General features: G+C 69.8%; 52 protein-coding genes, 1 tRNA gene and 1 pseudogene (2 of these 54 only partly in view). 21 read left to right on the forward strand and 33 right to left on the reverse strand.

The window, feature by feature from the left end; translation table 11 throughout:
- Positions 1-492, forward strand: partial view of an FIST signal transduction protein gene (locus tag LDL48_RS23450; RefSeq protein ID WP_225257358.1) — the final stretch only. 672 nt of this gene lie to the left of the window's left edge; the window shows 492 of its 1,164 coding nt (coding positions 673-1,164); its start codon lies off the left edge, out of view; it ends in the stop codon at positions 490-492.
- A 138-nt stretch (positions 493-630) separates the two neighbouring features.
- On the forward strand, positions 631-930 hold the full coding sequence (locus LDL48_RS23455; RefSeq protein ID WP_225257359.1) for a hypothetical protein: 300 nt from the start codon (positions 631-633) through the stop codon (positions 928-930).
- Between the two features lie 50 nt (positions 931-980).
- On the opposite strand, the gene LDL48_RS23460 is transcribed toward LDL48_RS23455, so the two are convergent.
- The gene (locus LDL48_RS23460; RefSeq protein WP_225257360.1) at positions 981-2,066 is read right to left on the reverse strand and encodes a glycoside hydrolase family 19 protein; all 1,086 of its coding nucleotides are present in this window, start codon (positions 2,064-2,066) and stop codon (positions 981-983) included.
- A 203-nt stretch (positions 2,067-2,269) separates the two neighbouring features.
- Between LDL48_RS23460 and LDL48_RS44615 the strand changes: the two genes are divergently transcribed.
- On the forward strand, positions 2,270-3,541 hold the full coding sequence (locus LDL48_RS44615; RefSeq protein ID WP_225257361.1) for a methyl-accepting chemotaxis protein: 1,272 nt from the start codon (positions 2,270-2,272) through the stop codon (positions 3,539-3,541).
- On the opposite strand, the gene LDL48_RS23470 is transcribed toward LDL48_RS44615, so the two are convergent.
- Complete coding sequence (locus tag LDL48_RS23470) at positions 3,534-3,986, reverse strand: GatB/YqeY domain-containing protein (protein WP_225257362.1); 453 nt, start codon at positions 3,984-3,986, stop codon at positions 3,534-3,536. The two genes, LDL48_RS44615 and LDL48_RS23470, sit on opposite strands and share 8 nt — an antisense overlap.
- 25 nt (positions 3,987-4,011) lie before the next feature.
- Between LDL48_RS23470 and LDL48_RS23475 the strand changes: the two genes are divergently transcribed.
- Together LDL48_RS23475 and LDL48_RS23480 are read left to right on the forward strand one after the other, a co-directional pair.
- Complete coding sequence (locus LDL48_RS23475; protein WP_225257363.1) at positions 4,012-4,905, forward strand: metallophosphoesterase; 894 nt, start codon at positions 4,012-4,014, stop codon at positions 4,903-4,905.
- Positions 4,906-4,979: 74 nt separating this feature from the next.
- Positions 4,980-5,056: transfer RNA gene (locus LDL48_RS23480), tRNA-Pro, on the forward strand.
- Positions 5,057-5,346: 290 nt separating this feature from the next.
- On the opposite strand, the gene LDL48_RS23485 is transcribed toward LDL48_RS23480, so the two are convergent.
- The 12 genes from LDL48_RS23485 to LDL48_RS23540 form a co-directional block, all read right to left on the reverse strand.
- Positions 5,347-6,909 (reverse strand): hypothetical protein, encoded by a 1,563-nt coding sequence (locus LDL48_RS23485; protein ID WP_225257364.1) that lies wholly within the window; start codon positions 6,907-6,909, stop codon positions 5,347-5,349.
- A gap of 37 nt (positions 6,910-6,946) precedes the next feature.
- Complete coding sequence (locus tag LDL48_RS23490) at positions 6,947-7,540, reverse strand: hypothetical protein (protein ID WP_225257365.1); 594 nt, start codon at positions 7,538-7,540, stop codon at positions 6,947-6,949.
- Between the two features lie 129 nt (positions 7,541-7,669).
- Positions 7,670-9,181: a LacI family DNA-binding transcriptional regulator gene (locus tag LDL48_RS23495; protein WP_225257366.1), complete on the reverse strand. Its 1,512-nt coding sequence runs from the start codon at positions 9,179-9,181 to the stop codon at positions 7,670-7,672.
- Positions 9,182-9,240: 59 nt separating this feature from the next.
- The gene (locus LDL48_RS23500; RefSeq protein WP_225257367.1) at positions 9,241-9,585 is read right to left on the reverse strand and encodes a helix-turn-helix domain-containing protein; all 345 of its coding nucleotides are present in this window, start codon (positions 9,583-9,585) and stop codon (positions 9,241-9,243) included.
- 165 nt (positions 9,586-9,750) lie between these two features.
- Complete coding sequence (locus LDL48_RS23505) at positions 9,751-11,697, reverse strand: DUF3987 domain-containing protein (RefSeq protein ID WP_225257445.1); 1,947 nt, start codon at positions 11,695-11,697, stop codon at positions 9,751-9,753.
- Positions 11,698-11,726: 29 nt separating this feature from the next.
- Complete coding sequence (locus LDL48_RS23510) at positions 11,727-11,978, reverse strand: hypothetical protein (RefSeq protein WP_225257368.1); 252 nt, start codon at positions 11,976-11,978, stop codon at positions 11,727-11,729.
- Positions 11,979-12,118: 140 nt separating this feature from the next.
- Positions 12,119-14,269, reverse strand: coding sequence for a P-loop NTPase family protein (locus tag LDL48_RS23515; RefSeq protein ID WP_225257369.1), 2,151 nt, complete (start codon positions 14,267-14,269; stop codon positions 12,119-12,121).
- A gap of 94 nt (positions 14,270-14,363) precedes the next feature.
- A complete protein-coding gene (locus LDL48_RS23520) occupies positions 14,364-14,711 on the reverse strand; it encodes a hypothetical protein (RefSeq protein WP_225257370.1) in 348 nt (115 codons plus the stop codon).
- A 17-nt stretch (positions 14,712-14,728) separates the two neighbouring features.
- On the reverse strand, positions 14,729-15,319 hold the full coding sequence (locus LDL48_RS45110; RefSeq protein ID WP_225257371.1) for a helix-turn-helix domain-containing protein: 591 nt from the start codon (positions 15,317-15,319) through the stop codon (positions 14,729-14,731).
- Positions 15,320-15,351: 32 nt separating this feature from the next.
- On the reverse strand, positions 15,352-15,576 hold the full coding sequence (locus tag LDL48_RS23530; RefSeq protein ID WP_225257372.1) for a hypothetical protein: 225 nt from the start codon (positions 15,574-15,576) through the stop codon (positions 15,352-15,354).
- Positions 15,577-15,670: 94 nt separating this feature from the next.
- The gene (locus tag LDL48_RS23535) at positions 15,671-15,910 is read right to left on the reverse strand and encodes a DUF6284 family protein (RefSeq protein WP_225257373.1); all 240 of its coding nucleotides are present in this window, start codon (positions 15,908-15,910) and stop codon (positions 15,671-15,673) included.
- Positions 15,911-16,498: 588 nt separating this feature from the next.
- Positions 16,499-16,786, reverse strand: coding sequence for a hypothetical protein (locus LDL48_RS23540; protein WP_225257374.1), 288 nt, complete (start codon positions 16,784-16,786; stop codon positions 16,499-16,501).
- A gap of 138 nt (positions 16,787-16,924) precedes the next feature.
- Between LDL48_RS23540 and LDL48_RS23545 the strand changes: the two genes are divergently transcribed.
- From LDL48_RS23545 to LDL48_RS23555, 3 genes are all read left to right on the forward strand, one after another.
- Positions 16,925-17,278, forward strand: coding sequence for a GntR family transcriptional regulator (locus LDL48_RS23545; protein WP_225257375.1), 354 nt, complete (start codon positions 16,925-16,927; stop codon positions 17,276-17,278).
- Positions 17,279-17,339: 61 nt separating this feature from the next.
- Positions 17,340-18,017 carry an NUDIX domain-containing protein gene (locus LDL48_RS44630; RefSeq protein WP_225257376.1) on the forward strand — a complete coding sequence of 226 codons (678 nt, stop codon included), beginning with the start codon at positions 17,340-17,342 and terminating at the stop codon, positions 18,015-18,017.
- Positions 18,014-18,424 (forward strand): NUDIX hydrolase, encoded by a 411-nt coding sequence (locus LDL48_RS23555; RefSeq protein WP_225257377.1) that lies wholly within the window; start codon positions 18,014-18,016, stop codon positions 18,422-18,424. Before LDL48_RS44630 ends, LDL48_RS23555 begins: the two co-directional genes overlap by 4 nt.
- 21 nt (positions 18,425-18,445) lie before the next feature.
- Here the strand turns inward: LDL48_RS23555 and LDL48_RS23560 are convergent, their stop codons facing one another.
- The 5 genes from LDL48_RS23560 to LDL48_RS45115 all read right to left on the reverse strand — a co-directional run bounded on the left by LDL48_RS23560 (position 18,446) and on the right by LDL48_RS45115 (position 21,423).
- Positions 18,446-18,763, reverse strand: coding sequence for a hypothetical protein (locus LDL48_RS23560; protein WP_225257378.1), 318 nt, complete (start codon positions 18,761-18,763; stop codon positions 18,446-18,448).
- A complete protein-coding gene (gene ndk / locus LDL48_RS23565; protein ID WP_225257379.1) occupies positions 18,763-19,257 on the reverse strand; it encodes a nucleoside-diphosphate kinase in 495 nt (164 codons plus the stop codon). The genes LDL48_RS23560 and ndk overlap by 1 nt, the downstream gene beginning before the upstream one ends.
- Positions 19,258-19,453: 196 nt before the next feature.
- Entirely contained in the window at positions 19,454-20,053 is a 600-nt protein-coding gene (locus LDL48_RS23570; RefSeq protein WP_225257380.1) for a hypothetical protein, read from the reverse strand.
- A 1-nt stretch (position 20,054) separates the two neighbouring features.
- Positions 20,055-21,104: a ParA family protein gene (locus tag LDL48_RS23575; protein WP_225257381.1), complete on the reverse strand. Its 1,050-nt coding sequence runs from the start codon at positions 21,102-21,104 to the stop codon at positions 20,055-20,057.
- 97 nt (positions 21,105-21,201) lie between these two features.
- Complete coding sequence (locus tag LDL48_RS45115; RefSeq protein WP_225257446.1) at positions 21,202-21,423, reverse strand: HNH endonuclease; 222 nt, start codon at positions 21,421-21,423, stop codon at positions 21,202-21,204.
- A gap of 431 nt (positions 21,424-21,854) precedes the next feature.
- Here LDL48_RS45115 and LDL48_RS23585 point away from each other — a divergent pair, with 431 nt between their 5' ends.
- Complete coding sequence (locus LDL48_RS23585; RefSeq protein WP_225257382.1) at positions 21,855-22,985, forward strand: NaeI family type II restriction endonuclease; 1,131 nt, start codon at positions 21,855-21,857, stop codon at positions 22,983-22,985.
- Between the two features lie 160 nt (positions 22,986-23,145).
- Here the strand turns inward: LDL48_RS23585 and LDL48_RS23590 are convergent, their stop codons facing one another.
- Positions 23,146-25,134 (reverse strand): hypothetical protein, encoded by a 1,989-nt coding sequence (locus LDL48_RS23590; protein ID WP_225257383.1) that lies wholly within the window; start codon positions 25,132-25,134, stop codon positions 23,146-23,148.
- A gap of 1,199 nt (positions 25,135-26,333) precedes the next feature.
- The gene (locus LDL48_RS45120; protein ID WP_225257384.1) at positions 26,334-26,594 is read right to left on the reverse strand and encodes a ribbon-helix-helix protein, CopG family; all 261 of its coding nucleotides are present in this window, start codon (positions 26,592-26,594) and stop codon (positions 26,334-26,336) included.
- A 164-nt stretch (positions 26,595-26,758) separates the two neighbouring features.
- On the opposite strand from LDL48_RS45120, the gene LDL48_RS23600 reads away from it, so the two are divergent.
- A complete protein-coding gene (locus LDL48_RS23600) occupies positions 26,759-27,985 on the forward strand; it encodes an N-acetylmuramoyl-L-alanine amidase (protein WP_225257385.1) in 1,227 nt (408 codons plus the stop codon).
- Between the two features lie 132 nt (positions 27,986-28,117).
- Here the strand turns inward: LDL48_RS23600 and LDL48_RS23605 are convergent.
- The 4 genes and pseudogenes from LDL48_RS23605 to LDL48_RS23620 form a co-directional block, all read right to left on the reverse strand.
- Positions 28,118-28,399, reverse strand: a pseudogene (locus LDL48_RS23605) (YciI family protein); the annotation flags it as partial.
- A gap of 218 nt (positions 28,400-28,617) precedes the next feature.
- A complete protein-coding gene (locus LDL48_RS23610; protein ID WP_225257386.1) occupies positions 28,618-29,379 on the reverse strand; it encodes an SDR family NAD(P)-dependent oxidoreductase in 762 nt (253 codons plus the stop codon).
- Positions 29,380-29,428: 49 nt separating this feature from the next.
- Positions 29,429-30,304, reverse strand: coding sequence for a hypothetical protein (locus LDL48_RS23615; protein ID WP_225257387.1), 876 nt, complete (start codon positions 30,302-30,304; stop codon positions 29,429-29,431).
- A 244-nt stretch (positions 30,305-30,548) separates the two neighbouring features.
- Complete coding sequence (locus tag LDL48_RS23620) at positions 30,549-32,975, reverse strand: penicillin-binding protein (protein ID WP_225257447.1); 2,427 nt, start codon at positions 32,973-32,975, stop codon at positions 30,549-30,551.
- A gap of 322 nt (positions 32,976-33,297) precedes the next feature.
- Here LDL48_RS23620 and LDL48_RS23625 point away from each other — a divergent pair, with 322 nt between their 5' ends.
- A complete protein-coding gene (locus LDL48_RS23625; protein WP_225257388.1) occupies positions 33,298-33,600 on the forward strand; it encodes a WhiB family transcriptional regulator in 303 nt (100 codons plus the stop codon).
- Here LDL48_RS23625 and bagB read toward each other — a convergent pair whose 3' ends face one another.
- The 3 genes from bagB to LDL48_RS23640 are packed head-to-tail and all read right to left on the reverse strand — an operon-like array spanning position 33,601 to position 36,925.
- On the reverse strand, positions 33,601-34,731 hold the full coding sequence (bagB, locus tag LDL48_RS23630) for an ArsA family ATPase (protein ID WP_225257389.1): 1,131 nt from the start codon (positions 34,729-34,731) through the stop codon (positions 33,601-33,603).
- 60 nt (positions 34,732-34,791) lie between these two features.
- The gene (gene bagA / locus LDL48_RS23635; protein WP_225257390.1) at positions 34,792-35,751 is read right to left on the reverse strand and encodes an ATPase BagA; all 960 of its coding nucleotides are present in this window, start codon (positions 35,749-35,751) and stop codon (positions 34,792-34,794) included.
- Positions 35,752-35,773: 22 nt separating this feature from the next.
- A complete protein-coding gene (locus tag LDL48_RS23640; protein WP_225257391.1) occupies positions 35,774-36,925 on the reverse strand; it encodes an Rv0361 family membrane protein in 1,152 nt (383 codons plus the stop codon).
- Between the two features lie 111 nt (positions 36,926-37,036).
- Here LDL48_RS23640 and sp36 point away from each other — a divergent pair, with 111 nt between their 5' ends.
- The 5 genes from sp36 to LDL48_RS23665 all read left to right on the forward strand — a co-directional run bounded on the left by sp36 (position 37,037) and on the right by LDL48_RS23665 (position 43,588).
- The gene (gene sp36, locus LDL48_RS23645; protein ID WP_225257392.1) at positions 37,037-37,192 is read left to right on the forward strand and encodes a Sp36 family protein; all 156 of its coding nucleotides are present in this window, start codon (positions 37,037-37,039) and stop codon (positions 37,190-37,192) included.
- Positions 37,189-37,680: a RidA family protein gene (locus LDL48_RS23650; protein ID WP_308016484.1), complete on the forward strand. Its 492-nt coding sequence runs from the start codon at positions 37,189-37,191 to the stop codon at positions 37,678-37,680. Before sp36 ends, LDL48_RS23650 begins: the two co-directional genes overlap by 4 nt.
- Positions 37,681-37,744: 64 nt before the next feature.
- Positions 37,745-38,539: an MBL fold metallo-hydrolase gene (locus tag LDL48_RS23655; RefSeq protein WP_225257449.1), complete on the forward strand. Its 795-nt coding sequence runs from the start codon at positions 37,745-37,747 to the stop codon at positions 38,537-38,539.
- Positions 38,536-42,201 (forward strand): adenylate/guanylate cyclase domain-containing protein, encoded by a 3,666-nt coding sequence (locus tag LDL48_RS23660; protein ID WP_225257393.1) that lies wholly within the window; start codon positions 38,536-38,538, stop codon positions 42,199-42,201. The genes LDL48_RS23655 and LDL48_RS23660 overlap by 4 nt, the downstream gene beginning before the upstream one ends.
- A gap of 31 nt (positions 42,202-42,232) precedes the next feature.
- Positions 42,233-43,588, forward strand: coding sequence for a serine/threonine-protein kinase (locus LDL48_RS23665; protein WP_225257394.1), 1,356 nt, complete (start codon positions 42,233-42,235; stop codon positions 43,586-43,588).
- Positions 43,589-43,592: 4 nt separating this feature from the next.
- Here LDL48_RS23665 and LDL48_RS23670 read toward each other — a convergent pair whose 3' ends face one another.
- The 3 genes from LDL48_RS23670 to LDL48_RS23680 all read right to left on the reverse strand — a co-directional run bounded on the left by LDL48_RS23670 (position 43,593) and on the right by LDL48_RS23680 (position 47,990).
- Positions 43,593-45,599: an ATP-binding protein gene (locus LDL48_RS23670; protein ID WP_225257395.1), complete on the reverse strand. Its 2,007-nt coding sequence runs from the start codon at positions 45,597-45,599 to the stop codon at positions 43,593-43,595.
- Between the two features lie 45 nt (positions 45,600-45,644).
- Positions 45,645-47,093, reverse strand: a complete 1,449-nt coding sequence (locus LDL48_RS23675) for an acyl-CoA carboxylase subunit beta (protein WP_225257396.1) — start codon at positions 47,091-47,093, stop codon at positions 45,645-45,647.
- A gap of 219 nt (positions 47,094-47,312) precedes the next feature.
- Entirely contained in the window at positions 47,313-47,990 is a 678-nt protein-coding gene (locus tag LDL48_RS23680; RefSeq protein ID WP_014447921.1) for a Crp/Fnr family transcriptional regulator, read from the reverse strand.
- Positions 47,991-48,195: 205 nt separating this feature from the next.
- On the opposite strand from LDL48_RS23680, the gene LDL48_RS23685 reads away from it, so the two are divergent.
- The 5 genes from LDL48_RS23685 to LDL48_RS23705 all read left to right on the forward strand — a co-directional run bounded on the left by LDL48_RS23685 (position 48,196) and on the right by LDL48_RS23705 (position 52,782).
- Positions 48,196-49,371, forward strand: coding sequence for a CapA family protein (locus LDL48_RS23685; RefSeq protein WP_225257397.1), 1,176 nt, complete (start codon positions 48,196-48,198; stop codon positions 49,369-49,371).
- Between the two features lie 67 nt (positions 49,372-49,438).
- Entirely contained in the window at positions 49,439-50,236 is a 798-nt protein-coding gene (gene nth, locus LDL48_RS23690) for an endonuclease III (RefSeq protein ID WP_308016486.1), read from the forward strand.
- Between the two features lie 86 nt (positions 50,237-50,322).
- Positions 50,323-50,874, forward strand: a complete 552-nt coding sequence (locus LDL48_RS23695) for a TlpA family protein disulfide reductase (RefSeq protein WP_225257398.1) — start codon at positions 50,323-50,325, stop codon at positions 50,872-50,874.
- Positions 50,871-51,569 (forward strand): NUDIX hydrolase, encoded by a 699-nt coding sequence (locus LDL48_RS23700; protein ID WP_225257399.1) that lies wholly within the window; start codon positions 50,871-50,873, stop codon positions 51,567-51,569. Before LDL48_RS23695 ends, LDL48_RS23700 begins: the two co-directional genes overlap by 4 nt.
- 31 nt (positions 51,570-51,600) lie before the next feature.
- The gene (locus tag LDL48_RS23705; RefSeq protein WP_225257400.1) at positions 51,601-52,782 is read left to right on the forward strand and encodes a MarP family serine protease; all 1,182 of its coding nucleotides are present in this window, start codon (positions 51,601-51,603) and stop codon (positions 52,780-52,782) included.
- Positions 52,783-52,943: 161 nt separating this feature from the next.
- Here LDL48_RS23705 and mycP read toward each other — a convergent pair whose 3' ends face one another.
- Together mycP and eccCa are read right to left on the reverse strand one after the other, a co-directional pair.
- Positions 52,944-54,236, reverse strand: coding sequence for a type VII secretion-associated serine protease mycosin (mycP, locus tag LDL48_RS23710; RefSeq protein WP_225257401.1), 1,293 nt, complete (start codon positions 54,234-54,236; stop codon positions 52,944-52,946).
- A gap of 201 nt (positions 54,237-54,437) precedes the next feature.
- A protein-coding gene (gene eccCa, locus LDL48_RS23715) for a type VII secretion protein EccCa (RefSeq protein ID WP_225257402.1) crosses the window boundary here: on the reverse strand, positions 54,438-57,531 show its 3' portion. The gene runs 869 nt beyond the window's last position; only the last 3,094 of its 3,963 coding nucleotides appear in the window; its start codon lies off the right edge, out of view — the gene reads right to left on this strand; the stop codon is at positions 54,438-54,440.

Raw genomic sequence — 57,531 nt, forward strand, 5'->3', positions numbered from 1 at the left:
GAGTGGGACGGCGAGCCGGCGATGGACGTGCTGCTGCGCCGCTACGGCATGGTGGGCCGGCCGGCCGCGGACCTCTTCGACAGCCTGCCGGTCCCGCCGGCGCTGGGCGTGTCCCGGCACACCGGCCAGGACGTGCGCTTCCTGTACGCCGGCGACGACGGTTCGGTGCGGGTGTCCGCCGAGGTGCCGCCGGGCTCGCTGTGCTGGTTGATGAACCGCGACGAGACGTCGTTGCGGGACGGCGCGGTCCGCTCGTGCCGGGAGGCGGTCGACGGGCTGGCCGGCCGGACGCCGCTCGGGGTGCTGGCGTTCGACTGTGTCGGCCGCCGGGACCTGCTCGGGCCGGACGGCATGCGGGCGGAGACGACAGCGGTGCGGGAGGCGCTGCGCAACGCCCCGTTCGCCGGGTTCTACGCGGCCGGGCAGATCGCCCGCGTGCACGGTGCACTCGGCACCCACGATCTGACGCTGGTCACGATCGCCTTCGGCTGACCGCGGTACGCCCGGACGGGTGAAGCCCCACTGTCACCCGAACGCGTCACGGACCGACGAGTTACGGCCCCGTCTGTCCGGTTTCGTCTACTTTGGCCATCAGTGACGGCTTCACATAACCCCTGAAAGGACCTGGTCGTGACACCCTTCGCACTGCTGTTCCTGATCGCGCTCGCCGGTTCGTCCTGCTTCGCACTGGGCCGCGCGCTCGGCCGTGGCGAACGTTACGAAAAGGGCTATCGGGAGGGCTTCCGCGACGGCGAGACCGGATCGCTGGCGCGCGCCGCCCGGCTGATCGCGCTCGGCGACCGCCCGACGGTGGCACCGGCCGTCGAGTCGATGCTGGTTCCGGCGTACACCGTGCCCCATCAGTTGCCGCCGCGGACCGCGGCCCCGGCCGTCGTCGGGGTGCCGGCCCGTCCGCAACTCGCGCTCTAGACACAACAGAGGGGGTACGACCGACGGCCGTACCCCCTCTGCGTGTTCGTTCAGCAGTACAGGTTGTTGCCCGGCGGCACGCCGAGGATGGCGGTGAAGCGCTGGTACGCCGCCACCCGGCTCTGCACCTGCGGCGGGTTGCCGCCGTTGCACTCCAGCGAGCCGTTGATGCTGCGGATCGTCTCGCCGAAGCCACGGGCGTCGACCATCGCCTGGTGCGGCGTCATCGAGCCCGGGCCGCGCTGGGTCATCCAGTACCAGACCGCCGTCTGGTACGCCACCGACGCGTCGTCCTTGACCAGGTCCGGCTTGTGGAGCAGGTCCAGGCCGAGCGCGTCGCCGGCCGCCTTGTAGTTGAAGTTCCAGCTCAACTGGATCGGGCCGCGCCCGTGGTACGCGGACCCGCCGGCCGGGCAGCCGTACGGCTGGTTGCGGTCACAGTAGTGCGGCCAGTTCGCCTGGTTGAGCTCCTCGACGTGGACCAGGCCGCCGGACTCGTGGTTGATGTTCGCCAGGAACGCCGCCGCCTCCTGCTTCTTCGCCGTGTCGCTGCCGGTGGTGGTGAACGCCGGGAACTTCTGCACCGCGTCGATCAGTCCGCTGTACGAGTAGAACGGGATCCGGTTCGGGAACATCTGCTCGAACTGGGCCGCGCTGACCGGGAAGCTGCCGGTGCCGCCGGGCGGTGGCGGGAGGTCCGGACCACCGGAGCAGGAGAACGGCTCCCAGAACCAGGTGCTGATGATCGGGTCGTAGCCCGGGTTCTCGTGCTTGGCCCGGTAGTAGTTGCCGTTCGAGTAGCGCACGATCGAGCCGGCCGGATAGTGCGTGCCGGCCGCCCAGTTGGGGTGGTTGCAGGTGGGATTGCCGCCGGTGGAGCCGCTGCAGGCGCCGTCGTCCCGCCACACCCGGCTGCCACCGGTGCTCGGGGCTTCGTACTGCGTCCACCACTGCGCGGTCCAGTTGCGGCCGTTGTGGGACACCTTCGCGCCGCCGGTGTAGATGGCGTTGTTGGCATACGGGGCCGCGCAGGCCTCCGCAGCGTTGGATGACGTCATCGGCACGATGGCGGCGGCCAGGCCGGCGACGGCCACGCTGAGCGTGGCCAGGGTCGCCATGAGGCGTTTCTTGGGCATGGGGCACCTTCGGGGGGCGAGGGGTGAGATGGGTTCATCGCGGCAATCGTGGGCATAGATCGCCGTCCGTCCCGATTGCTGCCTACTTCACCCGATCGAGGTCCTCCCGTCAATGACTGTAAAGAAACTTCAAGGATTAATCTAGCGCCCGATTTGACCGAAGGAGGGGTCACAACGCTCCCGCGAAAGGTGCAGTGATCCCCGTGCTCGGTCGACTCGTCCCCGAGGTTGTGCTATCTGACCAGGCGTTCGACGCCCGGCATCGGGTGCTGCGCATCCTGCTGTGGGCGCACCTGCCGGTGATCCTGCTGCTCGGCTTCTTCACCGGGGAACTCGGCGCCGGCCGCCACGCCACCGAACTGCTCGCCGTGCTCGGCGGCGTACTCGTCTGCGGGGTGGTCGCCGGCATGGCGCAGAGCCGGCGCGGCCGGGCGATCTCCGCCAGCATCGGCTTCATCCTCTCCGCCGACGCTCTCGTGCACGCCGGCGGCGGCGCCATCGACCTGCACTTCCACTTCTTCGTCGTGGTCGCGCTCATCGGGCTCTACCAGGACTGGGTGCCGTTCGCGCTGGCCGTGGTCCTGGTCGCGGCGCACCACTTCGGCGTCGGCGTGCTGGCGCCCGAGCTGGTGTTCGGCGGCCACGCCGGCCACTCCACCCCGGACATCCTCGGCCGTGCGCTGCTGCACGCCGCGTTCGTGCTGGCGATGGCCGCCGCGCAGATCACCTACTGGCACTTCGGTGCCCGGGCGCACGCCGAGGAGCAGGAACTGCAGGCGGAACTCGTCGCGGAGAACGAGAACCGGCTGCGCGCCGCCGCCGGCGAGGCCCAGCGCCGCGAGGACGCGGCCAGCGCGGACGCCCGGGCGCAGCTCGACCGGGCCGAGCAGATGGCCGCGCGGCTGGAACAGGTGCTGCAGCGCACCAGCGCCACCGGGGCACAGCTGCGCACCGACGCCGACGAGGCGCTCAGCGGCTTCGAAACCGCGCTGTCCGACGTCACCCGCACCGTGGTCCACGCCAGCGACCAGGTCACCACCACGCTGGCGGACGCCGACACCGCGCTGCAGAGCCTGGCGGAACTCCGCACCTCCGTCGCCGACATCGCCACCATCGCGAACCTGATCCAGGCGGTCGCCGACCAGACCAACCTGCTCGCGCTGAACGCCACCATCGAAGCGGCCCGCGCCGGCGAGGTCGGCAAGGGCTTCGCCGTGGTGGCCGGGGAGGTCAAGGAACTGGCCGGGCAGACCGCCGCCGCGACCGCCCGGATCGAGGCCACCGTGGCCGAGGTGACCACCGGCGCGGCCGCCGTCGGCGAAGCGGTGTCCGGCATGACCAGCCGGCTCGGCGCCGTCGCCGACGCGCAGCGCCTCGCCGCCACCGTGATGGGCGAACAGGTCGCCATGGCGGGACAGACCCGTGGGCTGGTCACCAGCGCCGCCGCCGAGGTGGCGAAGGCGTCGATCAGCTGAGCTGCCGGCGTACCTCCGCGGCGACCCGGCCACCCTCGGCCCGGCCGGCCACCGCCGCCTGGGCCGCCTTCATCGCCGGGCCCATCTGGGCCTTGGCGGTGAAACCACCGGCGGACAGGGCCTCGGTGACCAGCGCCGCGATCTCCGCGTCGGTGAGCTGCTTCGGCAGGTAGCGGTCCAGGATCGCGCCCTCCGCGGTCTCCTTCGCGGACTGCTCGGTGCGGCCCGCGTCGGCGAACGCGGTGGACGCCTCACGGCGCTTCTTCGCCTCCTTGGTGAGCACGGCCAGCACCTCGTCGTCGGAGAGCACCCGTGCCTGCGTACCGGAGACCTCGGCATTGCGCACGGCCGACAGCGCCATCCGCAGCGTCGACGTGGTCAACTCGTCGCGCTCCCGCATCGCGACGTGCAGGTCATCGTTCAGGCGGTCCTTCAGCGTTCCCATGGATGGAGAAACTACCCTTGCCGACATGCGCAAGCGCTCCCTTATCGCCCTGGCCACCGGCGCGACCGCCCTCGGCGCCGCCGCCTTCGGGTACGCGTCCCTGATCGAACGCAACCTGTTCACCCTGCGCCGCTTCGACGTGCCGGTGCTCCAGCCGGACGCCGAACCGCTGCGCATCCTGCACCTGTCCGACCTGCACATGATGCCCGACCAGCGCCGCAAGCAGGCCTGGGTGGCCGCGCTCGGCGGCACCGACCCCGACCTGGTCGTGGTCACCGGCGACAACATGTCCGCACCGGACGCGGTCCCCGGCGTACTCCGGGCCCTCGACCCGTTCCTCGACGTGCCCGGCGCCTTCGTCTTCGGCTCCAACGACTACCGCGGCCCGGTGTGGAAGAACCCGCTGGAGTACGTCTTCGGCAAGCGCGAGTACGTCCAGGGCGTCGACCTGCCCCACGACGACCTGCGGGCCGCGTTCGCCGACGCCGGCTGGGCCGACCTGAACAACGCCCGAACCGTCCTCAAGGCGGGCGGCCGCTCCATCGAACTCGCCGGCGTCGACGACCCGCACGTCGACCGGGACGACTACCCGTCCGTAGCCGGCCCCGTCGACACCGGCGTCGACCTGCACATCGGCGTCACCCACACCCCCGCGTCCCGGGTCCTCGACCCGATGGCCGCCGACGGCTTCGACCTGCTCCTGGCCGGCCACACCCACGGCGGCCAGGTCTGCGTACCCGGCTACGGCGCGCTCACCACGAACTGCGACCTCCCCCATTCGATGGCCAAGGGCCTGCACCGCTGGCCCGGCACCGATGCGTGGCTGCACGTCTCCGCCGGCCTGGGCACCCACCCCACCGCACCGATCCGCTTCGCCTGCCGGCCGGAGGCCACGGTGCTCACGCTGATACCGCGCTGACCTGCGGTTCTGCGGTCTGGGGGATACCGATTTCGCGGCCGGGGCGGCGTCGGATAGTATTGCTCAGCACGCCTCGGGGTGTGGCGCAGCTTGGTAGCGCGCTTCGTTCGGGACGAAGAGGCCGTCGGTTCAAATCCGGCCACCCCGACCAGAGTGAGTGCAGGTCAGGCCCGGTCTTCCGCTCAGGGAGGCCGGGCCTGATCGCTTTCTCGGATCGTCTGGAGAAATTCTTGGAGATGATCTTGTAGGGCCAGTGCAGTGCACTGCACTGCGTTCGTAACGACCTGGAGCGCGGCCGGCCCGCAAGAGAGTCGAGCGGCAAGGCTCTACGGGCTTGCGCAGTGCCTCAACTCGTAGCTCAGAGGGCAGCCTTGACCGGGGCAGCGCCTCGGCAGCCAGAAACCCGGCGGCCAGTCCGCTAGCAACGGGATGGCGAGCGGGTTACTTCCCCGGCTCGGGAACGCTCGTGCCTCCTGAAGTAGCAGGCAAGTTGCTCAACACATTTCGGATTGAAGATCCCGAAAAGCGGTGTGGCATCAAGCACAATAGTAGTGGGAGATACTCCCATTGCTCGCGTAGCAGTTGAGGCGTTCCGTCATCGGGCTGTGACGTTGACTGAACTAGGGATGCCCAGCTCTGGGTTTGAGCTGGAAACCTACCCTCTACCTTTCCGTGAGGGCTTCGCCAGTAGAACCATTGCCACGGATCTCGGGGCTTAAAGGTTTGGAAGCTGATGTGGCTAATCTTCCGCCACCAATTTGTCAGCGCGTCACGGTCCCGAAGGTATGTGTGGATCAGTACGAGCGCTTCCATCGCGTAGGAGTTCTTGCCCATGACGGGATAAACCGGATGAAGGGAAAGTCCGAGAAACGTTCTAATAACCTCTTGAGGTTCGACATACGGGTCCAAGAAGCCCTTTTCGTCACTGAAGTCAAGCAAGGCTTGAAGGCATGACCCGTTCAACCGGCGTGCCCTAACGTTGTCTCCCATGGCCGACAGCGCGACGGCGGCAATGGCGAGCTGTGCGCATTCACCTTCGGTTGTCATCTGGATAAGCTTCTTGTCGAGCGCTTCTGTGAGAAAATGCTCTATGGTCGACTTTGAAGGGATGCTAGACCCAAGGGCGACCTTGCTGATCACAAACGCTGCTAGATATCCTGCTAAGATTGTGACTCTAGCTTTATATACGTAAGCGTCTGCATAGGGTACAGCCGCTGACTCGGCGTAGTGGGATCGATCGCCTATCTCGGCAACTAGGTCGTCGAACGTGCCTTCAATGGCTTGAGCGATGACATCTTGACATGGCTTCCAATACTTCTGATCGATACCTGTCTTTTCTGCTACAGCCATCACGTAGGCGGCCAGCATCAGCCATCCCTCAATGATCGCTACGTGGTTTTTCTCCTTGTACTTGTTCGTCAATAGGTAGGCGACCGAGATGGCTGCAGCGTTAAGTGTTTGACGTACTTCGTTGTTGGAAGGAATTTTAGTTCTGTCGGGCAGAATCTGGCCGAAGAAGCCTTCGATGAGTTGAGAAAGCAATTCTTTGTTAAGCGGTTCTGCGCCCCCCTCGCGGTATAGGTCAAGGAATCCAGAGAAGTCGTTCAACTCGCGTGGCAGATAGGTACCGTATGCATCACAGAATTCGCGCAGCAACTCACCGCGTGTAACCGTGTCAAAAGATTTCTTGCCTCTATCGACCCACGCCTGGCGGGTGTCATATATTTCTCGCAAGGCTTCGCCCTTGAACTCGCCATTGACGACGAGGTGGCAAACCCACTTCGCATCACCACTCAGGGAGGGATGCTTCGGCGGAACGTCGACGAGTACATCCAACTCAGGCTTAATTTCCCTGCGCCAGCGATCGAGTGTGACGTCATCACCTTTGAGTTGGTAACAGTGAACGACGCCGTCGCTGTCAATGGAAGTTATATCTTTCCCTTGTTCGAGGGTCGCCTTCTTCGGGGAGATGTGTAGTATTCGGTGCCCCTTCAGTGCAAGCAACTGAGCAAAAGGTATTGTAAAGGATAGTTCATTTGCGTTAGTCAACCAGTTTTCGATTACTCTCTCTTGCAACCCACTGCTCCCGCTTGCGGTCGATTAGGGCCTGAGCCCTCTGCTGAAATGACTCGTCTTCATTTTGAATCCGCACTATTTGCTGCCGCAAATCTGGTGATCCGCCGACCATGTCCAAAGGGTTAGGGTTGCCCTCGTCATCGAACCCGATCTCCAACGATTCAAGCACGCGAAGCAGGAACTCGGCGTCAATGGGCTGTCCTTGGCTGCTGATAGTCTGTCCGGCGTCCTCCAACGTGTTGCCCAAACTTTCGTAGAAGGTTTTCGCGACTTCCGTCCCGAAGTCGCTTCCTATTGACGCAACGACGCCGAGGACTTCATCATGCGTCATGGTTGGCAGATCCGAAAGCGTGAGTTCCTGCTGGAAAGAAAGCTCTCTGAACTCAACCTCTTTTACGTCGCCCTGAACCGTCGAATAATCTGCCCTGTCTCCCTCGCGGTAATACATCCGGGGAGACTTGGCGAAGGGGCCAAGTTGTGCGTCTCTATAGGTCCTCATAACATGAAAGAGTGCTGAGGATATGTCACGTTTGAGGGATGGGTAGTCTGGCAAGGCCATGGTATAGACGGTAGCGTGAGCCAACGCGGATGGCGACCGTCTCGCAAGACGGCGACGGCGACATTGCCCGGCGCGGCGTCGTTCGTGATGGTCAATAATGGGGAGGCCGGGCGCGTAGACCGCGTTCTGTCAAAGTCCTTGTAACAGCCGGTCGAGTGCCTTGACCGGCGACTTGGGCGAGATCGCCTCGCGGAAACGAAGCGCCGCCTCCCATTGCGCGGTTAGGTCGTCCATCAGCCGTTGCCGCATCGCGCTGGTGATGTGCGAGTACCGGGCCTGAACCGAGCCGTCCGCGTGACCCATCCTGCCGTCCTGCAACGTCGTCGGCACGCCAAGCTCCTGCATCGCCGTCTTGTGTGAGTGACGCAAACCATGGGGTGTCAGACCCTTGGCGATCGGCAGCCAGCACGCGTCGGCACGGCTCGCCGCGCCTCTACCGCGTGCGGGGACGCCAGGCCACGTGTCGCCCAGGATCGGCACCGGTCGCGGAGGATGTGGCGCGGCACGGGGATACCAGCCGGTCGTCGCCGGATGGAAGATCCAGGTCGCGAAGCCGCTACGTCGCCAGTGCGGCGCGAGCACACCGGGTTTCGGGCCCCCACGTAGATAGCCGAGCTGAGATACGGCCTTGTCGACCTTCTGCCGGGTGCCGTCTGGAACGCTGTCGGGCCTGTTCAACACGTTAGACACCGTGCCTGTCGAGACACCCGCGAGCCGGGCGACATCGACCAGCTTCGGCCCAGGAATGCTCGCGGCGCCGTTGGCCGGCCGGTGCCCACTGAACACGTACGTTCGTCCGTGGCAGGGGCACGGCTTCGGCTTGGTTCTGGCGAGGTGGGCTGACAGTAGATCGGACAAGAAGCCTGGAGCGTCGATCGTCCGGTACGAGTCGTCCTTGGGCGGCACGCGGACCAGTTCGCCTGTGTCCAGCTCGTAGAGCTGCCACTCGATCCGGATGGCTCTCTGGCGGACGAATTCCGCCTCCAGGCCGACGAGTTCCCCGAACCGGATGCCGGTCATTCCCTTCGTCACCACTGCCACGAACTCGTCGTCGCGGCCGGACAGCAGCGCGGCCCGCTCGGCGACGAGCAGAAGGCCGAGGGTGTCAGTGAAGACCTTCTCCGGACCCCGGCTCCGGCTCTTTCCCGCACGGCGCCCACGGCCGCGCCGTTTCGTCGCTGGATTGGTCGGTATGCGGTCCTCGGATTGGGCGTCCGACAGGATCAGGTGCAACGTGCCGCGCCATGTCTTGATGCTGGACGCGGCGTACCCGGCTGCTCGTTCCTTCTTCTCCCACAGGTCGACCTCCTCCGCGCTCAGCTCCAGCAGCGCCATGTCCTCGAACGCCGGCAGGAGGTGGTTCTCGATGTGCCGCTTGTAGTTCTGCATCGTGGATGCGGCGAGGTCTTGCCGGGCGTACCAGGAACGGGCGTACTCACCGAAGGTGGTTCGCCGATCGAGCGACGGGCGGGCGCCTCGCTGAGCGGCCTTCGCCTCCTCCAGGTCGGCTGCCCGCTTTGCCTCGCGCTTGGCGCGGAACTTGATGGTGTTCCCGGCCTGGTCGCGGACCGTTTCGTACTTGCCCGGAGCGACCTTGAAGCGGCCACGCCAGTACTGACCGAGGTTCTCCGCGTACCCCATGGTGTTGTTCTCCTTGAGGGTGATGGGTGCCCCCACCGCGCGGGGCGGGGGCACCTCGATCAGGTATCGGTCGGTTTGCCGGTGTCTTGCGCATGCCGGGCACGCGGTGGCGGTCGTGCCGTGAGCTGCGCAGTCGGGGCCGAGGGATCACGTCGCGGTCGCTTCCGCTGCGCGCGATGCGCCTCAATGGGGATGACCTCGGCCGGTGTGGCTTTGTGCTCGAAGAGACGCGCGATTTCGGCGATGTGGTCAGGGGTGAAGCGGTAGCCACCCCCGACCCAGCAGAACGGGATGCGGCGCCTCCGTGCCTGCTCCTTCACCCACCACTCGGAGCACTTCAGGATCCGGGCGACGTCTCGCGGTAGGTAGAAGATCAGTTCGTTGCTGACCGGCTCGGCAGCCAAGTTCGGGCCTCCCTTGAGTCGTGGGCCTTGGCGTCGGGGTCATGCGCCTGGGCGGGCCTCGCGGCACGGGTCTCGGAGGGCTCCGCAGAATCCGCGATATCCGCGGAATGGCTCCGGGCCGGGCGTTCGGCGGATTCCGCGGATTCTGCGGACGGGCGCGCGGGATCATGACGCCCGTCCGGCGCTGATCGGTTGGACTGTCCCGGCGGGTCGGATGGCGTCGGGGTGGACGAGCCAGGCCGGCGAAGGCGTGCGGCCGGCGCCTTGGCGTTCCGGTGCCGGGGCGGCCCGCAGGTAGCCATGGCCGGTAAGCAGGTTCAGCACCGGGTCCAGGTCGGCGGCCTTGCGGAATCGGCCGCGGGACATCGCGGTGAACAGGTCGCGCTTGGTAAACCTGTCGGTGTTGGTGCGCTCGATCCAGGCCAGCACGTGGCGGGCGTCGTCGACGAGCGGGTCGGCGCCCATGTCGTCGAAGGCGGCCAGGGCGTGGTCAGCGAAGTACCGCCCGAGCGTTGCTGCCCGATCCAGCGTGTCCTCGTCGATCGGCTTGCCACATCCGTCGTGGATGTGCTCGGCGAGGTGGATCAAGCCGGCGAGGCGTGCGACGGCACCGACGTACTTGCTGCCCCAATCGACGATGTGAGCCCAGCTTCCGGCAGGCGCCAAGCGCGGTTCGATGTCCCGCTCGATCGTCAGCACGCGCTCGTTGGCCTCGGCAGAGAGCGGCAACACGGCGGGATCGCGCCGGTCGGCCAAGGCCAGCACGAGAGCGCTCAGGTTGTCCGTGTACGCCTCGGCGATGGCGTGCGGGATTGGGCTGGTGCCGATGCGGCGGCGGCCGACCGTGTTCTCCGGTACGGCGAAGAGGATGCGACCGAGCGGGCCCTTGCCTCGGAAGCCGGGCATCTGCGCGATGTCGCGCAACACCTCTGGCTGTACGGCCAGGCCGAGGGTCAGCGCGGGCCGGTCGACGTGCTCGGCCGGCCGGGACCGGCGGTCGACGCGGAGCATGTCCCCGGCGTGGCCCTTGAGGAAGACCTCAAGGTTCGGAGCGCCGGAGTAACGGCCGGCGAGGGTGGCGAAGATGCCGCCCTCGGGCGAGAGCACGGCGAGCCGGCCGCCTTGTTCGGCGAGTAAGGATGCGGCTTGCTCGCTGGTGACGTCGTCGGCCACGAGGCGCGGCAGGGCCGGCACGGTGATGGCCTCGGCGTCCATGGCGGCGGCGGTCGCGTCAGCGAGTAGCTGTTCACGACGAGCCGGGTCGGCGGCGGCTGCGGCGTTCGCCATACGGTCGGCGGCTTTGGCGGCGACCCGGAGGGCGAGGTCGGCCTCGACGATCGCGGGTTTGGTCCGCTCGACCAGGGCGGCCTCGGCGGCGAGCAGCGGCCGGATCAGCGCCGCGAAGACGGCGGACTTGCGCGAGCCGGGCGGCAGGACCACGACGGTGAACAGGTTCGCCGGCTCGCGCCACGAGCCACGGACTTCGACCTCGGCCCGGCCACCGGCTGCGGTCGACAGCGCGGCGAGGGCGATGCAGCCGGCGAGGTCCGGCGGTGTCTGGGTGAACTCGGTGACTGCCTCGACCATGCCGCTTACCCATGCGGGCAAGACATCGACTGGGAACGACCGGGGTGCACGCCGGGCGGTCAGCGGGATCGGTGCGGGCCAGGCCGGCTCCGGGGCGGCATTGAGCAGGACCCGGCCAGTGGTGATGACGTCAGCGGTGTCGGCGCCGCTGGTGGCGAGCTGGGCCAGCCGCGCGCCGAGGGTGGCGACGTCGCGGCGACGGGCGTGCCCGGCGACGATACGGGCGTAGTGCGCTGCGTTTGCCGTGGTCGGTACGGCGGCAACGAGGGTGTGCAGGTACGGGGCACCACCGACGCGGCCGAGCCTGCCGGACTCTGCCAGGTGTGCCGTGACGCTGATCGGGTCGCCGGGTGCCCCGGCAGCGTGCAGGTCGACGAGGACGCGCCACAGCTCGGCGTGCGCCGGCCGGCGGAAGTCGGCAGGCGCCACGATCGCGGCCAGGTCGACGACGAGGGTTGGGGCGAGCAGCGCGGCTCCGATGACGGCCTGCTCGGCGGCCTCGTCGTGCGGTGGTGTGCGGGTCACAGTGGCGGTTTCCTCTGTCAGTTCAGGGGTCAGCGGGTGCCGTCGCGGTGGATGCGGGTGGCCTCGTGGTAGAGGTGCCGACCGAGCCGAATGCGGATGCCGGTGGCATCGCAGCGGCGGCACGGGCGACTGCGCACGCCTCGTGTGATGCCGATCCGGCCGAGTCCGGCGCGGCGGCGGCAGGTGCCGAACGGCGAGACGGCGCAGACAACGGCGTAGCAGAAAGTGATTGCGGTCAGGACGGGGCAGAGCAGGCTAGCGGCGATGTGGATGAGGTCCACGAGTGCCCTCCAAAGGTGGGTTCGGGCGGGATCGGCTGTGGGCGCTAGAGGGCTAGCGTCCTGTTCGCGATAGGTATTCGGGGCTAGCGGTGCCGCTAGACCTAGCGGGTGTGAGGGCTAGGTCTAGCGGCTTGCTAGCCCTATGCGGCTCGGCGTCGCTGGTTGCGTTTGGTGACCGCTGCGGCGATGTCGTCGCGGTGGATGCCTTTGCGGTTGGCTTTCTCGCCGGTGGCGGGATCGGTGCCCCAGACCTGTCGTCCTACGGGGATGCCGAACGGCTTGAGTGCGGCGGCGACCTGCTCGGGCTTCCATCCGCTGTAGACCTCGGGCCGCAGTTCGGCGAGCCGGGTGGCAACGGTCTCCGACCAGACCTTCGGCTCGCCGGCCGGTAGGACGGTGAGGATGTCGTCGAGCAGCGTGCCGGCGACGTCGATGGTGTCGGCCTGGTCGCCGGCCGCGTGGCCGGTGATGGTGCCGGCGGCCTCACGCAGGGCACGTGCTCGGGTGATGACGGCGTCGATGTCGGCGAGCGGGGTGCGGTTGGTCCGCACGGTCACGGCTTCCTCGACGGCGCCGGAGTCGTCGGCGCCGAGCAGGATGCCGACGCCCTTGTGCGCCCGCTGGAACCGCGACGAATCGTGCCCCGCGGTGTACGAGCCGGCGCCCAGCACGGCCTCGGATGACTGCCACGTCATCGTCTTGAGTGCGAATCGCGTACCGATGTTGTCGCGCAGATCGGTGGGCACGGCCTTGCCGTCGGGCTTCTGGGTGGCCAGCGAGATCATGATGCCGACCGACGGGCCGACCTTGCACAGCTCGGTCAGCAGTTCCACGATCTCGTCGCTGTAGACCGGGTGGCCGCTGTAGCGCTGGAATTCGTCGATAGAGACGAGGATCGGCCACAGCTTGAGCGAGCGCCGTTCCGCGATGGCCCGGGTGATCTTGGATTCGGGGCAGATGTCGGCCGGCAGTGTGGCGATGGTGTCGTACCGCCGATTCATGTCCGCGACCAGAGCGCGCAGGTCTTCGACGAGCGCCAGGACCACCTCGTCGCGGACGCCGAAGCCGACCCGGTGCGCGATGCGTTCGAACGCGCGCCAGTCCTGTCCGCCCTTGCCGTCGTAGATGTGCAGCTCGACGAGGACGTCCAGCGCGCAAGCCAGCGCCGGGAGCCGTGCGGCGAACGTCTTGCCCATCCGCGGAATCGCGCCGATCAGCAGCGACGTGAACATCAGCAGCAGCCGCACCGGCCGGCCACGCTGGTCCTCGCCAAACGGGAACGGCTCGAAGACGTCCACGACGCCCTTGGCGATCAACGGCCACAGACCAGAAGGCTTTGCGTACGGGTCTTCGTCAGCTACCCAGAGCGCCAGGCGCCGTGCGGAGCCTGCGGTGCCGCGGACCCGTTCGGGCCAGACCTGTACCTCGTCGAGGTCGAGGCCGGCGGCGAGGTCGTTGCGCTTCTTGATCGCGGTATCGGCCTTGGTCCCGAACGGCAGGTCGATGACGGCGCGCCAACCGGGACCGTCGCGCATGATCGGCGACGGGAACGTGATCGGGTCGTCGGCCTTGCACAGCCCTGCGGCCAGAAACGCGCGCATCAGCACATCGGCGGTGAGCTTGCGGACGCGCGGTTTGACGGCGGCGACGTCGACCAGCGGCTTGTCCGCCGACGAGCCGATCAGCCCGAGCAGACCGACGAGCGCCGCGAGGGTGGCGTACCAGGCCGACCGCGGGGTGGCGACGAGCAGCGCCGTGACGGCGAACGCGCCGAGTGCCAGCGAGGCGAGCAGGACCAGCATCCGCAGGCGTACCCGTCCGTCGCGCTGCCGCGAGAGCTTCAGATACTGCTCGGCGTCCTCGCGCCTTACGGCGGCGAGCCGCACGGGCAGGCCCTCGGCGTCGGACACCCATTGGCCGGTGCCGGCGACGGTACGCAGCAAGCCGCGCGGCGCCCGGAACGCGAGTCGTCCGGCGTACAGCGGGATGCGAGTCAGGTGGTAAGCGGTGACGTGGGTGTAGTGCCCGACGACCCACCGCGCGAGGGCACGCGCCTCGCCGGCGGATCGCAGCCACGCCGGGACGATCGGGCGCCGGGTCGGAGTCGAAGCGGGCGTGGGTGGATCGACGGGAAGCGGTTCGTCGCCGAGGACGTCGTGTTCGTCGTCGATGTCGGCCGACCAGTTCTCCGGCCGGCGGCGTCGGCGAGCGTTGCCGAGGTCGACGACATCACTCACTTCGGCCTCGGCGGCGGTCCAGTCGAACTCGCCGTCAGGGTTCGGGGTTGCCATGATGAGGGTTCCTCCGGGAGGTCTGGTGACCGATCGGGTGGGCCGGGGCGCGGCCGTTGGTTTGCGAGGCCGGTGGGCCGCGCCCCGGGCGCAGCTACAGGTCGGGGTCGTCGATCACGTCGCCCTTGGCGTCGGTCGCGGTGACGACCAGTTCCGGGTACGCGCCGACGTCGAACGCCAGGACGAAACCCGCCACGGCCGGCGTCAGCTCGACCTCGATGTCCTCGCCGTCGGCGGTGTGGACCGTTGCCTGCTCCGAATTGACGGCCGCATCGGTCACGTCCGTGACGACCGTGCGCAGGTACAGGGCGACCGGGCAGGTGTTGGCGTCGTGGGGCTGGCCGCGCCATCCGCCGTACCGCAGCAGGTTGGCGACGTCCTCGGCGTTGTCGCCAAGAGCGTTGACGACCATGGCGAGGCGGTGTTGTGCGTTGTTCTGCATGGCTGCTCTCCGGGGGTTCAGGCGGCTGAGGACAGGTGCCGACGTACGGTCCGGTCGGTGACGCCGAGCTGGCGGGCGATCTCCTTGGCCGGTAGATCGGGGTGCCGTGCGCGGAGCCGTACGACCGCCTTGCCGGTGTCCCGCTTGCGGGCCGGCCGTCTGACGGCCGGTGCGGGGCGCTTCGGTGTGTCCGGCGTCGTGTCCGGCTGGATGTCCGCCCGCGTGTCCGTCGCCGTGTCCGCCTCGCCAGGTGCCTGCCGGATGCGGTCGGCCAGCTCGACGAGGCAGACCGAAGCGACCACGATCAGGCCGTCCACGGACAGCGGGATGAGGTACGGCGCCGCGCCGACCTCGCCGTACTTGGACGCGACGCCGGTCATGTGCCAGTAGGACACCCAGGCCGCGATGGCCGCGATGGCTGCGGTCGCTGCGAGCCGGACGGCGGTCAGTGAGCGTCGCTGTACCGGTATCCGGGAGATCAGTTCCACGGTCAGGAGCAGGGCCAGAGGTGGCCATGCGGCGATGGCTTGGCTGATCGGGTTCGGTAGGGCGTGCAGGATGTTCGCCGCCACGGAGGTCGCGACGCCGAGGACCAGGGCTCCCCGCACGCCCCACCGGACGCGGGCAAGTTGGGCGGCGGTCACTTGGTGCCGCCCAGTGACTGACCGATGGAGGTCAGGCCGGAGCGGACGCCGTCGACCAGTGCCCGGGCGGGGTCGACGAGGACGCCGTTGCTGCCGGCGATGACCAGGCCGAGCATCAGCGCGCAGATCGCGGCGAAGACGATCCGGCCGCGGGTCTTGCGGTCGATGCCGAGCATCACGAGGGCGGCGATCAGGATGAGGGAGAAGATGCCGAGGCTCATGTGAGTCTCCTGGGCGATCCGGGCCTGACCACGGAGGTGCAGGCTGCCGGGCGGATGTCGTCGGGGTTGGCGGTTGCTGCGCGGTGGTTCGACATCAGGCCACCTCGTCGATGGACCGGAGGTAGCGCTCGGCCAGGGCGACCATTTCGCGCAGGACGCGGTTCTGGGCTCGGCGCAGGCGGCGCCAGTCCAGTTGAGTCGGTGCCGGTTCAGCGGTGAGGAACCGGATTTCGGCGTCGACCAGGGCGATCTCGGCTTCGAGGAGACGCTGTTCGCGTTCGATCGCGGCGAGGTGGGCCAGGGTCGGTTCGTCGGGGATGTGGTTGCGGTACACGGGGTTCCTTCCGGGTCGGTGCCGACCGGACACGGCTTATGCGGATTACAACTTGGCGTTGTGTTCATGCGCGGACGCTACAACGTGACGTTGTATTCGGGCAAGCGAAGGTCTGCGGTCGGGTAGATCAGAGAGTGTGGGTGTCGGTGGCCGGGCCGGCGGATCGCGTACCCTCGCCGGTGATGGCCGAGACGAGCGGTGAACTGCCCGCAGACTGGTGGACGACCGAGGATGTGCTGGCGTTCCTACGGTCGGTAGGAGCGCCGATCAGTCGTGTCACCTGGGCGGCCTACGTGTCGCGTGGCCAAGCGCCGGCTGCGGACCGGATGTTCGGGCGCTCGCCGGCCTGGCGGCCGGCGGCGATCCGGGATTGGCAAGCCTCTCGGCCGCGTCGCGGGTCGATGGAAGCTTGATCTCGCATCATTTCCTCACCTCCTTGGTAGCGCTGCTTTCGGGTAAGACCCAGTCAACCGGGAAAGCCGTGCGCTGCCGATGAGGCAACAACCATCCTCGATGCATCTCCGACGCAGTTGCGGTGCAGAAAGCCCCGAACGCCGCTGGCGTCCGGGGCTTCCCGTTGGATATGGGCTATGTGCGGTCCAGGAGAACCACGGCGACGTTGAGCGCGTCGCGCAGTGTTCGGGCCTCGTCCGCCGTCAGGTGCGCGACGGCCGGTTCGTTCCAGCCCTTGCCGGTCACCAGCTCGACCTCGTCCGCCGCGTCCCGGCGGATGACGTTCACCGTGACGGCGGCATTCTCAGTCGAAGCGTCAACCTGGGCAATGCGGTGCGCGTGCTCGGCCGACCCGCGCTTGTGGTCGACCGTGCAGTAAAGCGGACAGCGCGTCCGCGGCTTGGCGGCATGCTTGACGGCCATATCTAGCTCCTTGTCGGGAGTGGCCCCAGTGACGCGCGAACGCTGCTGAGGCTGGCGTGACGGTGCCGCCTTAAAAGATACGCACGTCTAGACGCATACACCACCCGACGTCTACGCGCCTGTACCTACGGTGAGTTCGTGATTACCCCGGATCGCGAAGGTGCTGCATATCGGCAGCTCGCGGGCTACCTCCGGGGCCGCATCCGTAGCGGAGAGTTAGCAGTCGGCCAGCGGATGCCCTCGGAGAAGGATCTCCACGACGAGTTCGGCCTGGCACGCGAGACCATCCGCCGCGCTCTCGCAGTCCTCCGGGCCGAGGGCCTGATCGACGTCCGCCACGGGCTCGGCACCTTCGTCGCCGCGACACCCGAGCGCATCGACCTACGGCCAGGCGACACTGCCACCTCCACGGCCGCCGTCACGGTCACCCGCGCCAACGGCGACGTCGAGACCTACCCGGCCGGCACCACCCTCGCGGTCATCGCGGACTGATGTCCACCAATCTGCGTCGCCCCAGGTTCACCCAGCCCCGTCTGTCCGAAGTGGTGGCTCAGTGAGTCAGCCCGCCCGGCACACCGTCATCGACCAGTGGACCGGCCGCCACGCAACCGCACTCCAGGCCGCGTTGCGCATGTCGCAGGACGAGATGGCCGCGCTGATCGGCGTCGCCAAGCGCACGATCGCTTCCTGGAGCGAGCGGCCCGACATCGTCATCCGCCCCGAACTTCAACGGGCACTCGACACCGCGTACCAGCGCGCCGACGAACCGGCCAAGCTGCGCTTCGCACGCCAGCTCAAGGCCGAGGACGACGCCGAGGCGATGGCGGCGGGCGGCGCTGTCGCGCTGACGGTGGCCATCGCCGTGGTGGTGACCGAGGACGAGGTCTTGCTGGTCTGCCGCCGTGAGGCCGACCCGAGCGGCATCGACTGGCAGTTCCCCGCCGGCATCGTCAAGCCCGGCGCCAACCCCGCCACCGTCGCGACCCGCGAAACGCTCGCCGAGACCGGCGTCCATTGCGCCGTACGTAGCGAGCTGGGCAGCCGCGTACACCCGCTCTCCGGCGTCAATGCCAGCTACTACCTCTGCGACTACCTCGCCGGCGAGGTCGAGAACCGCGACGTCGTCGAGAACATCAGCGCGCTCTGGGCGCCGCGAGAAGACGTCACGCGATTCATCCCGAAACAGCGCATCTACGCGCCAGTCCTGCGCGCCCTGGAGGGCAACGAATGAGCCAGCGAAGCACCGACGAACGCCCGCCCATCGCGGCAGCCATCATCGTCAACGACGGCCAAGTCCTGATGGTCCGCCGCCGCGTGAAGGAAGGCCAGCTTTCCTGGCAGTTCCCGGCCGGCGAAGTCGAAGCCGGCGAGTCCGGCGACGAGGCCGCGGTCCGCGAAGCCCTGGAGGAAACCGGCCTGACCGTACGAGCTACCGGCTCACTAGGGGAACGGGTTCACCCCAACACGGGCAGGACCATGTTCTACGTCGCCTGCGATCTCGTAGCCGGCACGGCGTACGTGGCCGACGAGGAGGAACTGGCAGAGGTGGCGTGGTGCGACCGCGCCACCCTCACCGCCTACGTTCCCTACCCGTTCTTCGGCCCCGTGCAAGAGCACCTGGACGCCAACCTCCGCTGACGCCCAGCACCCTCGTTCGTCTCAGGCCGCCGCGAGCAGATCAGCGAGCCGCGCCCGGACCACGCCATCGTGGAAGTGGTCCGGCAGGGGAACCCCGCCCACCGACTGCCGATCCGACACCACGTCGTCCAAGGAGTTCGCTGGCAACGACTCGGCGAGCTGGAGGCATTCCCGGGCGTACCGGCGCGCTTCCTCGATCTGGCCAGTCTCGCGCAGGCGCAGGGCGAGCGCGTAGGCGTACTGGGCTGCGGCTCGGTCGTCCTGGAAGAAGCGCTCGTCCTCGTACTGCTTGCGCACCTCGCTGATCGGCGGCCGCGGAGTGACGTCCTCCTCAACCATCAGAACAGGAACCGCTCGGCAACGGTCTGGTAGTCGAACAGCTCAGACTCGGAGAACCACAGCTCCACCTCGTACTTCGCCTCCTCGACGTTGCCCGAGGCGTGGATCAGGTTCGCTGCGACGGTGTGCTTGGCTTCGGTGTACGCCTTCGACGTGTGTGCGAAGTCGCCCCGGATGGTTCCCGGGTTCGCCTGGTTCGGGAACGTGACACCCACCAGACGCCGAACGTTGGCGACTGCCTCGACACCCTCCAGAACGAAGGCAATGACCGGGCCAGACTGCATGAAGCTGGCAGTCACATCGAAGACAGACTTGCCGAACCGCTCCTCAAGGTCGAAGTAGTGCCGGCGCGCGAGGTCGGCATCCATCTGGACCATCTTGTTGCCAACGACCTTTAGGCCCGCATCCTCGAACCTCTGAAGTACACGGCCAATAAGTCCACGGGCAACCGCATCAGGCTTTAGCAGAACAAGAGTCCGCTCGACAGTAGTCATACCAACGCTCCAGTTCAGGATCGAATGGATGCAGGATACCCCATCGCCAGTATCATGTATTCAGTGGCATCATTCACGGCTCAGTAGAGGTGGAACTCACTTCCCGGAGAACCTGGGATACCGTGAGGGTGAATTTAGGAAGTATAGAGCTTCCGGGCCTGGCCAACTTCATCACAGACGGAGGAATTGCATAAGTTCAGATGGCCGCGTCAATCGCTCCAGCGACACTCTCAAGGAAATCTAGACTGTCATTCACAATAATGGCGTCGATAGGATAGCGGGTTCTCGGAGGCGTAGGATCCGTATCGGACTCATGAGCGATTTTGTTCCGTCGGTCAACAAGCAATTTCAGTCGACGCTTGACGTCCTCCGCCGACTGGCCCATCTGTTTCGATACTTCCTGCCATAGGATGACGTCAGTAACGAGGCGGAAGGCATCAGCCACCTTGTCGGGCTGCTGAAAGCTCAGATACGAATGCTGCTCTCGAACTTCGGCTTCAAGCCAACCCGTCCCGCCTTGAGACAAAGCGAGGCCAACAGATCTGAGCGAGACCCGAAACCTAAAGAAGCCCGGGCAGTCTGGAAGCACACCACTCTGAATCAGAAGCATTCTTGAGCGAACCTCTTCGTGAACGAAGTGGTCAAAAGCACTGACTCCCTGAACAAGGGCATATCTAAGAATATCGTCGGTATCGATCACCGACGTAACTTGCGCAGAGAGAACCGTTGCGGTAGCCGAGAGGTCGCGCGCATGCTGGAGATTTCGTCTAAACATCGCGATCTCAAAGGCCGACATCTCATTCAACCTCGGTAGTCGTCATGCTCACGACCTTATCTGCCAGCGCGCTGAACTGCTGATGGAACGCGTCTCTAGACTCCTCCGCATTTTCGAGAACTGTACCCACCGCCAGCAATTGTTCCGCAGTAAGCGCAAATACGGGGGTAAGGAACTCTTGCGACCTGGAAATGAGGCTGTTGAAGTCAGCGATCAGCGCCAAGTTCAAGCTATCGTCAACCCCGTTCTCGACGTATGCCTCACTGGGCAGCAGGAGGCCGGCCCCTTGTAGGGAGGGAGTCAATCTCTGGCGAACAGCATTGGCCGACTCATCGATCCATCGCTGGAAAGCTGACGCAGGAAGGCCCTTGCGGGGGCGAAACTTTTGAACAATCGTTCCCAGAACGCGAAGTTTAGGCTCGGGGAACGGATATGCCGCATCCCGAAGAACTGGCATTGAACTCGCCTGATTGGCCCATGACTTCCACCTGGGCAAGACACGCGACAGAGAATCGATTGCCATAACAGAGAACACATCTGGAGACGTCGGAAGAATCAGGTAATCGCTCGTCATCACCAGGTTCTGGTTTATTGGTCCAAGGCCGGGACTCATGTCGACAAGTACAAAGTCGGCGGATACGCTTTGCGCCGTCTTACTTATCAGGAACGAAAGGCTTCCTGGGAGATTTTGCAGGGCTTGGATTGCCGCGGACAGTTCCTGCGCTATACCAAGAGTGACTTCGTACTCCGAAAGTCGTAGATCACCTGGCAGAAGGAACAAACCAGGCCGCCCTGGAACTTCAACAGCCTGAACGGCCTCGATCGACTTCGGCTGCGCTTCAAATGCAGGCGCCAGTCCAGATCGAATAGTATTGCCGCCCTGCTGCTCGTAAAACGATTCAAGCTCGTCGGCGCCTTTAAAGCCCAATACCATGCCTGTCAGGTTGCATTGGGGATCGGAGTCGACAATAAGAACTCGGTGCCCTTTTTCTGCCAGCATCCAGCCCAAATTGAAGACTGTCGTCGTCTTACTGACGCCGCCCTTGTGATTGAAAAGCGCAATTTGCGGCACTGGAAACTCCGGATGCTGCTGGGCGGCAAGTGGTCCGACACATCATAGAGTGTCGCCTGCGGCTTCCGCCTGACGACGAATCTAAAGTGTGGATCGATCAGCTAGCCACACCCTGCGCCGCTACGAGTTTCCCCAACGCTTCGACCGTCAGCCACGGGCGCATGCTGTGGCAGTTAGAACAGACCAGGGCAAGGTCCGTGAGCCGGGTGCTCGTCTCGCCGATGACATGCAGCGGCGTGCGATGGTGACACTCTATGTAATCCTGCCCGCGAGGACCGTACACTGGGCCGAAGTCGAACCCACATGCTTCACCGGCGATGGACTCGCCTCGTCATTTCGCTTCGGAGATCTTGCATACTGGTTAGTCATGGCCGGGTTCGGGCCGACCCGGTAACAGCCCTTACGGCGGCCCCGAGTTGGGATTGTCGGACACCCGTGTGGGCCGGCATGGGTGACGCATGGTTCGGTCTGCCCGGCCCTGCGGATGCTGACCGGACTACGACGCCCACCCACAACTGAGTCGCCGTGCCCAGGCATCACCACGCCGAAGCCGACCTCGATCGTCGCGGCCGACTCGGCGGCCGAGCGCCCCATCTCGCCAAGCAACGCCATGCGGCCGCCCGGGCAGACCGGGAATTGTCGTACCTCAGTGCCAGGAATTTGCCGGTCTCCGGTTGCCGGTCAGAACGGCAGGGCCCCTGCTGGATACTGGCCAGGCGGTCGACAGCGATATGACGGGGAGTTACTCGAATGACGGTTGGACGTACCCGGAACCTGCAAGCTCAGCCGGGCCCGCCGCCGTACGGGGCCGATCGCGAGCTCGACACCGCGACCGTCTTCTTCGCGCCGGACGCGGTTGACCGGATGGGCGCGATCATCCGGAAGGGAACCGATGAGGTTATCGCCACGGCCCGGACTCGCCGCTGGACCCTCGATCAGTGCAATGACCAGGAGAAGGGCTATCTCGGGGTCAACATCGAGAACATCGTGCGTGGCGAGTACGACCTCGACGACGGGTTGGCCGGCATGGACTTCGACGTCAACGGCGTCGACGTCGATTGCAAGTGGTCCCGCAACTTCGGTGGCTGGCAGATACCGCCCGAGGCGACCGGACACATTTGCCTGCTCGTCTACGGCGATGACATCACCGGAGACATGGCCGTCGGCTTGTTACGCATTCGCGAGGAAATCCTTGTCGGCGGCAACCGCGACGCCAAGCGCACCATCCAGAGCCCCGGCGGCATCAGCGAAATCCGGTGGCTCGTCGAGCCAGGCACGCCGATTCCGGAGAACTTCCTGATGAGCCTGCGAAAGCGGGACCGCGACGCCATCCTCGCGCCCCGCGGCGGTGACGCCCGCGCCCGGGAACTCTTCATCCGTTGCGAAGGCATGATCATCTATCGGCACACGATCGAATCCATTGGTCAGCAGCTCGACGAGGCACGCCGATTTCGCGGAGAAACCCGGCAGCAGCTGCTTAAAGCGGGTTTCGAGGTGCTCAACGGCCACTGGAAGACTGACCGGCAGCGAGCTAAAGATCTTGGCTGTGCTGCGCTGGCGAATAAGGCACAGTGGGTCTGCCTGCGCACCGACGGATCGACCCCGGCGCGCCGGGCGAAGCTCGACCCCCCGCGGATCGCCGAGGCTGAGGTCTATCGGAAGCTGTTCAGCCAGCAAATTGCGGCGGAACGCCGCGCGAAAAAGCAGGCCCGTAAGGCAATGAAGGCAGCGAACGTCCAGATGAACCTGGTCGACGACCTGGCGCCGGACGAAGACGCGGCGTATGCAATCCGCGCCGTCACGGACGCTGAAACTACCGCGGTCCGTACGGCCGAGCAGCTCGGGTTTGAGAGCCTGTCGTCCTGGACGTTGTCCCAGTGACCTCGCCGCGGCAGCTGATCCGGGTCGATGTGCTCGCGCAGGCCGGGACCTGTGGCCGACCTGACCACCCCACCAGCCCGCTTGCCGACCTGGCCAAGCCCACGATCGGCAGACGCGGTGGTCTGGGGGATGACCGTAGCCATCCCCCAGGCCGGGTTAACTATGCCGCCTCGGCCTCCCCGCCCTCGGGCGGCGAAGCCGGGCTCGCAGGGGGCTCTGCGTTGCTGGCTCGGTACTCAACACCGACGTCGTACCACTCGGAAAGCTGTTCAGCGATGTTGTTCAGCTGCTTGCGCCACGCCTTGGCCTCCGCGAGCAGGCCCTGCTGTTCGACGAGCGAGTTGCCGTCATCGTCTTGAACCTCGGCGACGTCGTCCACGGCGACCGCGAGCGCTTCCACTGCCTCGCGCAGCCGGATCTGGGCTGCGAGATAAGGGTCCTGGCCTTTCGGCTCGCTTCCCTTCTGGCCCTTCGGGAACAGGTCGTAGCGCAGCTTCTCGTTCTTCAGCGGAACCGGCTGCCCATCAGCCCCGTCCACCGGGTCGCCGGCTTCATCCCGAAGAACGGGCCGCAGGCCGCGGCGGCCGTCCTGCACGATGAAGGCCAGCAGTTCGATGCCACGCGGGGTGCGAACCATCGAGTCCAGAACATCAGCGACGGAACGCCGATCGGAGCGCTCGCCCTGGTCGTTACGGGGTACGCGCAGCACGTCATGGATGGCGGCGTAGTAAAGGGCCCGGACAGCCAGCTCGGTGCAGCTCTTCCCGGGCTTTCCGGAGGATTGGAGCTCGGTGAGCGCCGCCGACTTGAGCAGCTTCAGCGTCCGGGTGGTCATCGTCCACGGGCTCGTGCCGGTGACCTTAGCTCCGTTCTCCAGAACCTTGATCATCCGTTCCACCGTCGAGTCGGGGTAGCCGGTACGCCCCCGGAACTCACGAGCGATGAGTTCGACAGCATAGGGAACCTTGGTGGTCTTGCGGACCTGCACCTGCTTGCGGGCGTTGTCCTTGCGCAGAACGAACGCGATCGGACGCCGGATGGCGTTGTGCACGGCCGGCTCCTCGGTGGTGAACAGCCAGAGCAGTCGGGTAGAGCGATCGTCAGCGTCCCTCGACACGCCGGCCTCGGCCGCGGTCTCGGCGGTCGTCAGCCCCCGGAGCCAGGCGTACTCCTCGCCGCTGCTCAGCAGCGCCGCTCCGAATGCTGCCTCCAGGCAGTCGTCGGCCATGACGGCGTTCTGAGCCGTCTCCGACCAGTCGCGCTTGGTGTTGAGGTGTTCCTGCGCCACCTTGGTCTTGAGTGCCTCCGCGAGATCGAGACTGCCGGGCTCGTCAGCCTCAAATCCGACGATAAGGATGAAGTTCGCGGTGGCGCAGCGCACGCGCGCCTTGTCGTTCTCGGTGAGCTCGCTGACCGGCTTCTCAACGAGGCTGTTGATCTCGTTGATGAAGTCGGTCATCGCCCTGGCGCCGGACGGCATCCGCAGGACCGTGTCCTCGGGCTCCAGGCCTAGCTCTGCGTGGGCGTGGCTGACGCGGCTTGTGCCTTCCCGCACCTCGGGCACGGCGATATCCGGGCTAGCGTCGTCGAACGAGAACACCGTCATCACGCCGAACGGCGCGTCCATGATGCCCTGGTCACCGATCGGCGGGTACAACGCGTTCGTCGCGCGGGTCTTGGCCATACCGTTGCTCAACGCGTTCAGCAGCGCGTCCCGGCTCGGGGCCGTCATGGTGAGCTCGGCCCGCTGCGATGTCACGCTGGAGGCGATCTCCTGCTCCGTCGAGGACGCGCTGGCGCCTGAGAGCGGATAGAGGTACTCGCCGGCATTACGCGGGTTGAACGGGTCGGCCATCAGCCGAGGTACCCACGCGAGGCCCTCGATGTAGAGCAGGTCGCCGCCCGGAATGCGGATCCGGCGGGGCTGTTCGACCTGGGGCATGAGCGCCTCCGGGCGCACCCAGATCGTGGACATAGCGCCGGCCGCCCGATCGGTCATTCCGAGCGACTTGCGAGCCGCGCTCCGAAGCGCACGGATCTGCGCCGGATCGGGGAGCTCGGGGAGCCGGCGAAGCGGTTTCGGCAGCTCGGTCGTCTCGCCGATGACGTGACTCGGCACCGACTGGTGCCGACGTTCCTGGGGAGTCATGGTGTCCTTCCGGATCCCAGCTCGCCGCGGAGGAATCTCTCCCGCGGGTAAAACACGCGGGAGCCGGACACCGACCAGCTCGCGCTCCAGTTTCCAGCGGATCCAGCCCGCCTTCAACCTGAGCGGCACGAATTGCCCATCGCGGCTCTGGACTGACCTCTTCGCCCGGCACGAAGACCGGGACATTCGGGTACTGCCGCCTCCACGCAGATCGGTGCCTGCGTTTTGGTTCACCGCGACGCAGCTCGCGTCGTCGCCTGAGACAGTAGCACGGCGGAGACGGTTAGTGACCTCGGCGAGTCATTGTGCTCACGAACTTGGTCACGAGCGTGGGCAGCAACCGATGGGCTCTGAGCGCAAGCAGGAACGTGACTCGGTTGCGCCGCAGGAGCTGTCGCCCGACAGGCGCGGCTTCTAGCGCGTCGAGGGTGCCTAATGCGCCTGGCCTTAGCCGCCCGCGAAGGGTACACGCGTACCTCGACGGCAAATATGCGGCCAGGTTATCGGATTACCTCCGCCGAATCGCAGTTCGCGCTGGTCAGGGATGTGGTCCGGGCTGGAAGGTTCGCCCTCCGGAGGAGTACCGCACGCGCGAATCGCGCCGACTGGACTGTCGATTGCGACTACCGGCCGGCTGGGAAGCCTGTCGGCGGGGGCGCTCGCTGGCGCAAGCCGGATTGCGACGCTGAGTGCGAGAATTCGGCAGGCGTTGAGAACTCCGTCTTCGCGGTGCCGGCCGTGGCGCGTCATGTCTGACTCGCAATTCGCCCGCGGTCCGCTGTCCCCAGGCAGTTGGAGAAATCCTGGAGAAGCAGTGGTCCTTCTGACCGCCACGCCGCTGCTCATACCGACGGCAACCGACATCGCGACCTGCGCCTTCATAGTCGAAACAAGGCACGAGTCGACCATGTTCCTCATTCGGGACGAAGAGGCCGTCGGTTCAAATCCGGCCACCCCGACCCGTAGAAACACCAGCTCAGGGCTGGTCTCCCAACAAGGGGGACCGGCCCTGAATTGCTTGCACGGCCCTTTCTGGGAGTGGGATTTTGTATCCGCTTCCCGGTTTCCTCGGCGAGCTTCCAGGAGCCGGTCCAGGGCGACGTGCGGGGGCCAGGGCGAGCCGCGCTCCAAGGCGAGACGGCAGGTGCCTGGCTACGGACGGACCACTGCGACCCGTGCCTCGGCGGCTCGGCGCTTGCTCAAGATTTCGGACCGTAAGCCGCGCGGAGAACCTCGCGAACCAGCTCGCTCGGGCGCCGGCCGGAGTCGCGGGCTACCCGTTGGAGAACGTCGTAGATCTCGTCTTCGACGCGGACGTTGATCCGGTGCGACGTCCCGCCGCCAGTTGACAGCGACGGCCTAACCGGCGGCCTTGCGCGGTACGAGCTTCGCCGGCTCGTAGCCCGCTTCTGCCTCAGCGAGCAGCGCGGCCTCCGCTTCCGGAGTGAGAAGGGCGCCACTTCTGGTGCGTAGCCCTACATCGCGGGTTGCGTCGGGGGGCTTCCGGCCTCCGGCTCGTGCGTGGCGAAGACCCACAACGGACATCCGTCCGGACTGGTGGTGATTTTGTAGCGTGGCGTCGGACGTGGCGGGTGGGGAATGCACCATTTCGGCGCGACCAGCGATGACGTCGCCTGAACCCGGGCCGCCGGAGTTCCGTCCGAGTACTACACGAGACCTGGGAGACGACGTGATCACTAGACGATCTGCACTGCTCAGCGCATTCGGGCTGGCGGCAGCGGCGGCCGTACCCGTCGCGGGGGTGGTCACGGCCGGTGAGGCCGACGCCGGCGCGGATGAACGGGTCCCGGACATGCTCGCCCATGACCGGACGGACCTCGGTGGTGGCGGAACGGTGGACGGCACGCCGTTCGCGTTGACCCACCTGGCGGTCAAGGCCACCGCGGAGACGGCGGTTCGGTTCCGTACCCGTGGCGGCTGGTCGGACTGGCGCGAGATCAGCGGTTGCGGCGGGGGCCATGACAGCGGGCCTGGTGGTGCGCGCGTCATTCCCGCCTTGGGCGCTTCCGGCTACGAGATCCAGGTGAAGGACGGCACCGCCTCGGTGGTCGAGCTCAACGCGGTGGACGGGCCGCGCCGCCGGATCAGGGCCGCGGCACGGCCGTTGCCGCCGCCCGCCGGCTCGCCGAGGCCGTCCCGGCTGCCGACGTACGTCCCGCGCGCGGCGTGGGGCGCCGACGAAAGGTACCGCTACGAATCCGACGGCGTGACCCTCGACAGCCCGCCGCTGTTCTTCCCCGTCCAGACCCTGACCGTGCATCACAGCGGTGGTGGTGAACAGGAGAACGAGGGACTCGACGCGGCGGCGTGGATGCGCGCCATCTACTACATGCAGGCGGTGGAGAAGGACTGGGGCGACTTCGGCTACCAGCTGGCGATCGACGCCGACGGTACGGTCTACGAGGGCACGTACTCCGATCCGGACCCGTTCCCGGTGTTCGGGCCGGACCGCTCGGCGGCCGGGCTGCCGATGATGGTCAAGGGGTCGCACGTCGGTCTGTACAACTCCGGCAACATCGGCATCTGCGTGATCGGCCACTTCATGGAACGGCAGCCCACCGAGGCCGCCCGGGACTCGCTGACGACCGTGCTCGCTCTGCTGGCCGGTGTCTGCGAGCTCGACCCGAGCGGTACCACGTCCTACGTCGACGGGCTCAATCCGGAGAGCATCGCCACGATCGACACCCTCACGTCGCACGGCGACTGGAACCGCGCCAACCCGCGCGCGGGGGCGACCGACTGCCCCGGCACGGCGTTCCGTCCGCAGCTTCCGTCGTTGCGCCAGGACGTCCGCGACCGGATGCGGCAGTTCGGTTTTCCGACCGGGTGAGAACGGTTTCCCGGCCGGGCCGGCACTGCCTGCCGGCGTACCAGGTCGGGTGATCTGAGGTGCTCGCGGCCGCGGCTTGAAGCGGCGAACCTCATGGGGCCAGCCGCACGCCTCCGCGACCTTGCTGGCCCACATCTTGGCTTCCTCGTCGTCGGGCACGTCCACCAGGGCGAACCCGCCCAGGAATTCCTTGGTCTCGACGTAGGGGCCGTCGGTGATCAACACGGTGCCGCTGGTGGGGTCGGCGCTGTAGATGGGGCCGTCCTCCTCCTCCAGCCCGCCGGAGAAGACGTGCACGCCGGCCGCCTTCATCTCGTCCACGACGGCCATGGCGCGCGGGCCGCGTCCGCGGAACCACTCCTCGGAGTGGTCGCCCACCCACTGCTGGTTGAAGTACAGGAGGTACTCGGGCATGGCTGCTCCTCGACTCTGGCGGACCCGATGGACCGCGTTCAGCCACCCCACGAACGGCGACCGCCGGATCCGACACAGTCTTACCGGAATTTCGCACCGATGTGGTCGCGCACCGGAGAACACCGTCCTCGGGTACGCCCGCGACGCTCGCCCGTTGACCGGGGAGCGGTACGTCCGGCGGGCCGGAAGCGCCGCCCGTGTCGATCCGGGGGCGGGCGTCAGTCGATGACGGCGCCTGCGGTCAGGTTGATCTCGGTGGCGGTCATCGGGGCGGCCCAGTCGGACGCGGCGAATACGGCGGCGTTGGCGACCTGGTCGTAACTCGGGCGCCGGGGGAGCAGCAGCCGGCCGGCCTCCGGGTCGGGCCGGCCGGCCTCCTGGTCGGAGTCGGGCCGGTCGGGGTCGGGCTGATCAGGGTCGGGGGAGCCCGGCGAGAGCAGCCATAGGACGCGCACGCCGTGCGGTCCGAGTTCGGCGGCGAGTTGGCGGCCCAGGCCGGCGAGGGCGGCCCAGGCGACGTGGGATCCGCCGAGGTCGGGAAGGGCTTCGCGGCCACCGCCCATCACCAGGATGACTCCTCGGCCGCGTTCGACCATGTGGCGTGCGGCGGCCGTGGCCACGGTGAACGTCGAGGTGACCGCCTTGGCGACCGGCTGCATCAGGTCGTCGACGGACATGTCGACCAGGGGCGAGCCCTGGATGTCGTCGTTGCCGGTGGCGTTGAAGCAGATGTCGATGCCGCCGTCGCGGTCGACCGCGGCGGCGTGCCGGTCGACCGCGGCGCGGTCCACGACGTCGAGCACGGTGACGTGCGCGGCGCCGCCCGCCGCGCGGATGCGGTCGGCCACGCCGTCGAGGGTGGCCCGGGTGCGTCCGGTCAGGTGCACGGTGGCGCCCTCACGTGCGAAGGCCCGCGCGACGGCCGAGCCGACGGAGCCGCCCGCGCCGTGGACGATCGCGGTCCGATTCTCCAGCAGCATCCCGGGCCACCTTCCTGGTGTTCTCTCGTCCGGCTCACCGGGCCGGTGGTCAGCTCCGGGTGACGTACACCGTGGGGCCGTCCGGTCGGGTGATGGTCGCGCTGGTGCCGAGCCGGTCGGTCAGCGTGACCCGGGCGACGGTCCAGGTCCCGGCGGGGGTGCCGGCCGGGATCGCCACGTCGACGCGGCATTCCACGTGATCGTAAATGCCGTCGATGAGGTTGGAACCGCAGGTCAGGTGCCGGCCGTCCCAGACCGCGGCGAACGGCGTGGTCAGGCGTGCGCCGCCGGGGCCGGCGAGGACGAGACGGCCCTTCCAGAGGCCGGACGGCAGGTCGGTCGCGGTCACCCGGTAGTCGACCCGCACGCCGGTGCCGGGGTCGACCACGTACGGGGACTGGTTCTCGCCGAGCGTGACGTCGTCGAGGCGCGGCGCGTCCGTCTCGACCAGTTGGGTGACGCCGAACTCGGCGCCGAACGCGGCGAGCGCGTCGCCGCGCAGCGTGCGTTCGATCTGCCCGTCGAGTACGTCCACCCGGGTGACCCGCCAGACCGCCTCCGGGGCGGTGCCGTACCGCGGCACCGGGAAGCTCAGTGCGATGGTGGCGGTGCGTACCCCGGGGGCGGTGTCGAGCAGCGGGTCGAAGATCCGCAGCCGCAGCGGCGCGCCGACCTCGGTGCCGCCGGCGAACTGCCGCAGCTCGACCCAGCCCATGACCTCCACCGCCGCCGGGTTGGTGTCGGTGAGCGTGAGCGACACCGTGGCGTCGGCCGGGCCCCCGGTGACGTCGACGTGTTCGGTGTCGATCGAGAGGTGGGTGAACTGGATGACGGGCGATGCCGCGGCGGCCGGATGGGCCCCGGCCAGGACGGCGATGGCCAGCGCGGTCGCGGCGGCCACCGCGTGCAGGCGTGACGACTTCATGGTTGCTCCCCGTGTGCGGTGCCGGACCCGAGCGGTCCACAAGGGAGCGTAGGCGCGGACGCGGGCGGCCGGTGTCGGGGAAGCGACGCAGGCAGCGCATTCCCCGATTGCCGGGTGCCCGCGTCCGGCCGGTGTGCGGACCGGTTCGCCGAGGTGAGCCGGCAGCCGGGCGGCGTGCGGCGCATGCGCACAGCACGGCGCCCGGGTAGCCGATGGCGGGCCGGGACAGGCGCCCGGCGGCGGGTCAGCGTCTGGGCCGCGGCGGGAAGCCGGGAAGCGTGGGGGTCTCGGGCTTCTCCGGCTTCTCGTCGTCCTGCTCGCCGCTCTTGCCGTTGCTGATCTCGATCATCACGACGCCGCCCTTGATGGTGCGGCCGCTCGGGTTGGTGCCGGCCACCGTGCCGGCCGGGCAGGCCGAGTCGACCTGGCCGGGCAGTACCGACACGTCGAAGCCGGCGTCTCTGAGCTGGCCGCGGGCGCTGGGCACCGAGTCGCAGCTGACGTTCGGGATGGACCGCTGGTCACCGATCGTCAACTTCTTGTTGTCCGGCTTCTTGAAGTCCTCCTTCGGTTTGCCCTTCATGAAGTCGGCCACCGTCTCGAACGCCGCCGGGTTCACGATGTCGTGGGACATGCGGTCCGGGTGGTCGGCGTAGTCCGGGTTGACCAGGTAGCCCGCCACCACCAGCCGGGTGGTGCCGACGATCAGCGCGGCGGTCCGGTCGGCGTCGGTGGTGCCGGTCTTTCCGAAGATCGGGTGCTTGACCGAGATCTTCGCGGCCCGTGCCGTGGCGCCGTTGCAGCGGCCCAGCTGGGACTGGTCGCCGACCGGGCAGCGCGCCGCGTCCAGCGCCGCCCGGGCGACGTCCGACGAGGTGGCCCGGATGCAGTGCGGCTTGCCGACATCCAGCTTCTGACCGTCCTGCGTCTTGATCTCCTGCACCGGGGTGGGCTCGCAGTACATGCCGTCACCGGCCAGCGTCGCGAAGGCGTTGGCCATCTCCAGCGGCGTGGACGACGAGACGCCGAGCGTGAACGCACCCCAGCCGGCCGCGGCGCGCTCGTCGTTGGCGATCCGGGCGTCGTTGGCGGCCCGGAACTGGACGCCGAAGCGCTTGGCCACGTCGACCACGTTCTCCGCGCCGACCCGTTCCTCCAGCGGCACGAAGAACGTGTTGATCGACTTACCGAACGCGGTCCACATGTTGTAGACGCCGGCACTGCCGCCACCGGAGTTGCTCGGGCAGTAGAAGTTGGTGCCGGGGCAGGCCGCCTTGCTGCCGTACTCGACCCGGTAGTTGGTCCGGGCGCGCTTCGGCGCGTTGATCTGGTAACCGAGCGGGTAGCCCTTCTCCAGCGCCGCCACCATGGTGAACATCTTGAACACCGACCCGGCCTGGTACCCGGTGATGTCGCCGCCGCCGCTGAGCAGCGGGTTGGTGGTGTTCGGGTAGGTGCCGCGGATGCCCTTGCGGGCCTTGCGCGGGTCGGAGGACATCTTGTTCTGCGGGTTCTCGGTGTCGTCCAGCTTGAACTTGCGGTTGGCCGCCAGGGTGCGGACCCGGCCGGTGCCCGGTTCGATGCCGGCGAGCAGCAGCGCGTTCTTGTTCTTGTCGGCGATCCGCTCGGTGACGTTCGCCCGGGCCGCGGCCTGCGCCTTGATGTCCAGCGAGGTGACGATCCGGTAGCCGCCGCTCTTGAGCTGCCGCTCCCGGTCGTAGGTGGTGACGCCGAACGCCGGCTGGCTCAGCCACCAGCGGTAGAAGTAGTCACAGAAGAAGCCCCAGTGGTTCTTCGCCACCGACACGCAGCCGTTGCCCGGCCGCTTGACCTCACGGGGGATCTTGGTGGCTTCGGCCCGGACGAACTCGTCCTGCTTGATCAGGCCGAGTTCGAGCATGTCGGTGAGTACGTAGGTGCGGCGGTCCTTGGCCTGCGGGTACCCGGTCTCGGTGGTCGGGTCGTACGCCGACGGCGCCTTGACCATGCCGGCCAGCAGCGCGGACTCGGGCACGGTCAGGTCCTTGGGCTTCTTCTTGAAGTAGACCTGGCTGGCGGCGGAGATGCCGTACGCCCCGGCGCCGAACGGCGCGGTGTTCAGGTAGCGCTCCAGGATCTGGTCCTTGGTCAGCTCCTTCTCCACCTGCATGGCGTACTTCATCTCGGTGACCTTGCGCTTCGGTGAGTCCTTGGTGGCGTCGATGACCTCCTGCGGGTTGGTCGCCGAGTAGGCCAGGGACATGCGCACGTACTGCATGGTCAGGGTGGACGCGCCCTGCTGCTGCTTGCCGCTGTTGTTGTTGACGAACGCGCGGGCCACGCCCTTGAGGTCGACGCCGTTGTGGTTGTAGAACTCGTGGTCCTCGGCGGCGATGATCGCGTTCTGCATGTTCTTGGAGATGTCCTTGAGCGGCACGTCGCTGCGGAACTCGTCGAAGAACACCGAGATCGGCGTCTTGCCGTCCGAGGCGAAGATGCGGGTCACCTGCGGCGCGGTGGTGTGCTCCAACTCGCTCGGGAGCTGGGCGAACGTCTCGCCGCCCGCCTTCGCCGCCAGACCGGACATGGCGACGGCCGGGAACGCCGCCGCGGCGACGACCACGCCGGCCAGCAGGCCGCAGATCAACAGCGAGGTCGCGTTGGCAAAGATGTTGTGATCGCGTCTGCGCATCCAGGTGCTCACTCGATGCAGGGTACGCGAAGGGGCCGTCCAGCTGCCCGTTCGCGCAGACCCGGTTCGCCAATATTGATTCTGCACTAACCCGTTCGGGGAGGTCGGGCGTTTCCCGGAACTGCTTCGTCGGATCACCGACTGCCTCATGGTGAGATGCCCGACTGTGCCCGGCTATGCGCGATTTTGAGGGACAACGTTGCGTAATCGCCCGACTACAGAGCATGATGGTCCGGCGAGCTATCGCACGACGTCCGCGCGACTTGGGGGACATCAGTCGCGCCCCGGACGTCAGGGGTGAAGCAAGGGGGGACGTGTACAGATGGGGATGATCAGCGACTGGCCCAGTATGGCGGCGTGTCAGAGTGGCGACCCTGACGCGCTGTTCGTACAGGGCGCCGAGCAGAACGTGGCGAAGAGAATCTGCCGCAGCTGCCCGGTCCGCTACGAGTGCCTCGCCGACGCTCTGGACAACCGGATCGAGTTCGGGGTCTGGGGAGGCATGACCGAGCGGGAGCGTCGCGCGTTGTTGCGCCGCCACCCGAACGTGGCGAGCTGGCGGAAGATGTTCGAGGCCGCGATGCGGGAGAAGGGCGCGGACCGGGTGCTCGTCTCCACCCGTTAGTCAGGACAGAGCGGCTCCGATCATTCGCAACCCGTCGACGTCGTGTACGTCGGCGGGTTGCGCCGTCACCGACACCGTCGGGACGGCCGGGAACGACTCGGCGAACGTGCCGGCCACCCGTACCTCACGCTCGATCAGCCGGATCAACCCGGCATGGACCCGCAGCGCGTCCGCGGTGACCGAGTGATCCCCGGCGGCCTCCAGGGCCGCCGCCGCGACCTCGGTCCGCTCCGCGGTGAGTGACTCCACCTCCGAGCGGTGCACCCGGTTCAACACCAGGCCGGCGAGCGGCATCCGCTCCGCGACCAGGCGTTCCGCGAAGTAGGCGGCCTCACGGACCGCGTCGCGCTCCGGCGCCGCCACGATCAGGAACGAGGTCTGCGGGTCCTGCAGGATCCGGTACGTCTCGTCGGCGCGCTGCCGGAACCCGCCGAACATCGAGTCCAGGGCCGCCACGAAACCGGACAGATCAGTCAGCAGCTGAGCGCCCAGGATCTTCTGCACGGACCGGGAGAACAGCCCGAACGACGCGGTGACCAGGGAGAACATGCTGCGGCCGCCGGACCGGGCCGGGGCCAGCAGCATCCGCAGCATGCGCCCGTCGAGGAAGCGGGACAGCCGGGCCGGCGCGTCCAGGAAGTCCAGCGCGGAACGCGACGGCGGCGTGTCCACCACGATCAGGTCCCACTCGTCGCGGGAGCGGAGCTGGCCCAGCTTCTCCATCGCCATGTACTCCTGCGTGCCGGCGAAGGTCGAACTCATGGCCTGGTAGAACGGGTTGGCGAAGATCTCCGCGGCGCGTTCCGGCGTGGTGTGCGCCTGCACCACCTCGTCGAACGTCCGCTTCATGTCGAGCATCATGGCGTGCAGCTCGCCGCCGGTGGCCTCGGTGTCGATGCCCTTGACCTGCCGCGGCGTGTTGTCCAGCTCGGTCAGCCCCATGGACTGGGCGAGCCGGCGCGCCGGGTCGATGGTCAGCACCACGGTGCGCCGGCCGTGCACCTCGGCGGCCCGCAGCCCGAGCGCGGCGGCGGTAGTGGTCTTGCCGACGCCGCCGGAGCCGCAGCACACCACGATCTTGGTCGCAGGGTCGGCCAGCAGCGCGTCGATCTCCAGGCGCGGGGCGGTCACCCCACGAGCGTAACCAGTCGGGTCCGGCACGGCCGGGTGGACACAGTGCGCTGTGGCCGGTCAGACACGCATCAGGCGATCGGCGAGCTGGTCCAGGCCGGCCCGGTCCACCCCGCCGGGCAGCAGCGGCAACTCCAGCATCGGCCGGCGCAGCTCGACCAGCTCGGAGCGCAGCGACTCCTCCAGCTCGCGCCGGGTGAGGTGGGCCTTCGCCTCGGCCTGCAGCCCGGTCACGGTGGCCGGATCGGCGGGCAGCCCGGCCGCGGTCAGGCCGCGCTTCAACTCCGTCTTGGTGACCTTGCCGGAGGTGAGCAGCGGCGGGCGCGCACCGTTGATCACGATCCGCCCGACCGGGATGTCCAGGGACTCCAGCTCGGTGATCGCGTCGATCGTCTCCTGCACCGGCATCTCCTCGAGCAGCGTCACCACGTGCACCGCGGTGATCGGCGAGCGCAGCAACGACGCCACGCCCTCGCTCTGGGTCTTGATCGGGCCCATCTTCGCCAGCCGGGCGGTCTCCGCGGTGACGTTCAGGAACCGGCCGATCCGCCCGGTCGGCGGCGCGTCCAGCACCACCGCGTCGTACGTCCGGCGCCCCTCCCGGGACCGGGTGGTGGCCTCCTTGACCTTCCCGGTGAGCAGCACGTCCCGCAGCCCCGGAGCGATCGTGGTGGCGAAGTCGATCGCGCCCACCTTGCGCAGCGCCCGCCCGGCCGCGCCCAGCCGGTAGAACATCTCCAGGTACTCCAGCAGGGCCTCTTCCGGGTCCACGGCCAGCGCCCGCACCTCACCGCCGCCCGGCACGGCGGCGATCCGGAGTTCCGAGTACGGCAGCGGCTCGGTGTCGAAGAGCTGGGCGATGCCCTGCCGCCCCTCCACCTCCACCAGCAGCGTGCGCCGGCCGGACTCGGCCAGGCCCAGCGCCAGGGCGGCGGCGACGCTGGTCTTGCCGGTGCCGCCCTTGCCCGTCACCACGTGCAGTCGGGCCGGCCAGCGTCCGGTCCGCTCGTTGTTCGCCACGACTCAACAGTACGGGCGGCGCTCAGCCGCTGATCTCGCAGACGAGCCAGTTCGTCTTGCGCACCGTGGTGAAGGTCAGCTGCTGCTGGGCGGTCTTCTCGTCGTCGGTGGACAGGGTCAGGTCCACCGAGACGGTGGCGCGTTCCTCGGTCTGCCCGGCCACGTCCGGTTCGGTCCAGCGGAACGACGGACCCTCGTACTCGTTGGCGTACCCCCGGATCTCCGCGACCCGGGCGGCCAGCGACTCGGCGTCCCGGGCCTCCCGGCACACCAGGTCGTCCGCGGCGCCCGCGTCCTGCTGGGTGTAGATCGCGGTCAGGAACCGGTCGACCGCGGTGGCCGGGTCCGGCGCACCGCCCTGGTCGGCGTTGCGGAACAGCAGGTAGGCCGAGGCGCCGCCGCCGCCACAGAACAGCAGCGTCACGGTGAGGGTGACGGACGCCCAGAGGCCGGTGCGGCGCCGGCGCATGGTCGCCTCGGCGTCCGGTGACAACGTCGGCCTGGGCGCCTGGCCTGCGGATCCGGGGGGTGGGCCCGCCTGCCCGGGTGGTGGGCCCGCGGTCGCGCGGCCGGGGTCGCGCACCTCGGCCGGCGGCGAGTGCTCGTAGGCCAGATGCTCGGGCGGCGGGTGCTGCCACTCGCCGGGCCGCTCGTGCCGGGCGTGCCAGGGGCCGGTGGCCGGCGGCTGCTGCCAGACGGTCGGCGGTTCGGTGTGGCCGGGCTCGCCGGGGTAGGCGCCGGCCGGCGGCCAGGACGTCCCGTCGGGGACCGGAGGTGCGTCGATGAAGTCGGCGCCCTCCCGGGCCGCCGCCGACACGGCCGTCGCCCGGTCGTCCGGGGGCGGCGTGACGGCGGTCGCCCAGTCGTCCTGGGCTGCCGTGACGGTGGTCGGCTGGTCGTCCTGGGCTGCCGTGACGGTGGTCGGCTGGTCGTCCTGGGCTGCCGTGACGGTGGTCGGCTGGTCGTCCGGGGCCGGCGTGACGGTGGTCGGCTGGTCGCGGGCGTGCGGCGGCTCGGGGTGCGGAATCGGCTCGGGCGGTGGGATCGGCTGCGGCGGCTCGGGCTCCGGCGCCGGAGTCGGCTCGGGGTGGCCGGGTTGACCGCCGGAGGGCTGACCGCCGGAGGGCTGGCCGCCGGAGGGCTGACCGCCGGACGAAGGGGGCGGTTGCGTCATGTTCGGCCTCCGTGAATCGGTTGTCACCGACATCGGACTCAGCCTAGCCAAAACGACATGTCCGCGAGCCCTAAGCTGTCGCGGTACCCGACGAACGAGGAGTCACAGGTAATGCAGAAGTGGGAATACGTGACCGTGCCGCTGCTGGTGCACGCGACCAAGCAGATCCTGGACAACTGGGGCGACGACGGCTGGGAGCTGGTCCAGGTCGTGCCGGGTCCCAACGCGGAGCAGCTGGTGGCCTACATGAAGCGGGCCAAGTCGTGACGGAGCCGACTCCGGTGACCGGGGTGGGCGGGGCCGACGCGTACGCCCGCCTGGCCGAGATGGGCCTGACCCTGCCCCAGGTGGTGCCGCCTCTGGCCGCCTATGTGCCGGCCGTGCAGTCCGGCTCCTACGTCTACGTCTCCGGTCAGCTGCCGCTGGTCGACGGCAAGCTGCCGTACACCGGCAAGGTGGGCGCCGAGGTGAGCCCGGAGCAGGCCGTCGAGTCGGCCCGGATCTGCGGGCTCAACGCGCTGGCCGCGATCGACGCGCTGGTCGGCCTGGGCCAGCTCGTCAAGATCGTCAAGGTGACCGGGTTCGTGGCGTCCGCGCCCGGCTTCACCGGTCAGCCCGCGGTGATCAACGGTGCGTCGGATCTCTTCGGCGAGGTGCTGGGTGAGCTGGGCCGGCACGCCCGCAGCGCGGTCGGCGTGAGTGAGCTGCCGCTGGGCGCCCCGGTCGAGGTGGAGGTCATCGCCGAGGTCGCGTGATTTGTGACCGAGCGTGACCGCATCGGACATCCGGTCGCTGTCAGATGGCGGTCCGCGACGTACCATCCGGTACGTGGGGGGCGTCGGGGTCGAGCAACTTCCGGGTGGAGTGTCGCTGCTGCGTGCCCCGAACCCGGGTCCGATGACGCTGGACGGCACCAATACCTGGCTGCTGCGCGCCCCGGGGGCGGCGGAGACCGTGGTGATCGACCCGGGTCCCCGGCACGCCGGGCACCTGAGCGCGATCGCCGAGCACGCCCCGGTGACCGCCATTCTGGTCACGCACGGCCACCAGGATCACGTCGAGGGGGTCGCGGAGCTGTCCGACCGGCTCGGTGGCGTGCCCGTGCTGGCGGCCGCACCGGAGCACGCGCGCCACGCCGAGCCGCTGACCGCCGGCGTGCTCCGGCTCGGCGGATTCGAGATCGAGGTGCTGCCGACGCCGGGCCACACCGCCGACTCGGTGTGTTTCGTGACCGCGGGCGCGGTGTTCACCGGCGACACCGTGCTGGGCCGGGGCACCACCGTGGTGGCCTGGCCGGACGGCGACCTGGCGGACTACCTGGACAGCCTGGCGAAGCTCACCGCGTACCCCCGGATGTTGCTGCCCGGCCACGGCCCGGCGCTGGCCGACTGCGCCGCGGCGGCCCGGGCCTATCTGGCCCACCGCCAGGAGCGGCTCGAGCAGGTCCGGGCCGCGGTGGCGGCCGGGGCGGACACCCCCGAGGCGGTGGTCGATCGGGTCTATCCGGACATCGATCCGGGGGTACGGTTCGCGGCCGAGTGGTCGGCCCGCGCGCAACTCGCCTACCTGAGGCGGGAATCACAACCGGGCCCGGAACAGTTGGACCGGCTGTGACCTGTCCTGTGTGTGGAACTGTGGCCGTTCCCGGCGCCCGTTTCTGCCACAACTGCGGAGCCGCGCTGCCCGCCGCCGCCACCCTCCCGGCGGCCGAGCGCCGGATCGTGACCGTGCTGTTCGGCGACCTCTCCGACTTCACCTCCTGGTCGGAGGACCTGGACCCGGAACGGGTCGGCGCGGTCACCGACCGGGTGCTGGCCGCGCTGGCCGGCGCCGTGAAGACGTTCGGCGGGCACGTCGACAAGCTCACCGGCGACGGCATCATGGCGGTCTTCGGCGCCCCGGTGGCGCACGAGGACGACGCCGAACGGGCGGTCCGGGCCGCACTGAGCATGCAGCGCGCGGTCCGCCGGGTGCTCGACGACGAGCGGGGCGGCGGCGCGCCGCTCGGCCTGCGGGTCGGCCTGAACACCGGCGAGGTGGTGGCCGGCATCCAGGCGGCGCTGGAGTACACGGTCATCGGCGACACGGTGAACACCGCCGCCCGGCTGGCCGACGCGGCCGCGGTGGGCGCGGTCTATGCCGGCGCCCGGACCTCGGCCGGCACCCGGCACGTGGCGTCCTGGCGGCAGCTGCGGGCGCTGCGGCTGAAGGGCAAGCGGGAGCCGGTGCCGGCGTTCGAGCTGCTGGGCCTGCACGACGCTCCCGGCACCCGGTCCGGCCTGGGCGACGAGGCGCCGTTCGTGGGCCGCGAGGCGGAGCTGGGCCGGGTGGCCGGCCGGCTGGCCGAGGTGATCGACACCGGCACGCCCCGGGTGATGGTGATGACCGCCGAGGCCGGCATCGGCAAGACCCGGTTCGCCAACGAGGTGAAGCGGCTCGCCGCCGGGTACGACGTCGGGCCCTCTGTCAATCGGGGCACGGCCCGGTTCGGCGGGCACGTAGGTGCCCGGGTGCTGCGGGTGCGCTGCGTCGCGTTCGGCGAGCGCCGCCGGTTCGCGCCGCTGGCCGATCTGGTCCGGAAATCCGCCGGCCTGCCCAAGGACGTCACCGCGACGATCACCCGCCCGGTGGTCGAGGAGCGGCTGCGCCGGCTGGTCACCCGGCTGGGCCGGGACGCCGACGGCACGGACATCGACCTCGACCGGCTGCTCGCGCTGCTCGGCTACGGCGAGGTGCCGTCCGCGCCGGTGAGCCCGGCCGCCGGGGCGGACTGGTCCACGCCCAGCGCCAACCGGCTCGACGGCGAGGCCATCTCGGTGGCGGTCGCCGACCTGCTCAACGCGCTGGCCCGGGAGGCGCCGCTGGTGGTGGTCGTGGACGACCTGCACGACGCCACCGCGTCCACCATCGACGCCCTCGGCAGCACGCTGTCCCGGCTGGACGGCTCGGTGGTGGTGCTGCTGCTCGGCCGCCCGGAGCTGGTCCGTACCGCCGGGGCGCTGACCCGGCTGGCCGACGCCGAGGTGCACACGCTGCCGCCGCTGCGCGGCGCGGACGCCTCCCGGCTGCTCACGTCGTACCTGAACGGTGGGAAGCTGCCGCGCGCCGACGCGGACCGGCTGCTGGCCACCGCGCAGGGCAACCCGTTCTACCTGGCCGAGCTGGTCACGCTGCTGATGGAGCGGGGGGCGCTGACCCCGGCGGTGGGCGCCAACGCGGCCGGCCGCTGGGAACTCGCCGCCGGATCGCTGGGCAGCCAGTTGCTCTCCCGGGACCTGGCCGCCGTGCTGGCCGCCCGGATCGACGCGCTGCCGGCCGAGCCGCGGGCGGTGCTGCGGGACGCGGCGGTGGTCGGCGACACCGTGCCGGCCGGGGTCATCGAGGCGCTGCGGGACCGGCGTACCGCCACCGATGCCCTGCCCGGCGCGGTCGCCGCGGTGGAACTCGAACGTTCCGTCGACGAGCTGTTGCAGCGGCGCATGCTGCACCGGGTGCGCGGCGGGTTCGCGTTCAGCACCCCGCTGATGCGGGAGGCCGCGTACCGCGGCATCGGCAAGGCCGACCTGGCCGACAAACATGCCTATCTGGCGCGCTGGGCGGCCCCCGAGACGATCACCGAGCTGGGGTACGACGCGGCCGGCCGGTTGAGCCTGACCTCCAACGAGCGGGACGCGTTCGTGGTCACCCACGTCGAGTGCGCGGTCGCGCTGGCCGATGCGGTCCGGCTGCGCGCCGACGCGCCGGCCCGGGACGTCGCGCCGCTCGGGGTGGCCGCACTGGGCCGGCTGGCCCGGCGGGCACTGGCCAATGTCGAACCGGCCGCGTCGATCGAGTACGCCGAACGCGCCGCCGCGCTGAGTGAGGACGGCCTGCCGCTGCCGGACCAGCTGGTGCACGCCCGCGCGTTGCTGCGGCTGGGCCGTGCCGAGGAGGCGCTGGCGCACGGCGAGAAGATCGCCGAGGCGGCCGCCGACGAGCCGGTGTGCCGGGCCGAGGCGCTGCTGGTCACCGGCCGCGCGCACGAGGCGCTGGGCGACGGTGCCCAGGCGGTGGCGGCCTGGCAGGAGGCGCTGCAGGTGGCGACGGAGGCCGAACTGGCCCCGGAACGCGCCAACGCGATGCGCCGGCTGGGCATGGCCGACTTCCTGGCCGGCAAGCTCAGCCAGGCGAGCAGCCGGTTCGCCGCGGCGTACCAGGTGACGCTGGCGGCCGGCGACCGGCACGGCCAGGCTTGGGCGTTGCAGAACCTGGCCTGGGTGACCACCACGCGCGGTGACTTCTCCGGTACGGATGCGGTGCTGGGCCGCGCCGCCCGGCTCTTCGCCGAGCTGGGTGACCCGGTGGGCCGGTCCTGGCTGCGCGGCACCACCGCGTTCGCCCGGCTGCTGTCCGGCCGGTTGTCCGAGGCGCGGCGGCTGGCCCGGATCTTCCTGCCGTTCGGCGAGCGGGTCGGCGAGGGCTGGGCGGTGGGCACGCTGCGTGCGGTCGAGGCGTACGCGTCCTCGGAACTGGGCGACATGGCCGAGGCCGACCGGCAGGCCCGCCGGGCGTACCGGGAGTTCGCCGCGGTCTCCGACGACTGGGGCCGGGGTCTGGCGCTGGTGGTCCGCGGTGCGATCGCCCGCGGGCTGGGCGAGCTGGACCACGCCGGCGACCTGCTCACCGACGCCCTGGGGTATGCCGACAAGACCGGCCACCCGCTGCTGCTCGGGATGGCCGGCACGCTGCGCGGGTTCGTCGCGTTGCAGCGCGGCGACGTGGCCGCCGCCGAGGCCGACGCGCGGCGGGTGATGACGTCGGTGGAGCCGCACAACCCGCTGGCACCGGCGCAGGTCGGCCCGCGGGTGCTGCTCGCCGAGGCGCGGCTGCGGGCCGGTGACCCGGCGACCGCGGTCGGATTGCTCGCGCCGATCGCCAGCGACACCGGGGCGCCGTCGTTGCTGTTCTCCCGCCGGCACGCGCTGGCGTCGTACGCGTCCGCGCTGCTCGCCGACGGGCGGGTGGACGTGGCACTGAGTTGGATCCGCCGGGCCGACACGGTGCCGGCCGAGGACATCCGTAGCGGCGTGGTCACCGCCTGTGTACTGGCCCGGGTGCTCGCCGCGGCCGGCCGCACGGTGGAGGCGCGGCAGGCGGCGGAGGAGGCGGTGATGCTGGCGTACTCCACGGAACAGGCCGGAGACCGGGCCGCGGCGGAGGAACTGCGGGACGCATTGGCACTGCCCATCGTGGACCGGAACAAATCTGTCGCCTACGCGTCTGACGTGCCGGGATGATCTCGGTCCGGTCTGGCGTATTTTCATTACCGTGACGGACACTCCGCCTGGCGCCCTGCCCACGCCGTACGTGCCAGGCATGTCCGGTTTGTCGGTCATGGCCCGAGGTGGGTACGCCACCGTCTACCGCGCCACCCAGGACTCGGTCGGCCGCGAGGTCGCCATCAAGGTGGAGAACCGGACCCTGGACAACCCGCGGGACCAGGCCCGGTTCCTGCGCGAGGCGAAGGCCGCCGGGCGGATGTCGTCCCACCCGCACGTGGTCGACCTGTTCGACGTGGGCGTCACGGTCGACCAGCACCCGTACCTGATCATGGAGCTGTGCGACGGGTCGTACCTGGACCGGATGCGGGTCTCGCCGCTCGGCGCCGCGGAGGCCCGCGACCTCGGCGTGAAGATCGCCGACGCGCTGGTGCACTCGCACGCCAACGGTGTGCTGCACCGCGACGTGAAGCCGGCGAACATCCTGTACTCGCAGTTCAACCCCGCGGTGCTGGCCGACTTCGGGCTGGCCGTACTGGGCGAGATGCGCGACTCCTCGGTGACGCTCGAGGTGCTCACCCCGGCGTACGCGCCGCCCGAGATGTTCCGCCACGACAGTCCGTCCGGCGCGGTCGACATCTACGCCCTGTGCGCGACCCTGTACGCGGTGATGCGCGGGGCGCCGCCGCGCTGGGACACGAACCGCAGCCCCAGCCTGATCACCCTGATGGACCTGTTCGACCAGCCCATCCCGGACCTGCCGGGCGTGCCGCGGGCGCTGACCGACGTGCTCCGGCACGGCATGGCCAACGAACCGCGCGCCCGGCCCAGCGCGGAACAACTGCGTGACCTGCTGGCCGGGCTGCACCTCGGTCCGGACGCCGCGCCCGCACCGCACACGGTCTACCGGGCGTCCACCTACACCTCGCCGCCGCCGGCCTACCGGCAGCCGCGTCCGGTGCCGCCGGTCACGCCGACCCAGGGCGACGAGACGCCGACCGTGCACACCGGCGATCGCAAGCGCGGCAAGCGGAAGTGGCTGTTCGGCGGCTTCGGCATTCTGCTGCTGCTGATCGCCGGGCTCGGCGGGGCCTGGGTGGCCTCCGGCCAGCGCGGTGTGGTGCGGGCCGTCGCGAGCCGGCTGTCCATCGCGGACACCCAGGTGCCGGTGGCGTCGTCGGCGCCGATCGGCTGGTCGACGTTCGCCACCGGGACGTTACCGCCCGGGGTGGACCCGGCCGACCGCGAAGCCGTCACGTCCGACCCGACCGTGCGCCGGGTGTGCAGCGAGCCGGCGTTCCGGCGGGCCACCTCGGCGACCGGCACCGACGGCTGGTCGTTCTCGGTGCTGCCGCCGGCCGGCGACGACCGCACGTTCTACTGCCTCGCCGCCCGGGCCGGCTGACCGCTCACTCCGGGTCGAGCACGGCGAGCAGTTCGCCGGTGTCCACCTCGGCGCCCGGCTGCACCGGCAGCGACGCCACCACGCCGGCCGACGGCGCGTGCACCGGGTGCTCCAGCTTCATCGCCTCCAGCGTGAGCAGCAACTCGCCGGCCCGGACCCGCTGGCCCGGCACCACCAGGACGCGCCGGACCGCGCCCGGCAGCGGGGCGATCAGCGAGCCCTCGGCGGCCTCCGGCGCGGGCAGCGGGAACCGGGACAGCTCGCGCAACGTGACCGAGCCCTCCGGGCTGTCCACGTAGGAGACCTCGCCCACCCGGTGCACCTTGAACGTCAGCCGGATGCCGTTGATGTCCAGCACCACCCGGGTGCCGTCGGCGTGCACCACCACGGTCGGCGGGTGGTCGTCGATGGTAGGCGCCTGCCCGAGCCCGGCCAGGTCCAGCTCCTCCGGGTCCACCGCGCGGACCCACCAGCCGGCGAGTTCGCCGTGCCGGTTCATCCGGTAGCCGACCTCGACCGGGCCGGCCGGGCCGTCGTACACCGCGGTCTGCGAACCGGACGGGACGTTGCGCCACCCGGACGGCAGCGACGCCAGCACCGGTGCGGCGGCCCGGCGGGCGGCCGCACCGGCCAGCGCGGCGGCCAGGCAGGAGATGCGGACCGCGTCCACCGAGGACAGCAGCGGCGCGAAGACCTCCGGATGCCGGTCCAGGAAGCCGGTGTCCACCTCGCCGGCCCGGAACGACGGGTGCCGCAGCACCCGGACCAGCAGGTCGCGATTGGACACCACGCCGTGCAACTGGGTACGGGCCAGCGCCGACGCCAGCATCCGCGCGGCCTCCTGACGGGTCGGCGCCCAGGCCACCAGCTTGGCCAGCATCGGATCGTGGTGCTGGCCGACCACCGAGCCGTCGGCCACCCCGGCGTCCAGGCGCAGGCCCGGCTGGGACAGCGGACGGAACGAGCCGGCCACGTCCGGGACGGCGAAACGGTGCAGCGTGCCGGTGGCCGGCAGCCAGGCGTACGCCGGGTCCTCGGCGCACAACCGCACCTCGATGGCGTGCCCGCGGATCGGCGGCGGGCCGGGCATCGGCAGGCTCCCGCCCTCGGCCACCAGCAACTGCAGGCGGACCAGGTCGTAGCCGGAGACACACTCGGTGACCGCGTGCTCGACCTGCAGGGTGGGCGTCAGCTCCAGGAACCAGAACGAGCCGTCCTGGTCGAGCAGGAACTCCACCGCGCCGACGCCGACGTACCCGAGGGCCCGGACCGCCAGGATGGCCGCCCGGCACAGCTCCTCGCGCAGCGCCGGATCCACCGCCGGTGACGGGGTCTCCTCGACGATCGCCTGGTAGCGGCGCTGCACCGAGCACTCCCGCTCGCCGAACGGCACCACCGCGCCGTGCGCGTCGGCCAGGATCGGGATCTCGATGTGCCGCACGTTGCCGACGTACGGCTCGCAGTAGACGTCGCCGCCCACCTCCTGCCGGGTGGCCGCGACCGCCTCGGCCAGCGCCACCGCGTCCCGCACCACCCGCATGCCGGTGCCGCCGGTGCCGGACGACGGCTTGATCAGCACCGGGAACTCGGTCACCGCCGCCGGGTCGGTCCAGGTCGGCAGCACCGGCACGCCGGCCTCGGCGACCACCGTCTTCGTCTCGCACTTGCGGTGCAGCGTGCCGAGCGTCTTCGGCGGCGGGCCGACCCAGATCATCCCGGCGTCCGCGACCGCGGTCGCGAAGTCGGGGTCCTCGGCCAGCGGGCCGTTGCCCGGATGGACGGCGTTCGCGCCGGACCGCTGCGCCGCGGCGATCAGCAGGTCCCCGCGCAGGTAGGTGGCGGAGGGGGTGCCGCCGGACAGATGCACCGCGTAGTCGGCCTCGGTGACGTGCGGGGCGTCCGCGTCGCTATCGGCGTAGACGGCGACCGTCTCGATGCCGACCAGGCGGCAGGTCGCGAAGACCCGGCGGCCGATCTCACCGCGATCGGCCACCAGAAGACGTCGGATCACTGGTATACCTTTCCGGGCCACGAAACGTTCTCCGGGCGCGCTTTCTCAGGGGCGGAAGACACCGACGTGCTCGGCGCCCTCGACCGCGGCACTGTGCACCGCGGAGAGGCAGAGGCCGAGCACGGTACGGGTGTCACGGGGGTCGATCACGCCGTCGTCGGGAAGCTTGCGGCGGGCGGGGGAAGCGTCCGCCGGTCGTTCCACCGGCCAGCTGAACAGGAACCGCGGTTCGTACGCGCGGCCGTAGACGCCGCCCAGCTCCTCGGCCGGCGTGCCACCGATCATCAGCGTCAGGTGCGGCACGGTCGACTTGGCGACCGCGTGCACCAGCGGCGCGCCGTGCCGGACGTCCGCCGCCTCCCGGTCCTCGGTGTCGGACGCGTCGGTGTACTGGACGAACAGCAGCGTGGTGTCGGTCGCGTTGGCCAGCTGGATGAAGTGCACGGCCTTCTGCGTCTCGGCCGGGGTGAACGCGCCGCCCAGATTGGCGAGCACGCCGACCGGATAGCCGTGCAGTTCGCCCCAGCCGGTCACCAACGAGGTGCCGTGGGTCGGCTTGAACTCGTCGAAGTCGCTGTCGTCGAGGATCCGGGCCAGCACCTCGCGCGGGTCGAACGGCGCACCGGACCGGCCGCCGGCCACGGTGAGCAGGTCCTCGGCGGCGTACCGGGGCTCCGGGGGCGGGACCGTGCGCGGCCGGGGACCGCGCTTGCGCCAGTTGAAGCGGCGGACGCACTGGCGGGCCAGGCGCAGGCCGTCGCGTTCGTCCTCGGCGAGCTGGTCCGCCGGGCCGGTCACGCCCGCGGAGACGGTCGGCGCGCTGCGTACCTCCGGACCGGGCCGGCCGTTCGCGCCCGCCCGGACCGGCTGCGGGTGGATGGTGAGCACCTTCGCGTGGCCGCGCACCATGATCGTGTAGTCGGAGAGCGCCGGCAGGTACGCTGCGTCGCCGGTGGTCGCGCCGAACACCACGCAGACGGTCGGCACCCGTTCGGCGGTGAGCTGACTGAGGTCGCGGGCGATGGCCCCGCCGGGCGGCGGACCGGCCGGCGCCGCCGCGCCGGTCGACTCCACGAGATTCACCAGCGGCAGGCGGTTGACCGAGGCGATCCGGGCGGCCCGCCGGATCTTCTCCACGGTGTACGGGTTGACGGCGCCGCCGTCCACCGTCGGATCGTTCGCGATGATCATGCACTCGACGCCCTCGACCACGCCGATGCCGGTCACCACGCTGGCACCCACCGGGTACTCCGAGCCCCACGCCGCCACCGGCGACAACTCCAGGAACGGGCTGTCCTGGTCGAGGAGCATCTCCACCCGCTCGCGGGGCAGCAGTTTGCCGCGGGCGTGGTGCCGGGTCACCCACTTCTCACCGCCGCCGGCCCGCGCCGCGTCCAGCGCCGTCTCCAGGTCGGCCAGGCGCGCCAGCATCGCGCTACGGCTCTCCAGGTAGGCGGCGCTACGCGGGTCGATCGCGGTGTCGAGCACGGTCACGCTGTCGCCCCGGCCCCGCCGGCTCCCACCTTGCTCACGATCCCCGCCCCCTCGATGAAATGTCGTGCCTCTCGACCACCTCCGTAACGAGCGGCCGGGCGGGTGCGACACGGATCTTGATGAGGCGGCTTCGTCCCCTGATCAGGTGGCCGGGAGCGGGCCCCGAACATGCTTCGAGGGGCCGTCCAGGCGGACGGCCCCTCGGAACGTTCAGGCAGGTCAGACGCGAGCGCGGCGCGCCAGGCGCTCGGGATCCAGGATGATCACACTCTTGCCGTCCAACCGCAGCCAGGCACGGGACGCGAAGTCGGCGAGTGCCTTGTTGACGGTCTCCCGGGAGGCGCCGACGAGCTGGGCCAGCTCCTCCTGGGTCAGGTCGTGGGTGACCCGCAGGACGCCGCCGTCCCGGGTGCCGAACCGGCCGGCCATCTGCAGCAGGTTCTTCGCCACCCGGCCGGGCACGTCCGTGAAGATCAGGTCGGCCAGGGCGTCGTTCGTCCGGCGCAGCCTGCGGGCCAGCACCCGCAGCAACTGTTCGGCTATCTCCGGCCGGTTGTTCAGCCAGGGCCGCAGCGACGACTTCTTGAGGCGGGCCAGCCTGCTGTCGGTCACCGCGGTCGCCGTCGCGGTGCGCGGCCCCGGGTCGAACAGCGACAGTTCGCCGAGCATGTCGGACGGTCCCATGATGGAGACCAGGTTCTGCCGGCCGTCCGCCGCACGCCGCCCCAGCTTGATCTTGCCGGAGAGAACGATGTACAGGCTGTCGCCGGCCTCGCCCTCGTTGAAGACCACGTCGCCCTTGCGGACCTCGATCGTGTCCATCTCCTTGGCGAGCGCCTCCGCAGCCTCCGGGTCCACGCCCTGGAAGATCCCGCTGCGAGCCAGTACCTCATCCATCGCCGCACCTCCGAATGCGCGCAACGCCTGCGCTCGATCAGTCTAGGCGCACGCAGGCCGGAAACGGGCGGGCACCCCTTGATCCAGGTACCGCAGGGTAACCGATGCGGTTCCGACGGCCGGTGTTTTCCGCCGCTCCCGGTGAGCAATCGGTGCCCGAACGTCGGTCGTCCCGGCCGCCCCTCCGACGGTATCGTCACGGTCGATGGACGCCCAGCCCTCCCCACCGCGGCGCGGCCTCTTCGGCCGGCCGCTGCTCACCGTGACCATCGCCCTCGCCGCCCTGCTCGGCATGGGTCTGGGCGGTGTGGCCCTGGCCAACCTCGGGGACCCGGCACCGGCGCGCTGGGAGCCGGCACCGCCCGCCGCTCCGGCACCGTCCGCGCCGTCTGCGGACAAAACGGGCACTCCCGCCGCGATCACCCTGTCCGCCACCGGCGACATCATCATGGGCAGCGCCCCCGACCGGCTGCCCGCGGCCGGCGGCGACGGCTTCTTCGACTCGGTCCGCGAGGGCCTCAGGTCCGACCTGGTGATGGGCAACCTGGAACAGCCGCTCACCGGGGACACCGGCGCCTCCAAGTGCGGGTCGCCGCCGCGCCCCAACTGCTACGCGTTCCGCGCCCCGCCGGCGTACGCCGAGCACCTGTCGGACGCCGGCTTCCACCTGCTCAACACCGCGAACAACCACTCCAACGACTTCGGCGCGCGGGGCTACCGCAACACCGTGCGGGCACTGGAGGACGCCGGGCTCGAGCACACCGGCGCGCTGGACCAGATCACCGTCGTCGAGGTCAAGGGCGTGCGGGTCGCCGCGGTGGGCTTCTCCTCGTACGCCGGGGCGAACCGGCTCAACGACCTGGCCCAGGCGCGCGAGGTGGTACGCCGGGCGGCCGGGCAGGCCGACGTCGTGGTGGTGCAGGTGCACATGGGAGCCGAGGGCTCGGACCGTACCCGGGTCCGGCCCGGCACCGAGACGTTCTTCGGGGAGAACCGCGGCGACCCGATGGCGTTCAGCCGTGCCGTGATCGACGCCGGCGCCGACGTGGTGGTCGGGCACGGCCCGCACGTGCTGCGCGGGATGGAGTTCTACCGCGGCCGGCTGATCGCGTACAGCCTGGGCAACTTCGCCGGCGGCGGCCGGACGCTGTCCCGTGACGGCGTGCTCAAGTACAGCGGCATCCTGCACGTCTCGCTCACCCCGGACGGCGAGTGGGCCGGCGGGAAGTTCCTCTCCACCTACCTGGACTCGGCCGGGGTGCCGACCCGGGACCGGTCCGGGGAGCGCGGCCGGAAGCTGGTGGCCCAGTTGTCCGGGAGGGATTTCGGGGAGACCGCGGCAGAGATCGGTGCGGACGGATCGATCTCCCCTCCGGCGTGACATTGCTGTCGGGGGTTCGACGTACTCTTTATCGGTGACTCGTCCCGCTGCTGCGCCCGCGACGGCTGTGCTCACCCGATCGGCGAAGCGATTCGCGGCCGAGACCCCGGTCGGACGCAAGCGCCGGGCCCGCAAGATGGCCAGGGAACTGGCCGACACCCATCCCGACGCGCACTGCGAGCTCGACTTCACGTCGCCGCTGGAGTTGGCGGTCGCCACCGTGCTGTCCGCGCAGACCACCGACGTGCGGGTCAACGAGGTCACCCCGACCGTCTTCAAGCGCTACCGCACCGCCGCCGACTACGCCGCCGCCGACCGCGCCGAGCTGGAGGAGGTGCTGCGGCCCACCGGCTTCTTCCGGGCCAAGACCGACTCGCTGATCAAACTGGGCCAGGCACTGGTCGAGCGGTACGACGGCGAGGTCCCGGGCCGGCTGGACGACCTGGTGACGCTGCCCGGCATCGGGCGTAAGACGGCGAACGTGGTCCTCGGCAACGCGTTCGACGTCCCCGGTCTCACCGTCGACACCCACTTCCGGCGCCTGGTCAACCGCTTCGGCTGGGTCCGCGAGGAAGACCCCGTGAAGATCGAGTTCCAGGTGGCCGACCTGATCGAGAAGCGCGACTGGACCATGCTGTCGCACCGGGTGATCTTCCACGGCCGGCGGGTCTGCCACGCCCGCAAGCCGGCCTGCGGTGCGTGCACGCTGGCGCCGATGTGCCCCTCCTACGGCACCGGCCCGACCGAGGCCGCCCCCGCGGCGAAACTGCTCAAGGGGCCCCGGGCGCGTGAACTGGCCGCCCACGCGGGCGTCGACCCGGCCCTGGTGCCGGCGGCCGCGGTGCGCACACCGGAGGCTCCGTGAGCCGTCGTGGCCGCGGTGCCGCCGTCCCCGCCCTCGCCGGGCATCGGGCGGCGGTGCGCTTGGCGCAGTGGCTTACCGTGCCAGTGATGATGATGGTGGCGGCCGCCTGCAGCGCGGAGCCGGAGCCGGGATCGGTTACGGCCGCGCCGGAGTCGCCCTTCGCCGACTGCGCCGCCCTGGCCGCGCCCCCGTCGGCCGCGTCGTCCGGGCCGGTGGGCCCCGCCGACCTGCCCGACCTCGCCCTGCCGTGCTTCACCGGCGAGCAGCCGGTCAAGCTCGCCGCGCTGCGCGGGCCCGCCGTGATCAACTTCTGGGCGTCCTGGTGCGGGCCGTGCCGCGAGGAACTGCCGGCCATGCAGCGCCTCGCCGACGCGACGACCGGGCGGCTCACCGTGCTGAGCGTCAACACCGGCGACGCCCGCGACGCGGCCGCCTCGTTCGGCGCCGCCAAGAACGTCACGCTGCCGACGCTCTACGACCGGGAACGGAAACTGGCCGCCGCGCTCGGGCAGCCGCTGCTGCCGGTCACGGTCTTCCTGGACGCGGCCGGCCGGCGACACGTGGACCCGCTGCCGCTCGACGAGGCGCGCCTCGCCGCATCGGTGCGCACCCACGCCGGCGTGACGGTGACGCCGTGACACCGCCGCGCCCGGACGGCCTGCCGTCGTGGTTCGACCCGCTCCTCGGCCGGGTCGCGTCGGTACGCACCGAGGACTTCACGCCGCTGCGCCCGCCGGCCACCGGGGGACGGGCGAGCGCCGTGCTCGTGCTGCTCGGCGAGGACCGTCCCGGCGAGCCCGACCTGCTGGTGCTGCAGCGGGCCGCCACCATGCGCAACCACGCCGGCCAGCCCGCGTTCCCGGGCGGGGCGGCCGACCCGGGCGATCCCGACCCGGCCGCCACCGCGTTGCGCGAGGCCAGCGAGGAGGTCGGTCTCGAGAAGTCCAGCGCGACCGTCCTGACCCGGCTGCCGGAGCTGTGGATCCCGGTCAGCTCGTTCGTGGTGACGCCGGTGCTGGCCTGGTGGCACGCGCCGCATCCGGTACACCCGTGCCAGCCCGCCGAGGTGGCCCGGGTGGAACGGTTGCCGGTGGCCGAGCTGGTCGACCCGGACAACCGCCTGCGGGTACGCCACCCGAGCGGCTGGGTCGGCCCCGCGTTCCGGGTCCGGGACATGCTGGTCTGGGGCTTCACGGCCGGCGTGATCTCGGTGCTGCTGGACCTGGCGGGGTGGAGTCGGCCGTGGGCTCCGGGCCGGCTGGAGGAACTACCGGAGGCGGCGGCACCGGTGCCGGCCGCCCGCGGCGGTGGGCCGGACGAGGTGGTGCCGTGAACTGCTGGCCGGTCCCTTCTACGCTGAGTTGGTGCCCGTGGTCGATGGGATAATGATCCTGCTCATGCTGGTCTTCGCGATCAGCGGCTACCGGCAGGGTTTCGTCATCGGTGCGCTGTCCTTCGGCGGCTTCTTCAGCGGTGCGCTCATCGGCCTGCAGGTCGGCCCGCTGATCGCCAACCAGTTCGCGGACGGCGCGATCCGGGTGGTCGTCTCGCTGGTGTCGATCTTCGCGCTGGCGGTGCTCGGGCAGACGCTGGCCGGCTGGTTCGGCACCCGGCTGCGGCACGCCATCGTGAGCAAGCCGCTGCAGCGCCTCGACGACGCCGGTGGAGCCGTGGTGTCGCTGGTCGCGGTGCTGCTGGTGGCGTGGCTGGTGGCCGTACCGCTGGGGTCGTCCTCGATGCCCTGGCTCAACCGCGAGGTACGCAACAGCGCCCTGCTCGGCGGCATCAACCAGCTGATGCCGCAGCAGGCGCAGGCGCTCTCCGCGGCGCTGCGCACCACGCTCGACACCAACGGCTTCCCGGACGTGTTCGGCGGCCTGGCGCCCACCCGGGCCCGCGAGGTCGCGAAGCCCGACCCGAAGCTGGCGCGCTCGCCGGTGGTGCGCAACTCGAAACGTTCGGTGCTCAAGGTGCTCGGCACCGCGCCGAGCTGCTCGCGGCGCATCGAAGGCTCGGGCTTCGTGTACTCCGACGAGCGGGTGATGACCAACGCGCACGTGGTCGCGGGCACGCGGGACGTCCAGATCGAGACGGACGAGGGCCGCCTCGACGGCACCGTGGTCGTCTACGACCCGCGGCGGGATCTGGCGGTCATCTACGTGCCCGGGCTGCGGGCGCCGGTGATGCGGTTCGTGGAGAGGCCCGCGGCCAGCGGCGCGAACGCGGTGGTGCTGGGCTTCCCGCTGGACGGGCCGTACAACGCGCAGGAGGCCCGGGTGCGTGAGGTCAGCCGGATCAGCGGGCCGGACATCTACAACTCCGGCCAGGCGGTGAAGCGGGAGATTTACACGATCCGTGCGCTGGTGCGGAGCGGCAACTCGGGCGGGCCGCTGGTGGCGCCGAACGGGCGGGTGCTGGGGGTGATCTTCGCGGCCGCGGCGGACGATCGGAACGTCGGGTTCGCGGTGACCGCGAACGAGGCTTCCACGGCGGCGCAGCAGGGCATCCAGCGCACCCGGGGAGTGCGCACCGGCGACTGCGCCTGACGCCTGTCCACACCCAGGGCGAACACGCCCGCCGATGCGGTTTCGCTCCACTGGAGCGCTCCACTGGCACACCAGCGTCGTTATGCGCCCACCGTGGTGTGCCACCGAAGCGCGCGGATGCCCCCGGACGGCGGCTTTCGCGCGCTCCGATCCTGGCGGCGTCAGGTGATGTGCGCGAAGCGGCGCACCGTGATCAGCCCGACCAGCCCGGACACCAGCAACAGCCCGGCCGCCACCCACCACCGCCCGGACGTCGAGGACGACTCGTCCTGCCCGGCGCTGACCGCCCAGCCCGCATTCGCTCCCGGCACCTGGGCCCCGACCGTGCCGCCCTTGACATTGGCCGGCGCGCCCTGGGCCTCGCCGGACACCGGTGCGCTGCCGAACCGGGCGATGCCCGGCGGTGGCGCCGTGTCCAGCGGGTTCGTCACCACGCCCGGGACCTCGGCGTTCAGTGCGCCGGTGGGGTCGACCAGGCCGTAGCCGTACTGGGTGTCGCGGCCGTCCGGGCCGCGGTCCTTGGCGGTCTTGATGATGCGGTTGACCACCTCGCCCGCGGGCATGGTGGGCCAGCGCGCCCGGATCAGCGCGGCCACGCCGGAGACCATGGGTGCCGCGAAGCTGGTGCCCTGGACCCGCCAGTAGCCCGACGGCCGCGCACCGACCAGCTGGGTTGCCGGGGCGGTCACCACGGTCTCCTTGCCGGTGATCGAGCCGGACCAGAGCGCGTCGCCGGCGCGTTCCATGCCGGCCACGGCGATCACGCCCGGCTCGCGGGCCGGATACCAGACACCGCCGGAATTCGAGGCGTTGGCGTTGCCGGTGCAGGCGACCACGACGACGTCCTTGGCGAACGCGTAGTCCAGGGCCGCGGCCAGGGCCGGGCTGCTGCCGCTGCCGCCGAGGGACAGGTTGACCACGCGGGCGCCGTGGTCGACGGCCCAGCGCACACCCTTGGCGACGATCATCGCGTCGTCGTACCGGTTCTCCTGGTCCAGCACCCGTACCGGGAGGATCTTCGCCTTGGGGGCGATACCCACCACGCCGGATTCGTCGTCCTTGCCGGCGATCAGCGCGGCCACCGTGGTGCCGTGGCCGACGAGGTCGGTTTCCGCGTCGCCGCGTGCCTCCACCAGGTCGAGGCCGGGCAGCACCTGGCCCTGCAGATCGGCGTGCTTGGCGTCGACGCCGGAGTCGATCACCGCGACCGTGACGCCGGCGCCGGTGGTGTGGGTCCAGGCGCCGGCCACGTTCAGCGTCTTGAGGTGCCACTGCTCGGCGCGTACGACGTCGGCGGTCAGCGGGCGGGGTGCCGCGTAGGCGGGGGCGGCGCAGGTGCCGGCGGCGACGAGGCCGGCGAGTGCGACGGCGCAGAGCCGCAGGGTGAGCCGGGGGGCGTTCACCAAGGGGCACCGCCACGCGGGAGACCGCCGACGACGGGCCCGGGCGCGCATGCGCGCGGGCCGGTACGGGCCTCGGATGCTCTGCTCGATGCGCTCACTGGACGGCTGACCATTCTGGCGATGGGCGGTCGATGGTGGGAGATTACTCCGAATCTTGCGGTTGTTGCGGGGATCCGTCGATGTGGATCGCACGCTAAGTGCGGCTGACTGTCCGAATTGCCCATGAAGACACCGACCCGCGGCGTACGCGGTTCAGTACGGCGGCAGGTGTGCGAGCTGAATCAGGCGTACCCCCTCGCGTCTGGTGATCAGGCGTCCCCGGCCCGGCGGCAACGGCGTGGGTTTCACCGGGCCGATGAGGGCGCCCTCGTCGCCCGGGCCGGACATGATCAGCCCCGGCGACGACAACTCGCGCAGGCGCTGGATGACCGGTTCGTACAACGAGCGGCTGGCGCCGCCGGCACGTCGGGTGACGATCAGATGCAGCCCGACGTCGCGGGCCTGGGGAAGGTACTCGAGCAGCGGCTGCAGCGGGTTGGTCGGGCCGGCCGCCACCAGGTCGTAGTCGTCGACCAGCACGAACAGCTCCGGCCCGGTCCACCAGGAGCGGTCCCGCAGCTGCTGCGCGGTGACGTCGGGGCCGGGCAGGCGGCGTTCCATGTACCCGGCCACCGACTCCATCAGGTCGAGCGTCTTCTGCGCCTGGATGCCGTACCCGATGCGGTGTTCGCTCTCCGGCAGGTCCATCAGGCTGCGCCGGTAGTCGACCAGGATGAGCCGGGCCTCCTCCGGCGCGAAGCGCCGCATCACCGTGCTGGCCAGCGCGCGCAGGAACGACGACTTGCCGCACTCGGCGTCGCCGAAGAGCAGGAAGTGCGGGTCGGTCGCGAAGTCGATCTCCACGGGCTGAAGGTCGGCCTCGGAGATGCCGATCGGCAGGCGCAGGCCGGTGGAGCGGTCCAGGTCCATGTCCGGGTACGGCAGCGACGGCGGCAGCAGGCGCACCCGCGGCGCCGGCGCCCCGTTCCAGCCGGCAACCACGGACTTGACCAGCTCGGCGGTGCCGCCCAGCGTGGTCAGCTCGGGTCGCACGGTGAGCAGGTGCAGGCTCTTGTTCTTGTCCGTGGGGTGCTCCACCAGGCCCCGGCCCGGCTTCTCCGGCACACCGACCGCCGACCGCCGGTTGACCATCGAGTCGCTCGGGTCGCCGAGGCGCAGTTCCAGCCGGGAGCCGAACAGGTCCCGGATCGCCGGCCGGAAGTCCATCCACCGGGTGGACGCGGCCACCACGTGGATGCCGTAGGACAGGCCCCGGGTGGCGATGTCGGTGATCGCCGGCTCCAGCTCCTCGAACTCCTTGCGGAGCGTGGCCCAGCCGTCCACCACCAGGAACACGTCGCCGAACGGGTCGGGATCGGTGCCGCGCAACCCGGCCGCGTTGGCCCGGCGCCGCCGGTACGAGGCCATCGAGTCGACACCCAGGTCGGCGAACCGCTGCTCGCGCTGGGTCAACAGGGTCATGATCTCGCCGATCGTGCGCCGCACACCGACGGTGTCCAGCCGCCCGGCCACGCCGCCGACATGGGGCAGATCGCGCAGCACGCCGAGCGAGCCGCCGCCGAAGTCCAGGCAGTAGACCTGCACCTCGGCCGGGGTGTGGGTCAGCGCCAGCCCGCAGACCAGGGTGCGCAGCGCGGTGGACTTGCCGCTGAGCGTGCCGCCGGCCAGCGCCACATGCCCGGCGGAGCCGCCCAGCTGTAGCCACATCACGTCACGGAGCTGTTCGCGGGGCTTGTCGATGAGCGCGATCGGCACCTGCAGCGCACCGTGCAGCTCCGGGTTGGCGAAGGTGAGGCCGCGGACCGGATCGGTCACCACCGGGCCGAGCAGGTCGTCCAGCGCGGCGGACTGGTGCAGCGGCGGCAGCCACACCTGGTGCGCGGGCGGGCCCTGACCGGCCAGCCGGGCCACGATGACGTCCAGCATGCTGTCGCCGTCCGGGGTCTCGGCCGGACCGGGCTGCGCCGGGCGGACCGGCTCCGGCGCCGGCACGTAGTGCGTCGAGTACCCGAGTATCTGCGGGGCCACGAGTTCGCCGTCGGCCCCGGCGCCGCGGTTGCCGGGCCGGCGGTACGCCCCGGAGACGTACGCTGCCTTGAACCGCACCAGCGGCTCGGTGCCGAACTTGAGGTAGCCGTGGCCGGGGGAGCGGGGCAGTTCGTACGCGTCCGGGACACCCAGCACCGCCCGCGACTCCAGGGCGGAGAACGTGCGCAGACCGATCCGGTACGACAGGTGGGTGTCCAGCCCGCGCAGCCGGCCCTCCTCCAGCCGCTGACTGGCCAGCAGCAGGTGCACCCCGAGCGAGCGGCCGAGCCGTCCGATCTGGACGAACAGGTCGATGAAGTCCGGCTTGGCGGAGAGCAGCTCGGAGAACTCGTCGCAGATCACCAGCAGCGACGGCAGCGGCGGCAGCGCGGCCCCGCCGGTCCGGGCCTTCTCGTAGTCCCGCAGGCTGGCGTAGTTGCCCGCCTTGCGCAGCACCTCCTGGCGGCGGATCAGCTCGCCGTCGATCGCGTCCACCATCCGGTCGACCAGCGGCAGCTCGTCGGCCAGGTTGGTGATCACCGCTGCGGTGTGCGGCAGCCGGTCCAGCGAGGAGAACGTCGCGCCGCCCTTGAAGTCGACCAGGACGAAGTTGAGCGTCTCGGACGAGTGGGTGGCGGCGAGCGCGAGCACCAGCGTACGCAGCAGCTCGGACTTGCCGGAGCCGGTCGCGCCGATCAGCAGGCCGTGCGGGCCCATGCCGTCCTGGGCCGACTCCTTGAGGTCCAACTCGACGGCGCCGCCGTCGGCGCCCACGCCGATCGGCACCCGCAGCCGGTCCCGGTTGGGCCGGGGCAGCCAGCTCTGGGTCACGCTGAACGACTCCAGATCGGCGATGCCGAGCAGCTCACCGAGGCCCAGCTCGGCGGCGAGCGGGGTGTCCACCGACCGGCTGACCGCGGCCAGGCGCAGCGGGGCCAGCCGGCGCGCGACGGCCTCCGCCTCCGCCTCGCCGAGCCGGTCCGGCGTACCCACGTCCGCGGCGTGCTCCATCGCGTACGTGTGCAGCGCCGTCCGCCCGCCGGTGTGCTGTACCTGGAGCACCAGCAGCGACCGGTCCAGCAGGCGCGGCGGCTGTTCGTCGAGGTCGAGCACCGTGACGCCGTCGATGCCGTCGTCCAGTTGGGTGGCGCCCTTGAGGTCGGCACCGTCCAGCACGATGACCACGTGCGGCCCGGTGCCGCTCCCGCCGGCCGGGTTGAACCGGGGCCGGTTGCCGATCACGTCCTCGAGCAGCTTC

This window comes from Jidongwangia harbinensis (genome assembly GCF_020216025.1).
In the GTDB taxonomy this organism is placed as follows: Bacteria; Actinomycetota; Actinomycetes; order Mycobacteriales; family Micromonosporaceae; genus Actinoplanes; species Actinoplanes harbinensis.

What these genes read in the sequence shown, in the direction of transcription:
- LDL48_RS23460 (WP_225257360.1), bottom strand. Translation starts at nt 2,066, where the DNA reads ATGCCCAAGAAACGCCTCATGGCGACCCTGGCCACGCTCAGCGTGGCC.
- LDL48_RS23470 (WP_225257362.1), bottom strand. Translation starts at nt 3,986, where the DNA reads ATGGGAACGCTGAAGGACCGCCTGAACGATGACCTGCACGTCGCGATG.
- LDL48_RS23475 (WP_225257363.1), top strand. Translation starts at nt 4,012, where the DNA reads ATGCGCAAGCGCTCCCTTATCGCCCTGGCCACCGGCGCGACCGCCCTC.
- LDL48_RS23490 (WP_225257365.1), bottom strand. Translation starts at nt 7,540, where the DNA reads ATGGCCTTGCCAGACTACCCATCCCTCAAACGTGACATATCCTCAGCA.
- LDL48_RS23495 (WP_225257366.1), bottom strand. Translation starts at nt 9,181, where the DNA reads ATGGGGTACGCGGAGAACCTCGGTCAGTACTGGCGTGGCCGCTTCAAG.
- LDL48_RS23515 (WP_225257369.1), bottom strand. Translation starts at nt 14,269, where the DNA reads ATGGCAACCCCGAACCCTGACGGCGAGTTCGACTGGACCGCCGCCGAG.
- LDL48_RS23520 (WP_225257370.1), bottom strand. Translation starts at nt 14,711, where the DNA reads ATGCAGAACAACGCACAACACCGCCTCGCCATGGTCGTCAACGCTCTT.
- LDL48_RS23530 (WP_225257372.1), bottom strand. Translation starts at nt 15,576, where the DNA reads ATGAGCCTCGGCATCTTCTCCCTCATCCTGATCGCCGCCCTCGTGATG.
- LDL48_RS23540 (WP_225257374.1), bottom strand. Translation starts at nt 16,786, where the DNA reads ATGGCCGTCAAGCATGCCGCCAAGCCGCGGACGCGCTGTCCGCTTTAC.
- LDL48_RS23555 (WP_225257377.1), top strand. Translation starts at nt 18,014, where the DNA reads ATGAGCCAGCGAAGCACCGACGAACGCCCGCCCATCGCGGCAGCCATC.
- LDL48_RS23560 (WP_225257378.1), bottom strand. Translation starts at nt 18,763, where the DNA reads ATGGTTGAGGAGGACGTCACTCCGCGGCCGCCGATCAGCGAGGTGCGC.
- ndk (WP_225257379.1), bottom strand. Translation starts at nt 19,257, where the DNA reads ATGACTACTGTCGAGCGGACTCTTGTTCTGCTAAAGCCTGATGCGGTT.
- LDL48_RS23570 (WP_225257380.1), bottom strand. Translation starts at nt 20,053, where the DNA reads ATGTCGGCCTTTGAGATCGCGATGTTTAGACGAAATCTCCAGCATGCG.
- LDL48_RS23585 (WP_225257382.1), top strand. Translation starts at nt 21,855, where the DNA reads ATGACGGTTGGACGTACCCGGAACCTGCAAGCTCAGCCGGGCCCGCCG.
- LDL48_RS23590 (WP_225257383.1), bottom strand. Translation starts at nt 25,134, where the DNA reads ATGACTCCCCAGGAACGTCGGCACCAGTCGGTGCCGAGTCACGTCATC.
- LDL48_RS23600 (WP_225257385.1), top strand. Translation starts at nt 26,759, where the DNA reads ATGACGTCGCCTGAACCCGGGCCGCCGGAGTTCCGTCCGAGTACTACA.
- LDL48_RS23610 (WP_225257386.1), bottom strand. Translation starts at nt 29,379, where the DNA reads ATGCTGCTGGAGAATCGGACCGCGATCGTCCACGGCGCGGGCGGCTCC.
- LDL48_RS23615 (WP_225257387.1), bottom strand. Translation starts at nt 30,304, where the DNA reads ATGAAGTCGTCACGCCTGCACGCGGTGGCCGCCGCGACCGCGCTGGCC.
- LDL48_RS23620 (WP_225257447.1), bottom strand. Translation starts at nt 32,975, where the DNA reads ATGCGCAGACGCGATCACAACATCTTTGCCAACGCGACCTCGCTGTTG.
- LDL48_RS23625 (WP_225257388.1), top strand. Translation starts at nt 33,298, where the DNA reads ATGGGGATGATCAGCGACTGGCCCAGTATGGCGGCGTGTCAGAGTGGC.
- LDL48_RS23640 (WP_225257391.1), bottom strand. Translation starts at nt 36,925, where the DNA reads ATGACGCAACCGCCCCCTTCGTCCGGCGGTCAGCCCTCCGGCGGCCAG.
- sp36 (WP_225257392.1), top strand. Translation starts at nt 37,037, where the DNA reads ATGCAGAAGTGGGAATACGTGACCGTGCCGCTGCTGGTGCACGCGACC.
- LDL48_RS23680 (WP_014447921.1), bottom strand. Translation starts at nt 47,990, where the DNA reads ATGGATGAGGTACTGGCTCGCAGCGGGATCTTCCAGGGCGTGGACCCG.
- LDL48_RS23685 (WP_225257397.1), top strand. Translation starts at nt 48,196, where the DNA reads ATGGACGCCCAGCCCTCCCCACCGCGGCGCGGCCTCTTCGGCCGGCCG.
- LDL48_RS23695 (WP_225257398.1), top strand. Translation starts at nt 50,323, where the DNA reads ATGATGATGGTGGCGGCCGCCTGCAGCGCGGAGCCGGAGCCGGGATCG.
- mycP (WP_225257401.1), bottom strand. Translation starts at nt 54,236, where the DNA reads ATGCGCGCCCGGGCCCGTCGTCGGCGGTCTCCCGCGTGGCGGTGCCCC.